Below are 57,009 nucleotides of genomic sequence, written 5' to 3'. Positions count from 1 at the left end.
GCAGCAGGCAGCGACCGGCGGTGATCCGGGCGGCGGCGACCACGAGGTCGTAGAAGTCCCGGGTGTCCGCGGTCTTGTCACGGAGTTGCACGACGGAGACACCGCCGGCGACCGCGGCGGAGACCACTCCGAGCACCCCGAGCCGTCCGGAGAGCCGCCGGTCGGTGACGAGGTAGGTGGACAGGTCGAGGGTGCGCGGCCTTGGCGGTGTCGCGTGGGCCGACCGCGTCATGTGGGCGGGCAGGCTCATCCGATGACCACGCCGGCCAGCACGTCGTCGGGGGTCAGCCCGGCCAGCCGGTCGAGGAAGGCGACGGCGAAGCTGCCCGGACCGGCGGATTCCCGCGCGGCCTGCTCGGCCGCGAGGGTGTAGACCGCGCAGGCTGCCACAGTCGTGGCGAGCCGGTCCTGGTCCTGGGCGGCGAAGGCGGCGATCACCGCGCCGAGGGCGCAGCCCCCGCCGGTGATCCGGGTGAGCAGCTCGGTGCCATTGTCGACGCGCACGTCCCTGACCCCGTCGGTGACGATGTCGGTTGCGCCGGAAATGGCCACGATGGACCCGAAGTCGATGGCGAGGTTGCGCGCGGCCTCGAGCGCGTCCTCGGCGGAGTCGGTCGAATCGACGCCTCGTCCGCCGTGGCCGGCCCCGGCGAGCGCGATGATCTCGGACGGGTTGCCGCGGATGACCGTGGGCCGGAGGCCGAGCAGGTCTCGGGCGAGGTGGGTGCGCACCGGGAGCGCGCCGATCGCGACCGGGTCGAGCACCCAGGGGGTTCCGGCCGCATTGGCGACGGTGACGGCCTCGACCATGGCGACCCGCTGGTCGTGCTGGGGAGTGCCGAGATTGATCAGCACCGCGGACGCCAGCCGGGCGAAGGGTCCGGCCTCGGTGGGGAGGTCGACCATCGCCGGGGCGGCGCCGAGGGCGAGCAGGGAGTTGGCGGTGAAGTTGGCCACCACCGCGTTGGTCAGGCACTGCACGAGCGGCACGCCTTCCCGCAGGCGGCGGAGAAGTTCGGCGGCTGACTGGGCCTGCTGGTTCGACAAGCGAGAGTTCACTCGCGACATCCCTTCGCTAGTACTGGCTAGATCAGGTTCTACGGGTCTGATCTCAGCCATCGACTCTCGACGGCACCCCGTGTCACGCCTCCGAGCCTAGCCGCCTCAGGCGATCGGGCCCGCGCCGAACTCCTCGATCCCGATCAGCGGCTTGATGGTGGCCCGCACCGGGCCGCGGATGAAATTGCGACGGATGACGTCGTCGCAGCAGACGTTGCCGACGGCTCCGACCAAAGCCGCCGTCGAGGTGGGTATGGTGCGTGAGCCGGGCGAGGGCGGCGGCAGCGGGTGCACGTGACTCCGAGTGCAAGCGCACACATTCCGCGCCTCAGCCTCGGGCCGCCCGCCCGGCCTGGTTCGCCGCCCTCGGTGAGCTTCGCCCACAGGTCATCGATGACGACCGGAGCGTAGTCTGAGGTCACCGGCCAAACGGTCGACGATGATGTTCCGTGGCGAAGAAGAGAGCGTGTCATGAGCGGCAAATACGAAGTGTACGTCGACAGGTCCGGCGGCTACCAGTTCAGGCTCAAGGCCAACAACGGCGAGGTCATCGCCACCTCCGACAGCTACAAGACGAAGGTCGCCGCACTCAAGGGGATCGAGTCGTTGAAATCCCACGTCAAGTCCCACGTCGTCGACCTGACCGAACCCGCCAGCTGACACGGGAACCGCCGCCCATCCGGCTCAGGCCGAGGGGCGGCGGTTCCGGCGCGGTGCCGCTCAGCCGTTGATCACCTGGGGCACGCCGAGCGCTTTGAGGCCCTCCACGCCGAATTCGAGCCCGTAGCCGGACTGCTTGGCCCCGCCGAACGGGATCATCGGGTGCACTCCGCCGTGCCCGTTGATCCAGACGGTGCCGGCCTCGAGGCGGGCGGCCACTTCGCGCGCCTTCGCCAGGTCGGGCGACCAGACCGAGCCGCCGAGTCCGACGTCGACGCCGTTCGCCTGTGCGATCACGTCGTCGAGGTCGGTGAAGCGGATGATCGGCAGCGCCGGGCCGAACTGCTCCTCCATGACGAGCGGGTTGGCATTGTCGATGTCGGCGATGAGCGTGGTCGGGTAGAAGTAGCCCGGCTGGTCCAGGCTCGGGTTGCCACCGAGGAGGACGCGCGCTCCGGAATCCTTCGCGGCGTCGACGAGGCGGGCCACGATGTCGAACTGTGCCTTGTTCTGCAGGGGTCCGAGCACGTTCTTCTCGTCCATTCCGACGCCCATCGGCATGGTCTCGGCAACGGCGGTGAGCTCCGTGCAGACCGCGTCGTAGATGTCGTCGTGCACGTAAAGGCGCTTGAGCGCCGCGCAGGTCTGGCCGGTGTTGATGAAGGCACCCCAGAACAGGCCCTCCGCGATGGCCTTCGGGTCGGCGTCGGAGAGCACGATGCCGGCGTCGTTGCCGCCCAGCTCGAGGGTGAGGCGTTTGACCGTGTCGGCGGAGCTCTTGATGATCGCCTTGCCGGTGGCGGTCGACCCGGTGAACATGACCTTACCGATTCCCGGGTGGCTGGAGAGCCGCGCACCGACCTCGCGGTCGCCGCAGACGACGCTCAGCAGGCCGGCCGGAAGTTCCTGGTTCATCACCGCGACGAGCGCGAGAACACTCAGCGGCGTGTACTCGGACGGCTTCACGACGACCGCGTTGCCCATCCGCAGGGCCGGTGCGATCTGCCAGACCGCGATCATCATCGGCCAGTTCCACGGGCCGATGGCACCCACGACGCCGATCGGGCGGTAGTGCAGTTCGGCGTGGGTCTGGCCGTCGTCGACGATCACCTCGGCTTCCAGCGGGGTTGCGGCGGTGGCGCGCAGCCAGGCCGTGCAGGCGCCGACCTCGAACCGGGCGTTCGGGCCGTTGAGTGGCTTGCCCTGCTCCCGGGAGAGCAGCTCGGCGAGCGGCTCCGCGGCGGCGTCGATGGCATCGGCCACCCGGTTCAGGGTCGCGATGCGCTCCGCGTGGCCCCGTGCGGCCCAGGCCGGCTGGGTGGCGACCGCCCCTGCGACGGCGCGGTCGAGATCGTCGACGGTGTGCACCGGCGCCAGGCCGACCACGGCACCCGTCGCGGGATCCAGGATCTCCCTCGTCGGTCCGGACTTCGGTGTGATCGTCTCGAGAAGTGCGTCGTAGGTATCCATGGGTCCTCCACTGTGAGTCCGTTAGTACCCTGACCGTATCCAGCACTGATGCCGCCCCGTTTGTTGGAGCGCGCAGCGTGGTTGTCGGTCGGTGCCGACCGGGTCACCGCTCACGCCGCCGTCGGCCTCTGCTGCGCCTTCCGGCATCCGTCAGAAGCGCGATCCGCCGAGCGCATTCTCGTAGGCGTCGATGGCGGTGGCGATCCCGTCCTCGCTGCGGATGCCCGCGGCGAGTTCTCCGGCCCGCTGCTGCATCGGCCTGTCGGCCAGGACCCTGCCCAGGGCGTCCGCGAGACGCGCCGAGGTGAGCCGGCGCTGCGAGAAGGATGACAGGCCGACGCCGAGGTCAACCACGCGGCTTCCCCAGAAGGGCTGGTCGACGGTGAACGGCACCACGATGCCGGGCACTCCGGCACGCAGGCCGGCCGCGGTGGTGCCGGCCCCTCCGTGGTGCACGACGGCCGCCATCCGCGGGAACAGCCACTCGTGGCACCGACTCCTGGACGAGCACGCGACCGCCCCCGTCGAGGTCGGTCAGTTCGAGGTCGGTCAGTCCGCCCCAGCCGGAGAGCAGCACGGCTCGCACTCCCGCTGCGCGGACAGCCTCGAGCACGATTGCCGTCCGCCTCGCCGGGTCAGTGCCGCTGATGCTCCCGAACCCGATGCTCACGGCGGGACCGCGCGCGAGGAACTCCTCCAGCTCGGGCGATGGCTGCCAGGTGGGGTCTTCGGTGGGAAACCAGTACCCCGTCGTGTGGTTGCGGGCGCCGGGAACCCTGAGCACCCGAGGGCTGATCGCGTAGAGCGCCGGCTGACCCGCTGTGGCGGTCGACCGGCCGGACAGCCCCAGAACCTCGCGCCGGGCATCCGCCATCGCCTTCGCGAACGGCGCCCAGAGGGCGAACGAGGTGAGACGGTGGCCGAGGACATTCGGTCGCACCCGGGGCATCAGCACACCCGGGTAAGCGGTGGCGGGCGCATCGATGGGCTGCAAGTGCGCGGGGATGAACGGCACCCCCAGCTTGTCGGCAACGCCGAGACCGACGACCATTCCACCGACACCGCCGGTGAGGGCGTCCACCCCCTGCGCAGCCTCCAGGGTTTCCCGCGTCCAGGTACGCAGTCGGGCGCCCATTTCCGCGGCAACCATCCGCATGCTTGCGCCGGACCCCCGCTCGGTGGCGCCCTGCGCACGCCGGATGTCCTCGCGCGAATTCCCGGACAGCCCGGCGAAGGGGATGCCGCTGCCCTCGATCAGCGGGGAGAAGTCGTCGGGGGCGATCAGCCTCGGCTCGTGACCGCGCGCCTTCAGCCGGAGTGCCAATGCCGCGTACGGTTCGACCCCGCCCCTGGTGTCATTGGCGACAATTCCGATGCGCACGATTCCTCCGAGGAGCCCGACGGGCGAAAAAGGCCCCGGGAAACCGCGATGAACGCGGTGACCAGGGGCCGAAAGTGCGGAGACGGTGGGATTTGAACCCACGGTACCCCGTGAAGGGTACTCCACCTTAGCAGGGTGGTGCACTAAGCCGTACTATGCGACGTCTCCTTGGTGCCTGCAATGCAAACACACCTCAGCAATCATAACCTCACAAGCGGGATCCGATTGAACACCGGCCCGGATGCCCGGATTGCTACTGGTTCTCGAGGGTGCGGCCGACGGAACAGGTCAGTTCCCCCGCAGTCTGCCCGGTCGCCGACTCCGGGAGCACGGTGACCCCGGGTGTCGTCGCGGCGGGGTCGGGTGTGGCGTTCGGGTCAGTCGGCTCGGCCGGTGCCGGCTCGGTCGGAGCGGCTGTCGCGGACGGGTCCAGGGTTGCACCGGCGCCCGTCGTACCGCCGAGCTTGAGCGGCTGGTCGGCGGCGACGGCCGTGAACAGGTCTTCGAAGTCCGGCTGCAACGGCAGCACCCCGCCCGCCGTGCTCCCGGTCGGGACCTGCACGAACACGACCTGGTCCAACGGGATGTCCTTGAGTGCCACGGCGATCGAGGCGAGGGTCGACACGTTGTTCAGGCTGGCCGACAGGGACATGTTCGCCGTCACGGCCTTCGCCAGGGAATACACCTTGAGCGGGTCGGAGAGGGTGTCGGCGCTCTTGATCGTGCGCACCAGGGCAGACATGAACACCTGCTGGTTGTTGATCCGGGTCAAGTCACTGCCGTCCCCGACGCCGTGCCGGGTGCGCAGGAACTGCAGGGCGGCAACACCCTCGAGCGTGTGCATGCCGGGGGTGAGATAGGTCTGGGTGTAGTCGTCCTGGATCTCCTCTGCCACGCAGACCGGCACGCCGCCGACGGCGGTCGACATGGCCATCACCCCGCTGAACTGCACCTCGGCGGCGAACGGGATATCCAGGCCGGTCAGCTTCTCCACCGTGAGCACGGTGCAGGCCAGCCCGCCGTAGGTGAGCGTGGTGTTGATCTTCTGCCGGCTCATCGAGTTGAAGGTGCCGCCCGTCGGGTCGGGGCATTCCGGGATGGGCACGAACATGTCGCGCGGGAAACTGATCACCGAGGCGTTGCTGTGATCGGCGGAGATGTGCAGCAGCATCGTGACGTCGTTGAGGTCACCGGTCGAATCTTCTTCGCCGAACCTGGCGTCCTGGCCCTTGCGGCTGTCGCTGCCGACCACGAGCAGGTTCACCCCGCCAGGGATGGCCCCGATCTGAGGAACGGGGCCTTTGGTCTCATTGGCCAGGTGCACGCTCGGCTGCACGCTCGCGGCGACGTCGTAGGTGGCGAGGGAGGCAACGGACACCCCGCTGACGAGCAAAACGGCCATCGCCGCGGCGAGGAACTTCACCACGGTCACGACCGGGTTCGACCGCTTCAACCGGCCATGCCGGGCGAAGGTCGCGAGAGTGCGCGACCGTGTCGAGCGGGGCCGCAATTGGTCGCTCACTCAGATCCCTTCGTCGTGTGCCGGCGTGCAGCATCCAGGTGCGGAGGGCGTGGGATTCGAACCCACGAGACATCTCTGCCCACCAGTTTTCAAGACTGGCTCCATCGGCCGCTCGGACAGCCCTCCCTGTTCGCCGCGCAACTGCGCAGACGGCACGCGATCGCAATAGGCGAATACCGACCGATTCTAGCCGATGAGCCACCGTCCAGAATGCCAGCGGATGCTGACAGCAGGCTGGGTGAGGCTACAGGCTGCTCAACACGAACGCGAGGCCGTCGTCCTGAACGGCCCCGGTGGTCTCGCCGGCCGCAGCGATGACCTCGTCCGGCGCCTGCCCCATCGCCACCCCTCGGCCGTGGACGGCCGCCCACTGCAGCAGCTCGATGTCGTTGCGCCCGTCGCCGACGGCCATCACCCGGTGGCGGGGAATGCCGATCTCGGCACGCACCCGTTCCATCGCGGTGGCCTTGTTGACGCCGTCGGGGGCGATGTCCAGCCACGCGGTCCACCCGATCGCGTAGCTCACCCGATTGAGGCCCATCCGGTCGACGACGCGGAGGAAATCGTCCATGTCGTGGTCGGGTGAGATCACCACGACCCTGGTGGCCGCATGGCGCAGGAGGTCGTCGAAGTCGACGTGCTCGCTGTCGAGTCCGATGGTCGCGTCCGGGAACGGCTCGGTGTAGCGGTAGTAGCCGTGCTCGTCCTCGACGGCGTAGCGGGCGGTGGTCAGGTGCGACTTGATCGAGAGGAGAACCTCGGTCGGGTCGAAGGTCTCGACCCACTCGCGCCGGTACCCGGTGGGCGAGTCGGGGTCGCGGTGCAGGGTGATCGCGCCGTTGGAGCAGACGACGAAGCGCGGGGCGATCTCGAGGCGGTCGAGCACCGGCAGGGTGGTCGCGGCCGACCGCCCGGTGGCGAGCATGACCTCATGGCCGGCCGCGTCGAGGCGCCGCACCTGGTCGAGCACGCGCTCGCTGATCGTGCCGTCCTCGTGCATGGTCGTGCCGTCGATGTCGAGGGCCACCAGCCAGGGCGCATCCGTTGTGCCCCGCCCGGTCACGGTCAGCGCGTCGAGGCTCACGGCGTGGGCTCGATCACGGCGAGACCGCCCAGCCAGGGCCGCAGGGCCTCCGGGACGAGCACCGAACCGTCAGCCTGCTGGTGGGTCTCCAGCATCGCGACGATCCACCGGGTGGTCGCCAGCGTTCCGTTGAGGGTGGCCACGGGTGCCGTCTTGCCGGACTCGGTGCGGTAACGGATGTCCAGGCGCCTCGCCTGGTAGGTGGTGCAGTTGCTCGTGCTGGTGAGTTCACGGTAGGCGTTCTGGGTGGGCACCCACGCCTCGATGTCGAACTTGCGCGCCGCGCTCGACCCGAGATCGCCGGCGGCGACGTCGATCACGCGGTAGCTCAGCCCGAGCGACTGGAGCATGTCCTCCTGCAGGGCCACGAGGCGGTCGTGTTCGGCCTCGGCGTTCTCGGGCAGCACGTAGGCGAACATCTCGAGCTTGTTGAACTGGTGCACCCGGATGATGCCGCGGGTGTCCTTGCCGCCCGAGCCGGCCTCGCGCCGATAGCAGGTCGACCAGCCCGCGTAGCGGAGCGGGCCTTCGGCCAGGTCGAGGATCTCGTCGGAGTGGTAACCGGCCAGCGCGACCTCGCTCGTTCCGGTGAGGTAGAGCTCATCCGCGGGCAGGTAGTAGATCTCGTCGGCATGTTCGCCGAGGAAGCCGGTGCCGTCCATGATCTCGGGGCGCACGAGGGTGGGGGTGATCAGCGGGATGAACCCGGCCGCAAGGGCACGGTCGAGGGCCATGTTCATCAGCGCGATCTCGAGGCGCGCGCCGATCCCCTTGAGGAAGTAGAAGCGCGAGCCGGAGACCTTGGCGCCGCGGGCCATGTCGATCGCGCCGAGGAGTTCGCCGAGCTCGAGGTGGTCGCGCGGCTCGAAGTCGAACGCGGGAATCTCGCCGTGGGTGCGGAGGGTGACGAAGTTGTCTTCCCCGCCCGCCGGGACCCCGTCGATGATCGGATTCGCGATCGTGCGCACCACCGAGGTGAATGCCGACTCGGCGTCGCCCGCTGCCGCGCCGGCGGCCTTCACCTGCGCCGCGAGGGCCTGGGCTTCGGCGACGAGCGCCTTCTTCTCCGCGGCGGGGGCGGATGCGACGCGCTTCCCGAACTGGTTCTGCGACGCGCGGAGGTCTTCGAACGCGCGGATCGACGCCCTCCGTTCGGTGTCGGCCTCGAGGGCACGGTCAACCGCCTCGACGGACGCACCGCGCGCCGTCTGAGAACGCTTGATGAGGTCGGGATTCTCTCGCAGCAGCACAGGATCAATCACGCTGGCCATTCTACAAGCGCCCACCGGGGCACCTTGCTAGCCTTGCCCCGTGAATACTCCCGGTCAGACCGAAAGAGTTCTGCGCGCTGCCGTCGTCTACAACCCGATCAAGGTCGACCTGGTGAAATTGCGGCTGAGCGTGGCGGGCGCCGCGTCCGCCGCGGGCTGGGACGAGAGCCTCTGGTTCCCGACGTCCCTGGACGATCCGGGCACCGCAGCGGCCCGGCTCGCCGTGGAACAGGGGGCATCCGTCGTGATTGCGGCCGGCGGCGACGGCACGGTCCGCGCCGTGGCGGAGGTCCTCCGCCGCACCGGGATCGCGCTGGCCATCGTGCCGGCCGGCACCGGGAATCTCCTGGCCCGCAATCTGAAGCTGCCACTGTCGAGCCTCGACGAGTCGGCCAGGATCGCATTCACCGGGGTCGACAAGCCCGTCGACGTCGGGGTGGCGAACGTCACGACCGAGTCAGGCGCCGCCGTCGAGCACGCCTTCCTGGTGATGGCGGGGATCGGCCTGGACGCCCGGATGATCGCCAGCACCAGTGCCGACCTGAAGAAACGGGTGGGCTGGCTCGCCTACGTCGACGCGGGCGCCAGGGTCATCCCCACGGCCAGGCCGTTCCGGATCCGGTACAGCGTGGAGGGGCGCACCGACCGGCCGGCGCACGTGAGCACCATCCTGATCGCGAACTGCGGCCTGCTGCCCGGGAACATGCAGTTCCTGCCGGACGCCCGGATCGACGACGGAATCCTCGACATCGCGGTGCTGCAGCCGAAGGGCGTCCTCGGCTGGCTCGCGATCTGGCGCCGGGTGACCTGGGAGAACGGGGTGCTTCGCCGTTCGGCTGCGGGGCGGCGGATCATCGACCGCACCGAATCGAGCAACGAACGGGTGATGACGACGCTGCGCGGGGCAGGCATCCGGATTGTGCTCGAGCACGCGCAGGAGTTCGAGATTGACGGGGATGAGTTCGGTCTGGTGCGCGCCGCCTCGTTCCGCGCCGACCCAGGCGCACTGATGGTGCGCCTGCCGGCCGTGGCCTAGGTGGCGGAAGGATCGTCGCCGATCAGTTCCGTCAACCATTCCCTGGCACCGATGAACACGTCATCGTCGTAGTGCGAGGTGAATTCGATCGGCCGCTTGTCCGCTCGCGGGTAGGAGCCGAGGAACAGCACTTTCGGGCTGAATCGGCGCAGTCCGAGCAGCGCGTCGGCGACACGCTCGTCCTGGATGTGCCCGTCGGCGTCGATCACGAACCGGTACCGCCCCATCGCGTCCCCGATCGGCCGGGACTGGATCAGGCTGAGGTTGACCCCGCGGGTGGCGAATTGCTCGAGCATGTCCAGCAACGAGCCGGGACGGTCCTCGGGGAGTTCGACGATCACGCTGGTCTTGTCGGCGCCGGTCCTTTCGGGGAGCGCCCCCCGCCGGCCGACGAGCACGAAGCGGGTGACCGCGTTCGGGTTGTCGCCGATCCCGGTGGCGAGCACGGTGAGGTCGTAACGCGTGTCGATGCCGGGCGGCGCGATCGCGGCATCCGCCTGGTCGTTGTCGAGCAGGGACGACGCGGCGGTCACGTTGCTCGACGCCGGGATGTGGCCGTGGTGCGGCAGTGTCGCTTCGAGCCAGCTGCGGCACTGGGCGTAGGCGACCGGGTGCGCGTTGACGACCCGCACATCGGCGAGGGCCGTGCCCGGCCTGGCCACCAGCACGAAGTTCACCGGCACAAGGTATTCGCCGATGATGCGCAGGTTCGGCACGTTCGCGAGGGCGTCCTGGGTGGCGGACACGCCTCCGTCGACCGAGTTCTCGATGGCGATCATCGCGGCGACGCTGCGCCCGGAGACGACGTCGGCGAGGGCCTCGCCCACGTTGTTGACCGCGCGCCACGCCTTCCCTCGAGCCTCCGGCACCTGCGCGAGCGCCGCTTCGGTGAACGTGCCGGCGGGACCGAGGAAGCTGTAGCTGACATTGCGCGTCTCGGACATGGCTCACAGCCTACTTGCAGTGCAAGACTGGGTCCCATGACAGCACAAGCGGGCACCCCGGCCCAGGAATCTGACCTGATCGACGTCGACGCGCTGGTGAAGGCGTATTACGACCTGAAACCGGATGTCTCGGTGCCCGCCCAGCGGGTCGCCTTCGGCACCTCAGGCCATCGGGGAAGTTCCCTGAACACGGCCTTCAACGAGGACCACATCATCGCGACCACCCAGGCGATCGTGGAGTACCGCGCCCAGCAGGGCATCACCGGGCCGCTCTTCATCGGCACCGACCCGCATGCGCTGAGCGGTCCGGCCTACACGACGGCTCTCGAGGTGCTCGTCGCCAACGGCGTCCGCGTTCTCGTCGACGAGTTCGACGACTACGTGCCCACCCCGTCCCTTTCGCACGCGATCCTCGCCTACAACCGGGCCGGAAACAGCGACGAGGCCGACGGGATCGTGGTCACCCCGAGCCACAACCCGCCCTCCGACGGCGGATTCAAGTACAACCCGCCGCACGGCGGTCCGGCCGACAGCGACGCCACCTCGTGGATCGCGAATCGCGCCAACGAACTCATCGCCGGCGGACTGCACGACGTGAAGATGAGCGAGCCGAGCGCGGTCGAGACTTACGACTTCCGCGGCCACTACGTCGACGACCTCGAGAACATCATCGACATGGCCGCGATCAAGGCGAGCGGCATCCGGATCGGCGCCGACCCGCTCGGCGGGGCGAGCGTCGGCTACTGGGGTGCCATCCGCGACCGCTACGGACTCAACCTGACCGTCGTCAACCCCAAGGTCGACCCGACCTGGCGTTTCATGACCGTCGACTGGGACGGCAAGATCCGGATGGATCCGTCGAGCCCGTCGGCGATGGCCTCCGTGCTCGCCCACAAGGACGACTACGACATCCTCACCGGCAACGACGCCGACGCCGATCGCCACGGCATCGTGACGCCGGATGCCGGGCTGATGAATCCCAACCATTTCCTCGCCGTCGCCATCGACTACCTGTACAGCCACCGCGAGGGCTGGCGGGCGGATGCGCAGATCGGCAAGACGCTCGTCTCGTCGACCATGATCGACCGGGTAGCCGGCTTCCTCGGCCGGGACCTCTGGGAGGTTCCCGTCGGGTTCAAGTGGTTCGTGCCCGGCCTGATCGACGGATCCGTCGCGTTCGGCGGCGAGGAGAGCGCCGGCGCGAGCTTCGTCCGCTTCGACGGCACCGTCTGGACCACGGACAAGGACGGCATCCTGCTGGCCCTGCTCGCCTCGGAGATCCTCGCCGTGACCGGCAAGTCCCCCAGCCAGCGTTACGCCGAGCTCGCCGAGCACTTCGGCTCCCCCGCCTACGCCCGGGTGGATGCCGCGGCCACGCCGGCGCAGAAGGCGCAGCTCGGCAGGCTCGACGGTGAGGCGATCACGGCCACCGAGCTCGCCGGCGAGAAGATCATCGCCAAGCTCAGCCACGCCCCCGGCAACGGGGCGGCGATCGGCGGGGTCAAGGTCGTCACCGAGAACGCCTGGTTCGCGGCCCGGCCGAGCGGAACCGAAGACGTCTACAAGATCTACGCCGAGTCCTTCAAGGGCGAGGAGCACCTGCGCCAGGTGCAGATCGAGGCGAAGGCGATCGTGGACGCGGCGATCGCCTAGACCGGACGGTCGACGGCATCCGGTTCGTCCCCGCGCCGGCCTCGGCACGGCGCTCCCTGTTCGCGGGCGCGGCCCGCCGAAACCGGCGCGGCCGTGATGCGCAAGGTGGTTAGGGGATGCTCCAGTAGTACGCGGTCGCGCCCGGGTGCTTCTCGGTGATCGCGTAGTCGACCGAACGGTAGTCGGTGTCGTCGGTGTGGCCGGCGTAGAAGATCTCGATGTTGTCGCCGGAGCCTTCGATCCGGGTGACGACTCCGGTGTGGTCGCGGTCGCCGGAGTTGTCCCAGTCGAACTGGGCGATATCGCCGACCTTGACCTCGTCGCGCTGGTCATCGGTGAGTGCGGTCGCCCGGCCGGAGCTCGCGAGGTACTTCATCATGGCGGTGGAGCTGATCCAGGCCGCCGAGTGCGTGAACGAGCCGCCCTTGCCCTTCGACCACCAGGCGTCGTCCATTTCCCAGCCGCGCTGGATCAGGGACTGGCTGGTGAAGTTCACGCAGTCGTTTTCGGCGATGACGCCGTAGTCGGCGGTGTTGTAGCTGCTCCAGTGCGCGAGCATATAGGCCACCTGCGCCTCGACGCCGGCAGTGGCCGGCGCCGCGGGGGCGACGGGCGCCACCGGGGCCGGCTTCGGCTGCTCGACAGCGACCGGTGCGCCGGCGTCGGCCGGGGCGGCCCGCGGCGTGGCGGTCGGGGCCGTGGACGCCGAGCGCTTGCCGGTCACGGTGTCACCGCCCGCACTCGCGGCCCGGGCGGCGGACGACGGTTCGTCGTCGCCGAGGGAGGCGACAGCCGCCGTTCCGGCGACAAGGCCGCCGAGCACCAGCACGACAACGCCGATGCGGAAACGCCGGGTCAACAACACAAATATCTCAATTCTTTGGGGGGGGATACGTCCAGACAAGCACATTTGCCTGCGAATTTCACTGTGCGGGCGGCGAGGCCGAACCGTGGACAGGTGCTACTTGACGCTCCAGAACGAGACCGTTCCGCCGCCGTTGCGAAGGGATTCGTCCACCGACTGGTAGTCGGTATTGGACGTGTGACCGGCATAATAAATTCGAGCCGTTTGCCCGCTCTTCTCCACTCGGGTCACGATCCCGGTGTGATCCTCATCGCCGGAATCGTCCCAGTCGAATTGCACGATGTCGCCAACCTTGACGAGGTTGCGCTGCTTGTCGGTGAGCGGGGTGGCCCGCTCCGGGTGGGCGGCCAGGTAGGCGGCAAAGGCCGTAGAGCTCGCCCAGGCCGGGCTGTACTTGAGGCTGTCGGTGTCGAACGACCAGCCGGCGTCCATCGTCCAGCCCCGGGCCACGAGGGTCTGGCTGGTGAAGTTGACGCAGTCGTTTCCGCCGATGGAACCGTAGTCGTCGGTGTTGTAGTCGTCCCAGTGGGCCAGCGCGTACGTCGTCTGCGCGGTGACCCTCGGGTCAGGCACGTAGTTGAAGGTCAGCGAGGCGGTTCCACCGGCGGCCGGGGCTGCAGCCGGCGACGGCGCAGGAGCGGTCCGGACCGGTGCGGAAGGAGCGGCCGAACCGGGCGCGGGGACCGAGGCGACGGCCGACCCTGCGGCGGCAGCGGCGGAGTCCGAGACACCGGCTCCGGCCGCGTTGACCGGCACGGTGGTGCCCGCGGCGTCGAAGAGTTCGACCGCGACCGGGCCCGTGCCCAGGTCGGTGGCGGGCGGGGTGGTGATGGTGACGGTGCTCTCGGTGGCCGAGACGACTGCGCCGGCGTTCCCGCCGAAGGTGACGCTTGCCACGCCGGCCAGGTCGTCTCCGCTCACGGTCACGGTCGTGCCACCGGTGACCGGGCCGACCGACGCGCCGTCGGGGGCGCTGATGCTGCTGTGCACCACCGGCTTCGGCTGTTCGACGGGTGCTGCGGGAGCGGCCGCGGCGGGGACCGCTCGGGTGGGTGACGGCGCACTGGCACCGATGGCGCTGCCGCCGGTGGCGAAACCTACCGAGATCGCGACGGCGGCACAGGCTGCCGCGGCGCTTCCGGCGAGCACGACATGCCGGGGTCTCGCGGGCTTCTCCACACGATGGCGGGAACGGATACGGGGTTCATTGCGTGGATCGGGGCGCACAAAATCGTTTCTGGGTAGCGGAAGGGGACCCAAGACCCAACCACGCCCGGATGGCAGAAGCCTGTGCGAAGCATCCGAAACCCGTGCACGTGCTGGAGATCAGTTGTAGCCGGGCGCCGCGGGCAGCCCGAAAAACTCCTCCAGGGTGGTCACTCCCGTGTTGTGCATCTCGGTCGCGAGGTCCGCTCCGATGTACCGGAAATGCCAGGGCTCGTAGCCGTAGCCGGTGATCGGGACCTTGTCGGCCGGATACCGCAACAGGAACCCGAAGCGCCACGCGTTCTGAGCCAGCCACTGGCCGTGCGGGGTGGCGCCGAAGCAGGGATCGAGCGAACAGTTGCCCGGCAGCGCGCTGATGTCGATGGCCAGCCCGGTCTGGTGCTCGCTGGTTCCCGGGCGCGCCGTGCTCGTGTCGGCGAAGGCCTGGCCGTTGGCCGCCACGTCCTGGTTGTAGACGTCGACCTGGGTGCCGTAGCTGCGATAGGAGCTCTGGGACTGGAGCTGCAGGCCGGTTTCCGCCGTGAAGGCGGCGAACATCGCGACGACGGCGTTCGAGGCCTCCGCGCGCAGCATCGGCTGCCAGACGTGCGGAACCGGCACCTCGACCAGGTCGGGCGGGGTGTAGTCGGCGGGCCGCAACGGCCGGACCTTGTCGACGACGGCCCACAGGCTGGTGGGGTCGTCGATGGACCGGGCGGACCGGTTGAAGGTGGGCACGACGGCCGGAGGCTGCGAACCCGCCGGCGACGGCCGGGCCGAGCCGGTCGACGTGGGCTGTGGAGTGGGCATCGGCAGCGACGTCGGAGCCTTCGGCTGCGCGGTCGCGTGGCCGGTCCTGGTCACAGCCCCGGTCAGGGATGTTGCCGCCCTGCCCGAGATCGTGCCGATCGCGAGCGCGCCACCGGCGAGCAGCACGACCACAACGGTCACCGCAACAATGCGCCGCCTCCGCACCGACCGCGACACCTCTGGTTGCTGTTCCTGCCCCACATCGCCGAGCATAGACCCGGCAGGTGAATCTTCCTCTCCGGACGGGCCGCAGGATGCTTGAAAATTCATTGCCCGTCGTGTAACTTTGCACACGATGCAAACTCCTGCCCCCGCCTCCGCCGCCCCGCTGATGAACCATCGGCAGATCCTCTTCGTCATCTTCGGCCTGATGGCAGGGATGTTCCTCTCCGCGCTCGACCAGACGATCGTCGGAACGTCGATGCGCACCATTGCCGACGACCTCGACGGCATGGCCCTGCAGGCCTGGGTGACGACCGCGTACCTGATCGTGTCGTGCATCAGCACCCCGATCTACGGCAAGCTCAGCGACATCTTCGGCCGCCGCCCGCTCTTCCTGATCGCGATCACGATCTTCCTCGTCGGCTCCCTGCTGGCCGGCATGGCGAACTCCATGTACGAGCTGGCCGTGTTCCGCGCGATCCAGGGGCTGGGCGCCGGCGGCTTGATGGCCCTCCCGCTCACGATCATGGGCGACATGCTCGCGCCCCGGGAACGGGCGAAGTACCAGGGCTACTTCCTCGCCGTCTTCGGCGTGTCCAGCGTGATCGGCCCGCTCATCGGCGGCGTGCTCTCTGGGGCGACGACGATCCTCGGCGTCACCGGCTGGCGCTGGGTCTTCCTGATCAACATCCCGATCGGCATCGTGGCCCTCGCGATCGTGCTCAAGTTCCTGCACGTTCCGCACTTCACACGCCCGGTACGCATCGACTGGTGGGGAGCCGTCACGGTGGTCCTCGCCGCGGTTCCGCTGCTGCTCGTCGCCGAGCAGGGCCGCACCTGGGGCTGGGGCTCCCTGGCCTCGATCGCCTGTTACGCGGTCGGCGCGCTCGGCATCGTCGCCTTCATCCTGGCCGAGCGGATGATGGGAGACGACGCCCTCATCCCGCTCAAGCTCTTCAAGTCCGCGACGTTCTCCATGGCCACCGTGCTGGGAGTGTTCGTCGGTTTCGGTATGTTCGGCGCCATGATGACCGTTCCGCTCTACCTTCAGCTCGTCGACGGGGCCAACCCCACCGAGAGCGGCTTCCTCATGCTCCCGATGATCCTCGGCCTGATGATCTCGTCGATCGTGAGCGGCCAGATCATCGCCCGCACCGGCCGGTACAAGATCTTCCCCACCGTCGGCACGGCCTTCATGTCGGCCGGCTTCCTCCTCTTCACCTTCTCGACCGCCGACAAGCCGGTCTGGTTCATGATGATCGGGATGCTCCTGGTCGGACTGGGCCTCGGCCAGCTGATGCAGACGCTCACCATCGCCAGCCAGAACTCGGTCGGCCCCCGCGACATCGGGGTCGCGACCAGCGCGTCGACGTTCTTCCGCCAGATCGGTGGAACGCTGGGCACTGCCGTGCTGTTCTCCGTGCTCTTCACCCGGATTCCGGACACCCTCACCTCGGCCTTCGGCAACACGGCGCTGCTGGCCGGCGTCAAGGCCGCCGCCACCGATCCCGCCGTCCAGGCCGACCCGGCGAACGCGGGCATCCTCAAGCTGCTGGCGAACCCGAGCGGCATCGGCGGCGCCCTCGACGGGGACACGTCGTTCCTCAAGGCCGCGGACCCGCGCCTTGCCCAGCCGTTCCTCGTGGGTTTCAACGACGCGACCCTCACCGTGTTCTGGGTGAGCCTCGTGGTCGTGCTGATCGCCTTCGTCCTGAGCTTCTTCCTCAAGGCCCCGCCGCTGCGGACGACGTCAGCGCTCCAGGAGGCAGCCGATGAGCACGCCGCCGAGCAGGCCGAGCTCACCCGGGACGTCCAGCGCGCCGCGGACTCGATGGGCGCGCTGATCGAACCGGGAATCGACGTCGACGAATTCGAGCGCCCGGCGCAGCCGACGAACCGCTGACCGCGCGAGTCCGCCGCCCTGGGGAATGATCCGTGGCGGCGGGCGGTTGCACCCTCAATGCGTATTGTTATTGCAGGTGGACATGGAAAGATCGCTCGACAGCTGACCCGGCAGCTCACCAAGGACGGCCATGAGGTCGTCGGGCTGATTCGCACGGAGGAACAGAGGGCCGATCTCGTCGCTGACGGGGCCGTCCCGGTGGTGATCGACCTCGAGAAGTCATCGGCTGTTGACGTGGCCCACCTCCTGAACGGAGCCGACGTCGCTGTGTTCGCGGCCGGCGCCGGAGCGGGCGGCAGCGAGGAGCGCCGCCACGCCGTTGACTTCGGCGGCTCCGTGCGGCTGGCCGACGCTGCCGAAGCCGCCGGCGTGGCGCGCTTCATCCAGATCTCCTCGACCGGCACCGAGAAGGTCCGGGGAGGTCAGACCCCCTCGGATGTCCCGGCAGACTTCCTGGGCTACCTGCAGGCCAAGCTCGCAGCCGAAGAAGACCTCATCGCCCGCCCCCTGGCCTGGACGATCGTCCGCCCTGGCGGCCTGACCGACGAGCCAGGCACCGGTCTGGTTCGCCTCAGCCCGGCCGGCCCCGGCCTGCCGGAAGAACCGGCAAGCGTTCCCCGCGCAGACGTCGCGGCCGTGCTGGCAGCGCTGATCGAGACCGGTGCCGCCGAACGCCGGTTGCTGCATCTGGTGTCCGGCGATGAGCCCATCGCCCCCGCCGTAGCCGCCTTCGCCTGAGCCGACCGCCGACCCTCGGGCTGAGGTTCGGCCAACCGGGCGACCCCGAGGGGGCGACCGTGAAGCGCGGCCCCACGGGCGAACGCCGGAGGGGCCGCGCTTGAACGCGGGAGCGATCTCTGGCAGTCTGTGAGAGCGCTCTCATCACTGAGGTGATGGAGCCGTCTCCGGCCGGAGCACCCGCCGGGTGAATCCAATGGAGGATCGCATGCACGTCGAGTCCATCGCCCAGCCCGCCGTTCTGGACGAACGAGGGTTCGATCCCGGTGACGGCACGGTCCGAGGTGGACCGGTCGACCTGGACGGACGCCGGTTCTACCGGATCGAGAACTACGACCAGATGCCGCCGTTCTTCATGACCCTCGTCGGCGCGAGCGACGTCTGGTTCTTCATCTCGAGCACGGGGGGCCTGACGGCCGGCCGGGTCGACGCCGATCGGGCCCTCTTCCCCTATTACACCGACGACAAGGTCACCGAAAGCGCCGGGCGAACCGGCGGGCTCAGCGTGCTGCTCGTTCGACGCCCAGACGGGACCAGCACGCACTGGCAGCCGTTCGCGGAGCTCCGCCCCGGCGATCAAGCCGTGCAGCGCACCCTGTACAAGGACGCCCTCGGCACCACCCTGGTCTTCGAGGAGACCCGTCCGGACCTCGGCCTGCGCCTGCGCGTGACCTGGCAGACGAGCGCCCGCTTCGGCGTCGTGCGCAGTTGCGCCCTGACCTCGCTCGCCGACGATGAGCCGGGCGGACAGCCTGGCGAGCAACTCGACATCGACCTCCTCGACGGCCTGGTGAACATCCTTCCCGCCGGGGCAGGCAGTAAGACGCAGAACGAACTGAGCGTGCTGCTCGACGCCTACAAGCGTGCCGAACTCGACCAGTCGACTGGCCTCGGGCTGCTCACGCTGAGCGCGACGCTGACCGACCTGGCCGAGCCCAGCGAATCGCTGCAGGCCAATGTGGCCTGGCAGGTGGGACTGGACAACGCCGAGCACCTGCTCTCGATCGACCAGCTGTCCGCCTTCGCCCGGGGCCGGGGCATCACCGCCGAGACGGATGTCCGCGGCCGGCGCGGCGCCTACCTCGTGCATGCCCGGGTCACGCTCTCCCCCGGCAGCACTGCGAGCTGGCAGGTCGTCGCCGACGTGAACCAGGACTCGGCCGATGTCGTCGGCCTGCGCGCGAAGCTGCGCGACCCGCTCGGTCTCGCCGCGGAGCTCGCGGCCGACATCGTCGAAACCCGGTCCGACCTGGAAACGATCCTGGCGGCCACCGATGCCACGCAGCAGAGCGGCGACGAGCTGGCGACCATCCACCACACCGCCAATGTGCTCTTCAACACCATGCGCGGCGGCGTCCCCGCCGAGGGCTACACGGTGGAGTCCCGCGACGTGCGGGCCTTCATCGCCCAGCGGAGCACGTCCACCGCCCGCCGCTGCGCCGCGGTTCTGGAGGCTCTGCCCGAGCGGCTGCGGGCGGACGAGCTCATCGCCATCGCCCTGGAGCATGGCGACCTCGACCTGTGGCGCCTCGCCACGGAGTACCTGCCACTCACGTTCAGCCGTCGGCACGGCGACCCGAGCCGGCCGTGGAACCAGTTCCGGATCGTCCTCACAGACGAGAACGGGGACCGTCGCCTGGAGTACCAGGGCAATTGGCGGGACATCTTCCAGAACTGGGAGGCGCTGGCCTGGTCGTTCCCCGAATACGTCGAGTCGATGGTCACGATCTTCCTTGACGCCACGACCGCCGACGGCTACAACCCGTACCGGATCTCCCGCGACGGCATCGACTGGGAGGTGCCCGAGCCCGAGAACCCGTGGGCCAACATCGGCTATTGGAGCGACCACCAGATCATCTACCTGCTCAAGCTGCTCGAGACATCCCGGCGTTTCCACCCGGGGCGCCTCGACGCGCTCATCAACCGGGCGGCCTTCACCCACGCCGATGTGCCGTACCGGATCGCCGGCTATGCGGACATCCTCGCGGACCCGTACGACACGATCACCTTCGACGAGGAGCGGCAACGGGTGATCACCCGGCGGGTCACCGCGGAAGGGGCGGACGGCCGGCTCGTGCACGGGGCCGACGGCGACCTTATGCGGGTGACTCTGGCCGAGAAGGTGCTGCTGCTCCTGCTGGCCAAACTCGTTAACCTGGTGCCGGACGGCGGCATCTGGATGACCACGCAACGCCCGGAGTGGAACGACGCCAACAATGCGCTGGTCGGCCGGGGGCTGTCGGTGGTGACCCTCGCCTATCTGCGCCGCTACCTGGTCTTCGTGCAGGATCTCCTGACGGTCGACGTCGAGCTCAGCAGTGAGCTCGCCGGGCTGCTCACCGCGGTGCGCGACGTGCTCGTCGGGCATGCGGATGCGCTGGCCGACGGGTTCGATGCCACTCGCCGACGGGCCGTCATGGACGGTCTGGGTGCGGCCGGCACCGCCTACCGGGAACGGGTCTACGCCGGTTTCGGCGGCGATCGTGCGACGGTCGCCGCAGGAGATGTGGCCGAGGTGCTTGCTCTGGCCCAATCCTTCGTCGAGTCCGGCCTGCGCGCCAACCGGCGCGGCGACGGGCTCGTGCACTCCTACAACGTGCTCGACCTCGGATCCGATCGGGCCGAGGTGCGACCGCTCGCGGAGATGCTCGAGGGCCAGGTCGCCATCCTCTCCTCGGGCCTGCTCACCCCCGAGGAGTCGCTGGACGTGCTCAGCGCATTGCGCGCGAGCCGGCTGTACCGCGCCGACCAGCACAGCTACATCCTCTATCCCGACAAGGACCTGCCGTCCTTCCTGGCCCGCAATACGTTCGACGCCGAGCGGGCCGCCGACTGCCCGCTCGCCCTGCGCCTCGTGGAGGCCGGAGACCGGAGCATCGTGGTGCGGGACGTCGACGGTGACCTGCACTTCGCCGCCCACATTCGGAACGCCAGGGGCGTTTCGGAGGCGCTGAACCGGCTCAGCGCCGACCCGGCCATGCACGTCGCCGTCGAACGGGACCGGACGCAGCTCCTTGGCATCTTCGAGGACGTCTTCCGGCACGCGGAGTTCACCGGGCGCTCCGGCTCCTTCTTCGCCTACGAGGGCCTCGGCAGCATCTACTGGCACATGGTGTCGAAGCTGCTGCTTGCGGTGCAGGAGACGCTCGAACGGGCCGTCGCCGAGCGGGCCGACGAGACCGCGATCCGGGCTCTGATGGCGGCGTATGAGGACGTGCGGGCCGGCATCGGCTACTGCAAGGACCCCCTGACCTACGGCGCCTTCCCGACCGACCCCTACTCGCACACACCGGCCGGACACGGCGCCCGGCAGCCGGGGATGACCGGGCAGGTCAAGGAGGAGGTACTCACCCGCCTGGGCGAGCTCGGCCTGCGGGTCGAGGACGGTCGCATCAGGTTCAGACCCACCCTGCTGCGTGCCGGCGAATGGACCACGGCGCCCGGCACCTTCGCCTACCGGGACCTCGCCGGCGAGCGGCAGCGCATCGAGCTGCCCGTGGGCGCGCTCGCGTTCACGTTCTGCCAGGTGCCGGTCGTGTTCCACCGCGGCGGCCCACTCGAGGTGGTCGCGCACCTCGCCGACGGCAGCCGGGTGCCCGGGGCCGGCGGTTCGCTCGACGCCGAACTCAGCGCGAGCGTGTTCCGCCGCGACGGCCGGGTGCGCTCCCTCACGGTGACCGTGCCGGAGACGGCCGGGTTCTGACCTGTACGGAGACGGGCAGGCCGCTTCCCCGCCTCGTCCGGACTCCTCCACGGAGAGCGCTCTCTTGACAAACGACCGATGCGCGCACTAACGTGGGCATCACATCGTGAGAGCGCTCTCACAGAACCTGATGAGAGCGGACTCGCATCCACCCATCAGCACGCACACAAGGGAGTGACCGTGAAGCGTTTCCCGCGCACCACACTTGCAGTAACAGTCGCCGGAGCAGCATCCTTCGCACTGGTAATGTCCGGTTGTTCAGCCGGCGCCGGCACCGAGCAGTCAGCCGACAAGAATGTCAAACTGACCGTCGCCACGTTCAACGAATTCGGTTACGACGACCTGTTCGGCGAATACGAGAAGGCGAATCCGAACGTCACCATCACGCACAAGAAGGCGGCGACCTCCAACGAGGCCCGCGACAACCTCACCACCCGCCTCGCCGCGGGCAGCGGCCTGAGCGACGTGGAGGCCATCGAGGTCGACTGGCTGCCGGAACTGCTGAAGTACTCTGACCAGTTCGTGGACCTGACCAGCGACGACGTCAAGGACCGCTGGCTCGACTGGAAGGCCAAGGCCGCCACGGATGCCGACGGTCGCCTGATCGCCTACGGCACCGACATCGGCCCGGAGGGCGTCTGCTACCGCTCCGACCTGTTCGCCGCGGCCGGCCTGCCGACCGATCGCGCCGAGGTCGCCAAACTCCTCGGCACCAGCTGGGACAGCTACTTCGCGGCCGGCAAGACGTTCGCGGCCGCCGGCACGAACGTGCCGTGGTTCGACTCGGCCGGAGCCACCTGGCAGGGCGTCGTCAACCAGATCCCCAACGCCTACGAGAAGAAGGACGGCACCATCATCGCGACCGAGAACCCGGAGGTGAAGGCGGCGTACACGAGCGTGCTCGACGCCAGCAGCACCCTCTCGGCGCACCTCGGACAGTGGAGCGACGACTGGACCGCCAGCTTCCAGAACAACGGCTTCGCCACGATGCTCTGCCCGGGCTGGATGCTCGGCGTGATCTCGGGCAACGCTGAAGGCGTCACCGGCTGGGACGTCGCGGACACGTTCCCCGGCGGCGGCGGCAACTGGGGCGGCTCGTACCTGACCGTTCCCAACCAGTCCAAGCACCAGAAGGAAGCTCAGAAGCTCGCGTCCTGGCTGACCGCCCCTGAGCAGCAGCTCAAGGCCTTCGCGTCCAAGGGCACCTTCCCGAGCCAGGTCGACGCTCTCAAGAGCGACGAACTCCTCGGGGCGACGAACCCGTTCTTCAACAACGCTCCGACCGGGCAGATCCTCGCCAACCGCGCCGCAGCCGTCGACGTGACTCCGTTCAAGGGTGAGTTCTACTTCGCCATCAACGACGCCATGCAGCAGGCGCTCACCCGGGTCGAAGACGGCACGATGACGCCGGACCAGTCGTGGGCGCAGTGGACCACCGACGTCAAGGCGCTCGGCTAACCTGCCTCACCCCGCAGTCGGGCCGGTCGAGGCCAGCATGGCCTCGACCGGCCCGGTCACCGGGTCGCGACCGGCTTGACCGCCGGGTTTCGACAAGCTCGACCACCGGGTTTCGACAAGCTCAACCACCGAAGGACTCTTCATGACCACCACCTCCGCCGCTGTCGAGGTGAATGCCCGCAGCATCCGCCGGATCGCCTTCAGCCATATGCTCGGCCGCTGGGACGTGCGCTTCTCGCCCTACCTCTACATCTCCCCCTTCTTCCTCGTCTTCGGAGTGATGGGACTGTTCCCGTTGCTCTACACCGCGTGGGTGTCGGTGCACGACTGGAACCTGATCGGTGGCCAGGGCGACTTCGTCGGCCTGGAGAACTTCGTCACCGTGCTGACCCAGGGCTACTTCTGGAACTCCCTCCGCAACACGTTCAGCATCTTCCTGCTCTCGAGCATCCCCCAGGTGCTGTTGGCGCTCGGCATCGCCGCCGTGCTCGACTTCAACCTGCGCGGCAAGACCTTCTGGCGGATGGGCGTCCTCCTGCCGTATGTCGTGGCACCGGTCGCGGTCGCGCTCATCTTCAACGACCTCTTCGGGGACAAGTACGGGCTCATCAACAGCGCGATCGGGGGCCTCGGGCTCGAGCCGATCCGCTGGCATGTCGACGTGATCCCGAGCCACCTCGCCATCGCCACGATGGTGAACTTCCGCTGGACCGGCTACAACGCCCTCATCTTCCTCGCCGCCATGCAGGCCGTGCCGCGCGACTACTACGAGGCCGCCATCATCGACGGCGCGAACCGCTGGCGCACCTTCCGGTCGATCACCCTGCCGCTGCTCCGACCGATCATCATCTTCGTCATCCTGACCAGCACCATCGGCGGCCTGCAGATCTTCGACGAGGCGCGGATGTTCGACAACGTCGGCCAGGGCGGCGCCAGCCGGCAGTGGCAGACACTCACCCTGTACATCTACGAGCTCGGCTGGAACCAGCGCAACTTCGGGCGGGCATCCGCCGTGGCCTGGCTGCTCTTCCTGATCATCATCGTGATCGCCGTGGCCAATTTCCTCATCACCCGGCGCATCGCGGGCACCGCCGACCGCAAGCTGCGCACCGCGCGAAAGGCCTGAAATGAGCAAGACCATCATCGGCGGACACGACCGCCGACCCTCCATCTGGGTCTACGGCATCCTGATCGCCGTTCTCCTGGGCTCCGCCTTCCCGATCTGGTGGTCATACCTGATCGGCAGCCAGGACGCCTCGGCCCTGAACCAGAACGGCATGATGTGGATCCCGGGCGGCAACTTCATCGCCAACGCGGCCACCGTCATCGACAGCATCCCGTTCTGGACCGCCCTCGGCAACAGCATCATCGTGTCGTCCGTGGTGTCGATCAGCGTCGTCCTGTTCTCCACGCTGGCGGGCTATGCCTTCGCCAAGCTCAAGTTCCGGGGCCGGGAAGGTCTGCTCATCTTCGTGATCGCGACCATGGCCGTGCCCACCCAGCTCGGCATCGTGCCCCTGTTCATCGTGATGGCCAGGCTCGGCTGGACCGGCAGCCTCTGGGCTGTCATCGCGCCCGCGATGGTCACCGCGTTCGGCGTGTTCTGGATGACCCAGTACCTGCGCGACGCCCTCCCCGACGAACTGATCGAGGCCGTCCGGATGGACGGCGCCTCCATGATCCGCAGCTTCTGGCACATCGGCCTCCCGGCCGCCCGGCCGGCCGCGGCGATGCTCGCCTTGTTCACCTTCATCGGCACCTGGACCAACTTCTTCTGGCCGTTCATCGTGCTCGGCCCGGGCAACCCGACCCTCCCCGTGGCACTGCAGCAGCTGCAGGCAGCCTTCTACGTCGACTACTCGCTCGTGCTCGCCGGCGTCGTCCTGTCGATCATCCCGCTGATCCTGGTATTCATCTTCCTGGGCAAGCAGCTGGTGGCCGGGATCATGCAGGGCGCGGTCAAGGGATGACCGTTCTCGGAACACTCAACGGTCTCGCCGCGAATCCGGACCTGACCTCCCACCCCCGCACCTTCCCGCCCGGATTCCTCTTCGGGGCGGCCACGGCGGCCTACCAGATCGAGGGTGCCGCCCATGAAGACGGCCGCACGGATTCCATCTGGGACAGGTTCAGCCGCGTGCCGGGTGCCGTCATCAATGGCGACAACGGAGACGTCGCCTGCGACCATTACCACCGCTACCAGGACGACGTCGCCCTGATGAAGGACCTGGGGTTGCAGACCTACCGCTTCTCCACCTCCTGGTCACGGGTGCGACCCGACGGCGGACCGGTCAACCCCAAGGGCATCGACTTCTACTCCCGCCTGGTCGACGAGCTCCTCGGTGCCGGGATCAAGCCGTGGCTGACCCTCTACCACTGGGACCTGCCGCAGGCCCTCGAGGAGACGGGCGGCTGGACCAACCGCGACACCGCCCTGCGCTTCCGGGACTACGCCCTCAGCGTTCACGACACCCTCGGTGACCGCGTGGGCGTGTGGACCACCCTGAACGAGCCCTGGTGCTCCTCACTCCTCAGCTACACCGGCGGCGCACACGCCCCGGGGCGGCAGAGCCCCCGGGACGGCCTGGCCGCGGCGCACCACCTGCTCCTGGGACACGGCCTCGCCGTCGAGGCGCTCCGCGAACGCGACCCGAAACTCGAACTCGGCATCACGCTCAACCTCACGGTCGCCAAGCCAGTCGATCCCACGCATGCCGGCGACGTGGACGCGGCGCGCCGGATCGACGGGCAGTTCAACCGGATCTTCCTCGACCCGGTCTTCCGCGGCTCCTACCCGGAGGATGTGCTCCAGGACGTCGCCGAATACGGTTTGACCGATTTCATCCGCGAGGGTGACCTGGCCCGGATCAATCAGCCGATCGACACCCTCGGCGTGAATTATTACCACGGCGACCTCGTCAGCGATCGCCCGGCCGAGCATCCGTTGCTCGCGCAGGCCCCGACCACCCGCCCCACCCGGTCGCCGTTCCCGGCCGCCGACGGGGTCTTCGACCACCCGCAGGGGCTACCGCTGACCGCCATGGAGTGGGAGGTCCAGCCTGACGGGCTGCGCGAACTGCTCGTCCGGGTGAACACCGAATACACGGCCCCGACCGGGACGAGCCTGTACGTCACCGAGAACGGCGCGGCGTTCGACGACGTTGTCGCCGCTGACGGCAGCGTTCCGGATGCCCGGCGCACCGAGTTCCTCACCGACCACCTGGGCGCCATCCTCGACGCGATCGATGAGGGTGTCGACGTCAAGGGCTACTTCTACTGGTCGCTGATGGACAACTACGAGTGGGCCTGGGGCTATGAGAAGCGCTTCGGCATCGTGCGGGTCGACTACGAGACCCAGGAGCGCATCGTCAAGGACAGCGGCCGAGCCTACGCCGAAATCATCCGCAACCGCGCCCTCTCCTGACCGGGAACGACGAGGGGCGCGGGCGAATTAGAATGACGTCATGACTACCAGTGTGCGCCAGGCCCGTCCCGCGCAGCCCACCCTGGAAATGGTGGCCGAGGTGGCCGGGGTGTCCCGGGCCACCGTGAGCCGGGTGGTCAACGGGTCGACGAAGGTCAGCCCCGAGATCGTCGCTGCGGTGACCAAGGCGATCGGCGAGCTCAACTACGTGCCGAACCGGGCGGCCCGCTCGCTGGCGAGCCGGCAGACCGAGGCCGTGGCCCTGGTCGTGCCCGAGGACATGACCCGGTTCTTCGGTGACCCCTACTTCGCCGCGGTCGTGCAGGGAATCACCCGCCGGCTCGACCAGAGCGATTACACCCTCAACCTGCTCGTCGCCTCGAGCGACCCGAGGCACAAGACCCTGCGCTACCTGCGCACGGGCAACGTCGACGGCGCGCTCATCATCTCGCACCACACCGGCGACGACTTCGTGGCCGAGCTCGAGACGACCATGCCGGTGGTCTTCGGTGGGCGGCCGTCGAACGCCGACGACCTCGACGCCTACTTCGTCGACGTCGACAACGCGGCGGGAGCCGAGACGGGCACCCAGCGCCTGCTCGATATCGGGCGCCGCCGCATCGGCTCGATCGCGGGGGCGGGGGACATGCCGGCCGGCATCGACCGCCTCACCGGGTTCGCGCGCACGCTCGAGCGGGCCGGTCTGCCCACGGATGCCGTCGAGCTCGCCGACTTCACGGCCGCCGGCGGGGCCGCGGCCACCCGACGCCTGCTGGAGCGGTACCCCGACCTTGACGGCCTCTTCGTGGCGAGCGACCTCATGGCCACCGGCGCGGTGGACGTGCTGCGCGAGTTCGGCCGTTCGGTGCCGGGGGACGTCGCCATCGTCGGATTCGACGACAGCCCGGCCGCGACGAGCGGCCCGGTGGCGCTGACCACCGTGAGCCAGCCCTCCGAGGAAATGGGCTATGCGATGGCGGACGTGCTGCTGCGCCGGCTCGCCGGCGACGAGAGCATGCCGCACCGCACCCTCATGCCGACCCGTCTCGTGCTGCGCGACTCCGCCTGACCGGGACCATCCCTCGCCAGGCCGCGCCCGGAACCGCAGCCCGCATCAGTCGAGCTGGGGCACGACCTCGCGGGCGATGAAGTCGAGGTGGTCGAGGTCGGACAGGTCCATGATCTGCAGGTAGGCGCACTCGACCCCGTCGGCGGCGAGCGCGCCCAGCCGGTCGACGAGCTCGGACGCGGTGCCGGCCAGGCCGTGTTCGCGCAGCTCGGCCGGTTCACGGCCGACCGCGGCGGCACGGCGGGTGAACTCGGCCTCGTCACGGCCGGCGACCGCGATCAGGGCCGTCGAGTAGACGAGCTCACGCGGGTCGCGACCGATGGCCTCGCAGGCCGCGCGCACGCCGGCGAACTTGCCGGGGACATCCGCGAACTCCGGGAACGGCAGGTTGAACTCGGTGGCGAACCGCGCGGCCATGGCCGGGGTGCGCTTCGCTCCCCCGCCGCCGACGATCACGGGCATGCGCGCCTGGGCCGGCTTCGGCAGCGCCGGCGAATCGACGAGCGTGTAGTGCTCGCCGGCGAAGCTGTAGGTCTCGCCGGCGGGGGTGCCCCACAGGCCGGTCACGATCTCGAGCTGTTCCTCGAGCATGCCGAACCGTTTGGCCGGGAACGGGATGCCGTAGGCCAGGTGTTCCCGCTCGAACCAGCCGGTGCCGAGGCCGAGCTCGACCCGTCCGCCGGACATCTGGTCGACCTGGGCCACCTGGATCGCCAGGATGCCCGGCGGCCGGTAGGTCACCGAGGAGACCAGCGTGCCGAGGCGGATGCGCGAGGTCTCCCTGGCGAGGCCGGCGAGGGTGGTCCAGGCATCCGTCGGCCCGGGCAGGCCGGAGACCTGGTCGCCCATCGCGAGAAAGTGGTCGGAGCGGAAGAAGGCGTCGAAGCCGAGCTTCTCCGTGGCCTGCGCGACGGCGAGGATATCGTCGTAGTCGGCGCCCTGCTGCGGTTCGGTGAAGATGCGGAGTCTCATGGTCCCAGTGTTCCAGACCTGGACCGGACGGTTTTCGAGCCCGCCGGGATCAGGCGATGGCGACCGTCGGGCCGAGGAACTCCACCTCGGCCAGCGGCGCGAACCGCTCCCGCATCACGGCGATCGACTCCGGGTTCTGGTCCACCAGCAGGAACCGGCGCCCGAGGGCGGCCGCGACCGCGCCCGTCGTGCCGCTGCCGGCGAAGAAGTCGAGCACCCAGTCGCCCTCCCTGCTGGAGGCCTGGATCATCCGGCGCAGGATGCCCACCGGCTTCTGGGTCGGATACCCGGTCTTCTCCTTGCCCGTCGGCGACACGATCGTGTGCCACCAGACATCCGTCGGCAGCTTGCCCTTCGCGACCTTCTCCGGGGTGACCAGGCCGGGCGCCATGTACGGCTCCCGGTCCACCGTGGTCGAGTCGAAGTAATACGCTGCCGGGTTCTTCACGTAGACCAGGATCGTGTCGTGCTTGGTCGGCCAGCGGTTCTTCGACTTCGCGCCGTAGTCGTAGGCCCAGATCAGTTCGTTGAGGAAGCAGTCCCGGCCGAAGAGCGCGTCGAGCAGCACCTTCGCGTAGTGCGCCTCCCGGTAGTCGAGGTGCAGGTACAGGGTGCCGTCGTCGGCCAGCAGCCGCCACGCCTCGATCAGGCGAGGTTCGAGGAAGGCCCAGTAGTCCTCGAACTGGTCGTCGTAGCCGAGCAGGTCACCCTTGATCCGCTCGTAACGCTGGCCCTTGAACCCGGTGATCGTGCCGGCCGCGCGTGCGCCGAGGGCCTCGGAGTCCACCGGGGCCGGCGACCGAACGGATGTCGTGGACTGGCGGTTCTGCTTCCGGCCGGTGTTGAACGGCGGGTCGAGGTAGATCAGCGTGAACGCCGCATCCGGCAGCCCGGGAAGGATCTCGAGGTTGTCGGCATGGACGACACGGCTGGGAGACGACTGGGACCACACGGTTGGCATTCCCTCATTGTGTCAGGCGGCCTAGCCTATGGAGATGACTACTGACTCAGCGACCACCGGCCCGGCAGCGGTGACCTTCCGCCACGAGCCCGCACTGGCCAGGTACACGTTGTTGATCGACGGCGAGACGGTCGGCTTCGCCGACTACGAGGTGGAAGGCCAGGAGGTGCTGTTCACCCACGTCGAGGTCGACCCGGCCCGTCGCGGCCAGCGGCTGGCCGGCATCCTCGTGGAGCAGGCCCTCGATGATGTGCGCGTGCGCACGGACCTCACCGTCGTGCCGGTGTGTCCGTATGTGGTGAGCTGGATCGACGCGCACGCCGAATACCAGGACCTGCTGACCCGCGGCCGCTGACTGTTCTCACCGGGGCGGACGCGGGTTCTACGGGACGCGCCCGATCCAGTCCGCCGTGCCGAACTTGCTCTCGACCAGCGCCGCCGCCTTGGCGTACTCGTCGTCGGTGACGTCGCCGGAGACCGCGCCGTAGAGCCCGGTGAAGGTCTGCTTCATCCGGTCGATGATCTCGGCGCGGCTGAGGCCGGTCTGGCTGCGCAGCGGGTCGACGCGCTTGGCCGCGCTGGTGATGCCCTTGTCGCTGAGCTTCTCCCTGCCGATGCGGAGCACCTGCACCATCTTCTCGCCGTCCATGTCGTAGCTCATGGTGACGTGGTGCAGCACGGCCCCGCTGCCGAGCCGCTTCTGCGCCGCCCCACCGATCTTGCCCTTCGGGCTGGTGATGTCGTTGAGCGGTTGGTAGTAGGCGTCGATGCCGAGCGATTTGAGCGCGGTGAGCACCCACTCGTCGAGGTAGGCGTATGAGTCGGCGAAGGTCATCCCCTGCACGAGGTCGGTCGGTGCGTAGATCGAGTAGGTGATCACCGAGCCCGCCTCCATGAACATGGCGCCGCCGCCGCTGATCCGGCGCACCACGGTGAAGCCGTGCTTCTCGGCGTTGACCGGGTCGACCTCGTTCTTCAGCGACTGGAAGCTGCCGATCACCACGGCCGGTTCGTTCCACTCCCAGATGCGGAGGGTGGGGCTGCGCCGGCCCTCGCCGACCTCGATCGCGAGCACCTCGTCGAGCGCCATCTGCATCACCGGCGGGACGGGACGCGGCGAGTGGATGAGCTGCCACTCGTAGTCCTGCCAGCTGCTGGCCCGGGCGAGCGAACGCCGGATCGCGACCGCCACCGACTCCGGAGAGAAACCGAGCAGGGTGGCCTCCGCCGGGAGGGCAGCCCTCACCGCGGCCGCGATGCTCACCGCGTCACTGTCCGCAGACAGTCCGTTCACCGCGGCGTTGATGTCGCCGAGCGCGCTGTCCGGTTCGAGAAAGAAATCACCGGCCAGGCGGAAGTCGACGATCGTGTTGTCGACGACCTCGAGATCGACGACGACGAGCTTGCCGCCTGGGACCTTGTATTCACCGTGCATAACGCAAGCCTAATCGGCGCGCGCCCGAACCCGCTCGTCCAGCCACCCGATCAGGTCGGCGAAGACCTGCTCCCGGTTGGTCTCGTTGAAGACCTCGTGCCGCGCCCCCGGGTAGACGATGAGACGGATGTCGCGCAGCCCCGAGCGCTCCGCATATGCCTTCGAGAGCATGCGAGCGCTCCGTTCCCCGCCGACGGTGTCATCGCTGCCGACCAGGATCAGCAACGGCAGCCTCGCCGGCAGTCGCCGGGCCGGGCGCCCGAAGAGCCGGGCCGCGTCCCGGATTCCGAAGAGTTTCGCCAGCGGCACGGACGTCGTCAGCGGGTCGGCGACGAACGCGGCGGCGACGGCCGGGTCCCGGCTGAGCCACTCGACCCCGGTCGTGCCCAGGTTCTTGTGCCTGCGGTTCAGGTCGCCGCCGTCGAGGTAGCCCGGCATCCGGTAGGCGGTGCCGCTGAGCGCCACCGCGTCGTAGTCGTCCGGGTAGCGGTTGAGGATCATCTGCGCCATGAACGAGCCCCAGCTGTGGCCGAGCAGCACGAGCGGCACACCGGGCTGTTCGGCCCGGATGATCCCGCTGAGCTGGTGCACGGCGGCGACCGCGGCGCGCAGCCCGCCCTCGCCGAGCCGGCCGAGCCGGGACAGGTCGCCGCGGTGCTGGTGCACCCCGGTCTGGCCGTGGCCGCGATGGTCGTCGGCATACACGGTGTACCCCGCGGCGTTGAGCCGGCCGACGAGCTCCTCATAGCGGTGCGCGTGCTCGCCCACGCCGTGGACGAGCTGCACGGCGGCACGCGGGTGAGGCACCGTCCAGACGTAGTAGGTGATCGCGACGCCGTAGTCATCCGTGTAGGTGGGCACGGGACCAGTCTGTCAGGTCGGACCGGGCCCGCACCGAAACCGACCCGGAATCGCGGCCCGCCACCCACACAGGGGGAATACTTAGCGTTGCTAAGTGGTTATGGTTGATATCTATGGACTCTGCAACGGCATCCGCTTCGACCGTCTCCGGCCCGACCTCCGGATCGGCCTCCGGCACGGCGCCCGGCTCCGCCCCCGGTCGCCGCATGACCGTCGCCGAGTTGAGCCATGATTTCCGGCTGGCGAACGGGCGGCTGGCCAGGCGCCTGCGCCAGGAGAAGGCGGACAACGAGCTCAGCGGCAGCCAGTTCTCCGCCCTCGGCACCCTGTTCTTCTACGGCCCGTTCACCCTTCGCGAGCTCAGCGAGCACGAGAAGGTGACGCCGCCGTCGATGAACCGCACCGTGAACGCGCTCGTCCAGGCCGGGCTGGTCAATCGAACCGCCTCGGCGGACGACGGCCGCAAGGTCGTGCTCACCGTCACCGAGACCGGGCGCACCATGATGCGCGACACCCGCAAGCGCCGGGACGCCTGGCTGGCCCAGCGCATCGTCAGGTTCACCCCCGAACAGCGCCGGGTGCTCGCCGAGGCCATCGAGATCATGAAGGAGCTCACCGACAGTTGAGTGCCATGTTCCGCTCCCTGAGCGTCCCGAACTATCGCATCTGGTTCGCCGGCGCCCTGGTGTCGAACATCGGAACCTGGATGCAGCGCACCGCCCAGGACTGGATCGTGCTCACCGACCTGACCGACCATAACGCCACGGCGGTCGGCATCGTGATGGCGCTGCAGTTCGGTCCGCAGCTTGTGTTGATGCCGTGGGCGGGTCTCATCGCCGACCGGTTCAACCGGCGGCGGCTGTTGATGGTGACCCAGGGCCTGATGGGCCTGCTCGGCCTCGGGCTCGGCCTGATCACGGTCACCGGCGTCGCCCAGCTCTGGCACGTCTACCTGTTCGCGCTCGGCCTCGGGATCGTCGCCGCGATCGACGCCCCGGCGCGGCAGACCTTCGTCTCCGAGCTCGTCTCCGACGACAAACTCTCCAACGCGGTGGCGCTCAACTCGGCGTCGTTCAACGGCGCCCGCCTGATCGGCCCGGCCGCCGCGGGGCTGCTCACGGTCGCCATCGGCGCCGGCTGGGTGTTCATCATCAACGCGGTCACCTTCGGCGCGACCGTGCTCGCGATGGCGATGCTGCGCACGAAGGAACTGCGTCCGCAGCCGCGGGCGTCGCGCAAGCGCGGCCAGCTGATGGCCGGTTTCCGCTATGTGTCGCATCGGCCGGACATTGTGGCCGTGCTGGTCACGGTCTTCCTGGTCGGCACCTTCGGCTTCAACTTCGCCATCTTCACCGCCACGATGGCCACGGTCGAGTTCGGGATGGGCGCGGGCGAGTTCGGTTTCCTCAGTTCGATCATGGCCATCGGATCGGTCGCGGGCGCGCTGCTGTCGGCCCGGCGCAGCCGACCGCGCCTCCGCCTGGTGGTCGCCGGATCCGCCGTGTTCGGGCTGTCCTGCGCCCTGGCCGCGGTGATGCCGAACTACGTCACCTTCGCGGCCTCGCTCGCGCTGATCGGATTCGCCTCGCTGACACTGATGACCACGGCCAACGCCTACGTGCAGACGACGACCCGGCCGGCGATGCGCGGCCGGGTGATGGCGCTGTACATGGCCATCTTCGCCGGCGGCACCCCGCTCGGGGCTCCCCTGGTGGGCTGGGTGGCCGACCAGTACGGCCCTCGCTGGGCGCTCGGCGTCGCCGCGCTCTCCGGCATCCTGGCTGCCGGGGCCGTGCTCTTCTGGATGGTCAGGTACCGGAGCCTGCGCGTGCGTTACCGGCCGGGCCGCACGCCACGGTTGCTGCTGCGCCATGACGGGGACGGCCGCGACCTGGTCGCCGGCACGCCGGAGACCGCCACCCGCGAGATCGCGATCGTCGAGGCCACGGCGGGCCGGTAGTCACCCGCCGCCGAGGCGGCGGCGTCAGCGCACGCCGTCCATCAGGCGCAGGATCGGCCGGGAGATCAGCGCGAGCAGCAGGCCGAGCGCGATGGCGACGCCGCCGATCACGCTGAAGTACACCGTCTCCGGGACCGTCGTGTACCACTGGGCCAGCCCTCCGGAGACGGCGGTGCCGAGCGCGATCGACAGGAAGAACAGCGCCACCATCTGGGTCTTGAACGGCTCGGGGGCGAGCTTGGTCGTGATCGACAGGCCGACCGGGCCGATCAGGAGCTCGGCCACGGTGAGCACGAGCAGGATGCCGACCATCGCTGCCAGCGGCGTCGAGTTCGCGCCGCCGCCGGTGAAGGGAAGGAAGATCAGGAAGGCGACGCCCATCACCGCGGTCCCGATCGCGAACTTGACCGGTGTCGACGGCTGGCGGGACCCCCAGCGGGTCCACAGGGCCGCGAACGCGCCGGACAGCAGGATGATGAAGATCGGGTTGAACGATTGCACCCAGGACACCGGGAGCACCCAGCCGAACAGGTCGCGGTTGAGGCGCTCATCGGCGTAGATGGTGACCACGGTGAACTGCTGCTGTGACAACGACCAGAATGCGGCGCTGGCGAGGAACAGCGGGATGAACGCGTAGACGCGTTTGCGTTCGACGGCGGTGATCCGGCGGCTGCGGAGGATGACGACGAAGTAACTGATCGTCGCGATCACGGTGAGGCCGATCACGATGGTGACGAGGCTGGTCGGAGTGATGACGCCGACCATCACGAGCACGACGATCGCCGCGACGGCGGCCAGGGCCGAGACGATGTACGGCAGCATGCGTTCGGCCGGGAGCGGGTTGGGCACGTGGTGCACGACCTCCGGCAGGCGCTTCCGCCCGAAGGAGTACTGCACCAGGCCGATCGTCATGCCCACGGCCGCGAGGCCGAAGCCGAAGTGGAAGCCGAGGGTGGACTGCAGCAGCCCGGTCAGGATGGGGCCGAAGAAGGCCCCGAGGTTGATGCCGAGGTAGAACAGGGAGAAGCCCGCGTCGAGCCGAGGATCGTCACGTCGGTACAACGCGCCGACGACGGAGGTGGCGTTTGCCTTGAGCCCACCGCTGCCGAGCGCGATCAGGATCAGCCCGACCGTGACCCCGGCAATCCCGGGGATGAGCGAGAGCGCGAGATGGCCCACCGCGATGACGATGGCGCTGAAGAAGAGCACCCGCTCCGAGCCGACCAGGCGGTCCGCGATCCAGGCGCCGAGGATGGTCGACAGGTATACCCCGCCGCCGTACGCGCCGACGATGCCGGCGGCCGTCGCCTGGGGGATTCCCAGGCCGCCCCGGGTCGCCGAGTAGTACAAGTACAGCAGCAGGATGCCCTGCATACCGTAGAAGGAGAACCGCTCCCACATCTCCACCCCGAAGATGTTGGCGAGCGCGCGCGGTTGCCCCAGAAAGCTGCTGTCCTCATGGGTGGGGGTGCGTTCCGCGACCGTGCTCATTGCCTGACCTTACCGCGTGCCCCCCGTTTTGGGGGCATCGGCGGGGGTCCGGCCGCACACGATACGATCGGAAAAGCAGCATTGCTTCTGCCGGAGGGGCCGGATTGGACACACACGCACTCACCTCGCTCATCAGCGAGGTGCTGTCCCTGGTCGGCCTGGTCCTCGGCGTGACCCTCTATCTGGCGGGGGCGTTCGTGCGCGGGATCAAGGGGCGGTGGATCCCGGCCGACGGGGTGATCGCCGCGTCGGGGCCGGGAACCGTCATCCGCTGGTTCGACCAGGACGGCGAGGTGCACGAGTGCCCCGCGACCACCCACGAGACCCACCGGCTTTCGCCCGGGCAGGATGTCCCGCTCTGGTTCAATTCCCGGACACCCTGGCACTGCCGCACCCACGCGCCGGAGATCGAGGGCAAGGGGCTGCGGCTGACCGGGCTGATCCTGCTCGGCACCGGCCTGGCCGCGGCCGTGCTCGGCTTCGTGCTGATGTTCGTCTGATTCCCCGGCGCTCCAGGCGGCCCTTTAGCTGGAGGGCGCCTCCTTCGGGGTGGCCAGGTGCTCCCCGAAGAAGGCGTCGATCCGCTGCCACGCGTCGGCCGCGGCCACCGGGTCCGGCCCGGCACCGAGGATGCGCTTGAGCACGAATCGCAGCACCGGCGGCCCGCTCTCGGCGTCGTTGAGGAAGGCATGCCCGGCGCCCGGGTACTCCGTGACGTCGTGCGGGATCCCGCGCCGCACGAGCGCGGCCTCGAGCGTGCCGGCGGCTCCCCTCAGCGACGCGTCGGTCGCGCCGTAGCTGGCCACGATCGGGCAGGCCCCGATGAGCGCCTCGTCGAGGTCCTTGGGCAGGCGCCCGTAGTTGACGGATGCCGCGTCGAAGCCGCGTGCGGCTGCCACCAGGGCGAAGCCGCCGCCCATGCAGAAGCCGAGCACTCCGACCTCGCCGGTGCAGTCCGGCCGATCGAGCAGGAACCGGCGCGCGGACTCGATGTCGACGAACGCGCGGCCCTCGCCTGCCTGGAGAGCACGGAATGTCGCGGTGAGGCACTTGCGCGGTCCGCCCTCGGTGAACAGGTCGGGCATCAGGGCCAGGTAGCCGGCCTCGGCCATCCTGGCCACCTGGCGCCGCATCACATCGGTCAGCCCGAATGCCTCGTGCACGAGCACCACCCCGGGCCACGGGCCGTTCCCGGCCGGAATGCCGAGGAGGGCGGTGAGCCCCGCGCTGCCTCCGGACGCCCCCGGCAGGGTGAGATCGACGAGTTGTGGCGCGGTGCTCATGGTCATGGCAGCCTTCCTGTGCTGGCTGAATCGTAGCTCGGTTGCCGGGTCAGGCTTCTGTCGGGACGCCCCGGACCACGCGGGTCAGTCCCGCCGGGACAAGGACCGATCCCGAGATCGTATCCCCTGTCGTGAGTTCGATGCCGAACGCGGTGTAGTCCGCGTCGATATCCGTGTGATTGATCACAAAGGTGAAGTCGCCGTGGTCGCTCGTGCGAGTCACCACCTCGATACCGGGCGTCGACGTGGATTCGATGCCCACCGAGGTCAGAACCTCGCCGAGGAGGGCCTCGAGCCCGGCGCCCGCCAGCCGGGTGGAGACGTACCAGGCCGACCCCGAGCCGAGGGTGTTGCGTGTGATCGCGGGGCTGCCTGCCGCGGGGCCGTCGACGTATCGGGCCACTACCTCGGCTGTTGAAACCTGGATGTCGTCGGCCCAGCCAGTGCCGAACCGCCCGTCGCTTAGGCTCACCGATTCGTGGTCCCGCAGCGGGAGGAATTCGTGGATGGAGAGGCCGAGCACGTCACGCAAGGCCCCCGGGGCCGCCCCTGGGTAGACGGCGTCCTGCTCGTCGACGATGCCGGAGAAGTAGGACATGAGGAGGGTACCACCGCCGTTGACATAGGTGGCGAGATTGGCGGCCGAAGCAGGCCCGAGCAGGTAAAGGCTCGGCGCGATGACCAGGTCGTAACCGCCGAGCTCTGCGGCCGGGTGCGCAAAATCGATCGTGACGGAGCGATTCCAGAGAACGGAATAGAACGCCTCGATGCGCTCCCGGTGGTCGAGTTCCACGCTCGGCCGCCATTCCAGGTCCTGGGCCCAAAACGATTCCACGTCCCACAGGATCGCGACGCGGGCGTGTACACGGCTCGTGCGGATGGGCTCGAGACAGCCTAGGGTGGCTCCGAGCTCAACAACCTCGCGCCAGGCCCGGGTCCCGGCACCGGCGTGGGGGAGCATGGCCGAGTGGAACTTCTCCGCGCCGTACCGGGAGGCCCGGAATTGGAAGAAGAGGATCCCGTCGGCGCCCCTGGCGAGGTGGGAAAGGGAATTGCGGGCGAGTTCCCCGGCTCTCTTGGCGATGTTGCGTGGCTGCCAGTTGACCGCGCCCGTGGAGTGCTCCATCAGGATCCACGGTGACCCGCCGGCGAGGGAACGGGTGAGGTCGGCATCCATGGCCAGCAGGATGTGGTTGTCGGCGCGTTCGGCGACGAGGTAATGGTCGTTCGAGATGATGTCGACCTCGCGGCTCCATTTCCAATAGTCCACCGAAAGGCAGTTGGTGGCCATGAAGTTGGTGGTCACCGGGATCTCCGGCGTGAACCGGCGGATGGTGTCGCGTTCGTTGATGAAGCATTCGAGCAGGGCATCGGAGGAGAAACGCTTGAAGTCGAGGCGCTGGGTCTGGTTCGTCACGGATGCGGAGAGCCGGGGCGCATCGATTTCGTCCCATTCGCCGTAACACTGGCCCCAGAACGGGGTGCCCCACGCCTCGTTCAGTGCCGGAAGGGTGCCGTAGCGCTTCTGCAGCCACAGGCGGAATGCCGCGACGGAGTAGTCGTCGTAGGACTCGCTTATCGGAGCCCCGTATTCGTTGTGGACGTGCCAGAGCACGAGCGCGGGGTGGCCGGCGTACCGCCGGGCAAGCTGCTCCGTGATGTTCGCGGCGGCGCGGCGGTATTCCGGCGAGCTGGGGCTGACGAGGCCACGGGAGCCACCGGCGAGCCGCACGCCGTCCCGGGTCACGGGGCGTGCCGCGGGGTACTTCTTCCAAAACCAGGCCGGGGGAGCGGCGGTCGGGGTGGCCAGGTCGATGTCGATGCCCGCCGCGTGCAGCATGTCGAAAAGTTTGTCGAGCCAGGCGAAGTCGTATTCGCCTTCGCGGGGTTCGAGCAATACCCAGGAGAAGATGCCCAGGCTGACCAGGTTGATGCCGGCGTCCTTCATAAGAGCGATGTCATCGACCCAGACCTCAAGCGGCCACTGTTCCGGGTTGTAGTCGCCGCCGTAGCGTAGACCGGTCGTACCGCGCATCCAGAGGCCTGACTGGCCCTTGGCAACTCGGGAGAGTGAGTCGAATGGCATGAGTGTGTCGCTCCTTTGACTGTGTGCGCTCCCAGTTTTATCACAGGAGTTGACGATTTAGAAGAAAAATTCTGCCTAGTTGACAACTCGGATACTCGTGTGAGGTACTAGAACCGCTCACAGCCCAAGTAAACTCTTGTTCACCGAGGCGGGGCGCACCCATCACAGCACCAGCTTTCTTCAAGGAGGACGAATGCGCACTTCATTCCGTGTCGGAGCAGTGGCCATGGCCGCTGTCGCCGTTTTGCTCATGTCAGGCTGTTCCAGCCCGGCCACCGGGGGCGACACCAGCGCCCCGGTCTCCCTGTCGTATTGGGCGTGGGCGCCCAACCTCGACAAGGTGGTCGACATCTGGAACAAGGCGCACCCGGAAATTCAGGTCACGGTTCAGAAGCAGGACGGCGGCGACCCCGCGATCACCAAGCTGCTGACCGCCATCAAAGCCGGCAGCGGCGCCCCGGACTTGATCCAGGCCGAATACCAGAAGATCCCCACGCTGGTCGCCGCCGACGCGCTCGCCGACATCTCCGGCACCATCGGCTCCGACGTCAAGGGTGCTTTCGCCGACGGCATCTGGAACTCGGTGACCCTCGGCAGCGATGCGCTGTACGCGATCCCGCAGGACACCGGCCCGATGATGTTCTATTACCGCGCCGACGTCTTCGAGAAGCTCGGCATCGCCGTCCCCACCACCTGGGACGAGTACGCGGCCGCCGCCCGAACGATCCACGCAGCCAACCCCGATGACTACCTCGGCACCTTCTCGTCCGGAGATGCGGGCTGGTTCACCGGGATGGCACAGCAGGCCGGTGCTTCCTGGTGGGGTATCGACGGTGACGCCTGGAGCGTCGACATCGACAAGACTCCGACCCAGAAGGTCGCCGCATACTGGGGCGGGCTGGTCGAGGAGGGCGTCATCGACAACAAGCCGATGTACACGCCGGCCTGGAACGCCGGCCTGAACACCGGCACGCAAGTGGGCTGGCTGAGTGCCGTCTGGGCTCCCGGCGTGCTCGCGGGCAATGCCGCCGACACGGCAGGCCTCTGGAAGGCTGCCCCGATGCCGCAGTGGGATGCCTCGACTCCCGCGACCGGAAACTGGGGCGGTTCGTCCACCGGTGTCACAACCCAGTCGACGCACTCCAAGGAAGCCGTGGAATTCGCCACCTGGCTGAACACCGACCCGGCCGCGGTCGCAGCCCTGGTCAGCACCGCGAACATCTACCCGGCCGATGCGGCCGCGGCGAAGTCCGCGTTGACCGCGGCGCCGGCCTTCTTCAGCAACCAGCCTGACTTCTACACCGTCGCCGCTGATGTCGCGAAGACTGCCTCTCCGTTCAACTACGGTCCCAACGTCAACGTGGCCTACAGCGCATACAACGACGAATTCGCCAAGGCAGCGGATGCGAAGACGAAGATCGCCTTCGTCGCAGCGGTCACCAACATGCAGAAGATCACCACGGACGACCTGGTCAAGAGCGGGTTCACCGTCAAGTAGCACCCATCGGGGAGACCTGCCCGCTGCCCGCAACCGGGCTGGTCTTCCTCTCGCATTTCCCTTTTCGATTGAGGATCACCTGTGACTGCGACTGTGACCGAGGCGCCGACGCCTCGAACGCGAACCGACACCCCCTCGAGTGCGCGAACGGGCAACTTTCGTTCCCGAGTACTCACCCCCTATCTCATGCTGGCGCCAGGGATCATCCTGTTCGTCTCGTTCATGGCTGCCCCGATCGTCTACACGCTTTTTCTCAGCCTGCAGAAGAAGCAGGTCAAGGGGCTCGGGCTCGGCTCGGGCAACCGCACCACGGCATTCGCCGGGCTGGACAACTACATCGCGTCGCTGACCAACGCCGATTTCGGCGCAAGCGTCTGGCGAGTGCTGCTCTACGGGCTCGTCCTGATCCCGCTGATGCTCGGCCTGGCCCTGCTTTTCGCCCTGCTGCTCGATTCGCGACGCACCAGGACAACGGGATTCTCCCGGACCGCGATCTTCCTGCCGTTCGCTGTACCGGCCGTGATCAGTTCGCTCCTCTGGGGCTTCCTGTATCTTCCCGCCGTGAGCCCGTTCTACTGGGTCTTCGACCGTCTGGGCTGGGATGTCGCCGGGATCCTGGACTCGTCAACGGTGCTCTTCGCAATCGCGAATATCGCGCTGTGGGGCGGCGTCGGTTTCAACATGATCGTGATGTATACCTCCCTGAAGGCCGTTCCGACCGACATCTACGAGGCGGCGAAGCTCGACGGTTGCACCGAGGTGCAGGTCGCCTGGCGGATCAAGATCCCCATCATCGCTCCGTCCATCGTGATGACCGCCCTCTTCTCCATGGTCGCCACGCTGCAGGTGTTCGCCGAACCGACGACCCTGCGCCCGCTCACCAACAGCCTCTCCACGAGCTGGTCCCCACTTATGCTCGTCTACCGGGACGCGTTCACCCGCGACGACATCTATTCGGCGGCTGCGACCTCGATCATCATCGCCGTCGTCACCTTTGCCTTCTCATTCTTGTTCCTGCGAGTCGTGCAGAAACGAGCATTCGGCCAGGAGGACTAGACCGTGACCACCCTCAGCATTCCCCGCCCCCACTCCCTAAAGGCCCGCAGGGCTTCTGCCGACTCCATTCGAGTCAAACCGAGCTACGTGTCCACCGGAATCCTGCTCATCGGCGCTGTCTACTGCCTGTTCCCGGTATTTTGGGTCGTCATGGCCGCCAGCAAGAACAGCTCCGAGCTGTTTTCCACCTTCACCCTGATGCCGAGCACCCACCTCTGGGACAACATCATCGAACTAACCCAGTACCGGGGCGGACTGTACTGGCGCTGGGTCCTCAACACGGCGCTCTATGCGGGGATCGGGGCACTCGCCTCTACCTGGATCTCCGCGATTTCAGGTTACGTGCTGGCCAAGTTCGAATTCCCGGGCAAGAAGGCCGTGTTCTCCGTCCTGTTGATGGGCGTCCTCGTCCCGGGGGTCATCCTGGCCATCCCGCAGTACTTCCTCTTCGCTTCGGTCGGGATGACCAACACGTTCTGGTCCGTGCTGCTGCCGCAGATCATCAGCCCGTACGGCATCTACCTGGCGCGAATCTACGCCGCCGCGTCCGTTCCGACCGATGTCATCGAGGCCGCACGCACCGAAGGCGCCGGCGAACTGCGCATCTTCAATCGGATCGCGCTGCCGATGATGGCCCCCGGGCTCGTGACGATCTTCCTGTTCCAGTTCGTCGCCGTGTGGAACAACTTTATGCTGCCGTACATCATGCTAGGCAACGATGCGCTCTACCCGGTCACGGTCGGCCTCAGCGGCCTGCTCAACCAGGGTGCGACCGCGCCCGCCATGTACACGCTTGTCATCACCGGTGCGCTGCTGTCGATCATCCCGCTCGTCATCCTGTTCCTCGTGCTGCAGCGCTACTGGAAGGTTGACCTCGCTGCCGGAGCAGTCAAGTAGGCGTGGGGCGGAAACCAGGCGAAGGTAGGATTTGTCCGTGACCCCGCCCCCCGCAAAACGTCGTCCGACGATCGATGATGTCGCCGCCGAGGCGGGCGTCTCCCGCGGCACGGTCTCGAGAGTCCTGAACGGCGGCCACTGGGTCAGCCCCGATTCGCTGCTCAGCGTGAATGCGGCCATCAAAAAGTCCGGATACCGCGTCAACCCGCACGCAAGGAGCCTGGCGACGAGCCGGGCGAACTCTGTGGCATTCCTGCTGACGGAAGACCAGGAACGCCTGTTCGAAGACCCCAACTTCGCCGTGCTGATGCGCGGAGCGTCCAAGGCGCTCTCCCGGCACGACATCTCCCTCGTGTTGATCATGGCCGGTAACGAGGACGAACAACGCCGGGCCACCGAGTTCGTCACGGCCGGCCACGTCGACGGCGTTCTCCTGGTGTCCTCGCACAGCAGCAGGCACGGGCTGATCTCGGACATCGTGGCCGCGGGCATCCCCGCCATCGCGTGTGGAGTGCCGCTCGGCTTCGAACGCAAACTCGGCTACGTTGCCGCCGACGACTACGACGGGGCCCGGGAAATGGTCAGCTACCTGCGCGGTACCGGGCGCATCCGCCTAGCGACGATCACGGGCCCGAGTGACACATCAGGCGGAATGCGGCGCTACGAGGCGTACGTCGACGAGCTAGGTGAGGACTTCGACGAAACCCTTGTCGTGCACGGCGACTACAGCCGCTCGAGCGGCGCGGCAGCCATGACGGAGTTGCTGGCTCGTCACCCCGACCTCGACGCGGTCTTCGCCGCAAACGACATGATGGCGGCCGGCGCGATCGACGCATTGACCGGTCTCGGCCGGAGAGTGCCGGAGGACGTCGCCGTCGCCGGATTCGACGACGCTCCCGTCGCACTCACGACTGTCCCGCCGCTCACCACCATGCACCAGCCCTTCGACCGCATCAGCGAAGAGATGGTCCGGCTGTTGCTCGAAGTGATCAACGGAGGGCGGACCGCCGCGATGGTCGTTCCCACCGACCTGATTGTGCGCGGATCGGCGTAAGTTCACCGCGGCGGCCCCTCAAGGCCTCAGTCCGCGCAGAAACGAGCTGCACGAGGATTCGTCGATCCGACCCAGCGGTAGGCAGCCCCACCCGTTCACCGCGGAGACAGGCCGGCGCCCCGGCACCGGCTCCACCAGGGGGACCCCGCAATGCGCTCAATCCTTATCACAACCGCCGTCACGGCCGCGCTCTCCGCGGCACTGGTCGCGACCACGCTGGCCACACCGGCCATGGCCGCCGAATCCCGCCCGGAAGACGACGGCCACGGAGCCGACCGACACTCCTCCTTCGACCTGCAGGCGCACCGCGGTGGGCGTGGCGAGTGGACCGAAGAGTCGACGGCCGCGTTCGCCCGTTCCCTGGAGCTGGGCGTGTCGACCCTCGAGCTGGACACCCACCTGACCCGGGACGACCAGGTCGTGGTCTGGCACGACGACATCATGACGGCCGCCAAGTGCGCGGACACCGCCCCGGCCTTCGCCGGCGATCCGGCATTCCCCTATGCGAACGACCGGGTGCGTGACCTCACCCTGGCCCAGATCCGCACGATGGACTGCGGCTACCAGCAGCTTCCCGGCTTCCCCACCCAGACCGTGATCGCGGGGAACCGCATCGCCCTGCTGCAGGACGTCTTCGCCCTGGTCGACGAGTACGACGCCCGGAAGGTTCGCCTCAACGTGGAAACCAAGGTCGAGGTGGCCGGCCCCGACGGCGCCGACGAGATGGCGGCCCTGACCCGGGCCGTCGTCGGCGAGATCGAGGGGTCCGGCCTGGCCGGGCGCACCACCCTGCAGAGCTTCGACTGGGCATCCCTGAATCTCACCCGGGAGATCGCGCCGGATCTCGCCCGGGTCGCCCTGTCCAGCGGTGACGTCTGGCTGGGCGTGGGAGCCCCCGGCATGAGCCCGAACCTCGGGGGGATCGACATCGACACGTTCAACGGTTCCCTCGCGCAGGCCGCCGCCGCCCAGGGCTACGACGTCATCTCGCCGAACTTCGCCTCGGCCACCCCGGCGATGATCGAGGAGGCGCATTCCCTCGGCCTCCCGGTGATCCCGTGGACCGTCAACGAGCCGGCCGACGTCAGCACCCTGATGGACGAGGGCGTCGACGGTATCATCACGGACTACCCCAGCCGGGTGCGCCAGATCATGGCCGACCGGGGCCTCGCGCTCCCCCGCCCGTACACCCGGTAGCCGGATGCCGGCGGCGGCTGAGACGTGACCTCACCCGACGTGGTGGACCGAACCGGTCTCGCCGTGTACCGTGGTCAGACCACAGCCGCCGCCGGCTCTCAGCGCGGCTTCCGCCCCAACGCCGAGGAGGACCCTGTGCCAGCCACCGAGCGTCGCGCCTGGGAAGTCGTGCTGGAAAGCATCGAAGCCGACCTCCTCTCCGGCCGGCTCTCCCCCGGCGACCACCTCCCCGCCGAGCGTGCCCTCGCCGCCGACCTGGGCGTCGGACGGTCCAGCGTGCGCGAGGCGCTCCGGGTGCTCGAGGTGCTCGGGCTGATCCGCACGGCGGCAGGGTCCGGCCCCTCGGCGGGGGCGATCATCGTCGCCCTGCCCGGCGGCGGGATGTCGGCCCTGATGCGGCTGCAGGTCGCGGCGCGGGGGTTCCCGGTCGCCGACGTGGTGAAGACCCGGCTCATCCTGGAGGCCGCGGTGGTGACCGAGCTGGCCGGGGCATCCGCGCGCCCTGACCTCGCCGGGTCGACGCAGCTGCTCGACGCGATGGACGCCCCCGACCTGACCGAGGCCGAGTTCCTCGCGCTCGACACCCAGTTCCACCTCTCCCTGGCCACCGCCTCCGGCAACCAGGTGATCACCGCCACGATGGCCGGGCTCCGGAACGCCATCGAGGGCTACGCGCGGGCCGGCGCGCTCGGCCTGGCCTCCTGGCCGGAGACGTCCGCCCGCCTCCGGGGCGAACACCGGGGCATCCTCGCCGCCATCGCCGCCGCCGAGCCCGAGCCGGCCCGCGCGCGGATCGTCGCCCACATCGAGGACTACTACGCCGAAACCCACGACCACCCGCTCCACGCCTGACCGCGTGGGCCGGAACCCACCTGACCCCCACCGAACGGACACCCACTGATGGTTCAACGACGAATCCCCAAGATCGCAGACCTGGCCCCCCTGATGAAGTTCAAGGCGCCGGAGCTGAACGCGAGGAAGCGCCGGCTCGAGGCCGCGCTGACCATCCACGACCTGCGCACGATCGCGAAGCGCCGCACGCCGAAGGCCGCGTTCGAGTACACCGACGGCGCGGCGGAGTCGGAGATCTCCCTCGCCCGGGCTCGCCAGGCGTTCGAGGACATCGAGTTCCACCCGGCGATCCTCCGCGACGTGTCGGCGGTCTCCACCGGCTGGGATGTGCTCGGCGCCCCCGTGGCGTTGCCGTTCGGGATCGCGCCGACCGGCTTCACCCGGATGATGCAGACCGAGGGTGAGACCGCAGGCGCCCACGCGGCCGCGAAGGTCGGCATCCCGTTCTCGCTGTCGACCATGGGAACCACGTCGATCGAAGACGTCCAGGCGGCGAACCCGGCCGGGCGCAACTGGTTCCAGCTGTACATGTGGAAGGACCGCGACCGGTCGATGGCCCTCGTCGACCGGGCCGCGAAGGCCGGCTTCGACACCCTGCTGGTGACCGTGGACGTGCCCATCGCGGGCGCCCGGCTCCGGGACAAGCGCAACGGGTTCTCGATCCCGCCCGCCCTGACGGTGGGCACGGTGCTGAACGCGCTGCCCCGGCCGGAGTGGTGGATCAACTTCCTCACCACCGAACCCCTCGCCTTCGCCTCCCTCGACCGGTGGAGCGGCACGATCGGGGACCTCCTCGACACCATGTTCGACCCGACCGTCACGTTCGAAGACCTCGCCTGGATCACCGCGCAGTGGCCGGGCAAGATCGTCGTCAAGGGCGTGCAGACCGTGGCGGATGCGACCCGGCTCGCCGAACTCGGCGTCGACGGCATCATCCTCTCCAACCACGGCGGCCGGCAGCTCGACCGCGCCCCGATCCCGTTCCACCTCCTGCCGCGGGTGGTCCGCGAGGTCGGGACCGACCTCGAGGTGCACCTGGACACGGGCATCATGAGCGGTGCCGACATCGTCGCCGCCGTGGCCCTCGGCGCCCGCTTCACCCTCGTCGGCCGCGCCTACCTCTACGGGCTGATGGCCGGCGGCGAGGCCGGCGTCGACCGGGCCATCGAGATCCTCTCCGGCCAGATCAGCCGCACCATGCGGCTGCTGGGCGTGAACTCGCTCGAGGAACTCGAACCCGGCCACGTCACCCAGCTCGCCCGGCTGACCCCGATCGACCGGTCGGCCGGCATCCCCGCCACCACCTGACCGACGCGCTCAGATTCTCGCTTCACAGCCGAGTGACGCGGTGGGCAGCACTCCGCCGCTCCGAATCGTCGAGGTCAGCAGTGCCGTCCGCTACCACCCGCCATTCTTTGCTGAAATCGACCTTTTCGGTCGAGGCAGACGGGTGTGCCGGGCGGTTTCGACCGGAAAGGTAGATCTCGACGGAGGCGGAGAGGGGAACGGCGGTGCCGGGGATGGTGGCGGTGGCGCTAGGGTGCCGGGCGCGGGGTCGTGGCGACGAGATGGCGTTCCAGCGTCGACGCGATCTCTCCGAGCTCAACCTGGCTCTGCGCCACCGCGATCACGAAGTCGAAGGCCTCGTCCGTGGGCATGACGACCCGAAAGCCGTTCAGTCGCAGAAATGCCAGGGTCAGAATCCAGGACAGCCGCTTGTTTCCGTCGAACAACGGATGATTCTGTGCCAGTGACGACATCAATGCGGCGGCCTTCAGCTCCATGGTCGCATACGCATCCTCGCCGAACATGCCCGCCGCAGGGCGCGCGAGCGCAGAAAAGAGGAGCCCCTTGTCGCGCACGTGCAGTCCGAGGTGCGCGACAACGGCCAGGGCCTGCTCCGGCTCGATGTAGTCCACCATGAAAGCGTGCGCCGAACTGAGGCGACTACGCGTCTTCGAGTCGGGTCAGCAGTTCTGAGTACTCCGTGGTTATCTCATCCACGCTCACGAGCACACGCTCCGTCCTGGACTCCTGGCGCGTGAAGCGATCTGCCGCCTCAATGAGCAAGGCGTGCTTCGAGGTGTGGCGCTGGCGAGCCAGTGCCTCCAGTGCGGAGTCGATCGGCGGGGGGAGTCTGACGGTCATGGCCATGCCAAGATGGTACCACTGTGATACCACGGAGCGGAACAGCCCGGAACCCTATTCCGGGCGGGGCTCCACGGCCCCGAACTCCTCGAGCGCGGCGGCGAGCTGGGCGACGGCCCAGTCGATGTCCTCTTCCGAGACCACTATCGGCGGGGCCAGCCGCACGGTCGAGCCGTGGGTGTCCTTGGCGAGCAGACCCCGCTCCAGCAGCGCCTCGCAGACGGCACGGCCCGAGGCCAGGACCGGGTCGATGTCGATCCCGGCCCAGAGTCCGGCGCCGCGCACGGCGACGACCCCGTGGCCGATCAGGCCCAGCAGTCCGGCGTGCAGCCGGGCGCCGAGGACGCGCGCGCGCTCCTGGTACTCGCCGGTGGCGAGCAGCTCGACCACGGCGAGCCCGACCGCCGCGGCGAGCGGGTTGCCGCCGAAGGTGGAGCCGTGCTCGCCCGGGCGGAGCACGCCGAGGACGTCTGTGTTGCCGACCACGGCGGACACGGGCACAATGCCGCCGCCGAGGGCCTTGCCGAGCAGGTAGAGGTCGGGCACGACCCCGACCAGGTCGCAGGCGAAGGTGGCACCCGTGCGGCCGAGGCCGGACTGGATCTCATCCGCGATGAAAAGCACGTTGTGACGGGTGGTGATCTCGCGCACGGCGGGCAGGTAGTCCGCCGGCGGCACGACGATTCCGGCCTCGCCCTGGATCGGCTCGAGCAGCACGGCGACGGTGTTCTCGTCGATCGCGGCCTCGAGCGCCGCGGCATCCCCGTAGGGAACCGTGCGGAACCCGGGCGTGAACGGGCCGAAGTCCTTGCGGGCCGACTCGTCGTCGGAGAAGCTGATGATGGTGGTGGTGCGGCCGTGGAAGTTCTCGCCGGCCACGACGATGTTGGCCAGTCCGGCCGCGACGCCCTTCACCCGGTAGCCCCAGGCCCTGGCGACCTTGATCGCCGACTCGACCGCTTCGGCACCGGTGTTCATCGGCAGGACCATGTCCTTGCCGGCGAGCTTCGCGAGCGCGGCGACGAACGGGCCGAGCTGGTCGTTGTGGAAGGCGCGGCTGGTGAGGGTGATCCGGCCGAGCTGGGCGCGCGCGGCCTCGAGGAGCACCGGGTTGGAGTGCCCGAAGTTGACCGCGGAGTACGCCGCCAGGCAATCCAGGTAGCGCTTGCCGTCGACATCCGTCACCCAGGCGCCGTCGCCGGACGCGACGACGACGGGCAGCGGATGGTAGTTGTGCGCCGCGTGGTCGTTCTCGAGGGAGATGTAGTCGGCCGGGGCAAGCGTGCGGCCGGCCTGCAGGTCGGTCATCGGCGCAGCTCCAGGGTGCAGCACTTCACGCCGCCGCCGCCGAGCAGCAGCTCGGACAGGTCGACGCCGATCGGGTTGTAGCCGCGCTCGCGCAGCTGGCGTTCGAAGTCCTTCGCCCGGGCCGCGATGACCACGTTGTAGCCGTCGGAGTAGGAGTTGAGGCCGAGGATGGCGGCGTCCTCCTCGGTGGCGATCACGGCATCCGGGTAGCGCTCGCGCAGGATGGCCAGGCTCGGCTCGTCGAACGCGCTGGGAAGGTAGGCGATGTTCGTGTCGTCGAGCACGGCGATGGCCGTGTCGAGGTGGTAGAAGTTCGGGTTGACCAGGTTGAGCGTGATCACCGGGCGGCCGTAGATCGCCGACACCTCTTCGTGGCTGTTCGAGGCGCTGCGGAAGCCGGTGCCGGCCAGGATGACGTCGCCGACCAGGAGGAAGTCGCCCTCGCCCTCGTTGATCTCCTGGGGCACCCGCACGTCGAAGCCGTTCTCGCGGAACCAGTCCATGTAGGCCGGGCCCTCGGGCTGGCGCTGCGGGTAGGTGAAGGCTGCGCCGTAGGCGATGTTGTCGATGACGAAGCCGCCGTTGGCCGCGTAGACCATGTCGGGCAGGCCGTCGATCGGATCGATCAGGTGCACATCGAAGCCGAGACCGACGTAGGTGTCGTAGAGGGTCTGCCACTGTGCAACGGCCAGCGCCGTGTCGGTCGGCACTGCCGGGTCCATCCAGGGGTTGATCCGGTAGACCACGGTGAAGTAGCTGGGCTTGCACATCAGGATCGTGCGCTTGAGCGCGGTGCGCACGGGTGCCTCCGGGGAGACGAGCGCATCGAGATTGGTCGACATTGGGGCTCCTTCGTCTGCGTTCCGCCGCTCTGGGCGAAACGGAACGCGGGGGTGGATGGCGGACCAGGTCACTCACGAGAGCCCTGCCCGGCTGAAACCGAACACCATGCAGGGACGCCGGTCCCAGTCTCACACAGCATGAATCGGTATTTCCTGCGAATTCACGCTCGATTCCTGCGTGCTGCGCGATCGCCGCGCACCGAACCGAGCGGATCCGCCCGCACCCGGAAGGGGCCGGTGATGGGGCCGGCGGGGCCCGCCGACACGGATGCCTGTGCCGGGCCGCCGGCGGGCACGGGACATCGCGCAGCTATCTAGTGATTCCCGCCGTTGAGCGCAAATTTGCTGCGCAGGTCCCCCCGCAAGCGCAACGATTTCACCTAGACTCGCGGAATGGACAACCTCGACCGTGGCATTCTCGACCTTCTTCGCCAGAATGCCCGCGCCGGCTACGGCGATATCGGCTCGGTCGTCGGCCTGTCGGCGTCGGCCGTGAAACGGCGAGTCGACAAGCTCGTCGCGGACGGCATCATCCGTGGTTTCACGATCCAGGTCGACCCGGCCATCGACGGCATGAGCACGGAGGCCTACGTCGAGCTGTTCTGCCGGGGCACCGTCGCGCCCGACGAGCTGCTGCGCATCCTCTCCGGCGTGCCGGAGGTGGTGGACGCCGGCACGGTGACCGGCAGCGCCGACGCGATCGTGCACATCCGGGCCCGCGACATCTCGGGGCTGGAGGCCGCCCTCGAGAAGGTGCGGCTGGCTCCGAACGTGGACCACACCCGCAGCGCGATCGTGCTCTCCCGGCTGATCCACCGCGCCGCCGAGTAGCCCCGCGGCGTGGGGCGGGCGGCTAGGAGATCGGGACCGGGCGACGGGTGACCGGGGCCAGGAACCGGATCAGGGTGACTGCGGCGATCGACCCGGCGCAGAGGATGCCGGCGAGCACCACGATCTGGAACCGGCCGGCCTCGAGGGGGCTCGCCCCGCCGAAGATCGCGCCGACGAACGCCCCGGGCAGCGTGACCAGGCCCGTGGTCTTCGTCTGGTCGGTCGACGGGATCATCGCGAAGTACACGGCCCGGCGGGCGAGCTCCCTCGTCGACTGGCGGGGAGTCGCCCCGAGCGCGAGCCAGCCCTCGACCTCGTCCCAGTGCTCGGTGACGGCCTCCCCGAACCGGCGGCCGGTGAGAGTCGCGATCGACATCGCATTGCCGATGATGATCCCGCCGAAGGAGAGCACATATCGCGGGGAGAATTCGATCGCGCCCACGGTGAAGACCACGCCGAGGGTTGCCAGGATCCCGATTCCCATCGACACGGCAACCCAGCCGAAATGCTGCCGGGTGGCGCCGATCCGGCGGTTGACGGTGCTCACCGCCGCGACGAACATGACGGTGAGCCCGACGCCGACCCAGAACGGATCGGAGATGATCCCGCTGAGGATCAGGCTGATCGCCGCGAGCTGCAGGGCGCCGCGGAGCACCGCGAGCGCCGGGGCGAACGGATGCGGCACCCGGTAGGCCGCAAGCACCAGGGAGACGATCGCGATGAGCAACAGGATGCCCACCAGGCTCGGCAGGAGCCCCGCCACTTGGGCGGGCAGGTCGCGGGGCCAGGTCACCCTCCGAGCCTAGCGACCTACGGGCTGAGCTCGGCCAGCGCGGCGAGGATGCGACGCTGCCGGGTCTCGGCGGCCTTCGCACCCTCCACGGCCAGCACCTGCCGGCGCTGGTTGCTGTAGGACAGCGCCTCGAAGGCCGCGCGGGCGCCCGGCTGCGCGTCGAGCGCCGCGGTCAGTTCCGCGGGCACCGCCACCTCGCGGGCTTCGGTGTCGAGAGCCAGGTCGACCTCGATCTCGTCACCCGCTGCCACCCCGGCGAGCGCCCGGTTCTCCGCGCTCATCGCGACCATGTACGCGCCGCGATAGGGCGCGACCGAACTGCGATAGCTGTGCGCGCCGATGGTGACGACGACCGGATGCCGCCTGCCGGCGCCCAGGGACGCGACGACCTCGTCCGGCACGCGGATCCCGGTGGCGGTCTTGCCGCCCAGTTCGAGCACGGTCGTGAACTTCATGAGTCGAGTATGCCCCGCTGTCGGCACCGAAGCGTCGCTCACCGGACCGGCCTCGGTAGATTGATACATAGTCCGCACAAAGGAGCTCTCGTGCCCATGATCCTGACGCTTGACCCGCACTCGCCGACACCGCCGTTCGAGCAACTGCGCAGCCAGGTGATCGAGGGCGTGCGGAGCGGCGCCCTCGCCCCAGGCGACAAGCTGCCGACCGTGCGCCGCCTCGCCGACGACCTCGGCCTGGCCGCGAACACGGTCGCCAGGGCCTACCGCGAACTCGAGCGCGACGACGTGATCGAGACCCGGGGCCGGCTCGGCTCCTTCATCGCCGTGTCCGGGGATGCCACCCACAAGCAGGCGCAGCTGGCCGCGATCGCCTACGCCGAGCGGGTACGGGCACTCGGCGTGGGCGAGACTGAGGCGCTCGCGATCGTGAGGGCGGCCCTCGGCATCCGCCCCTAACGGCGGGCTAGCTGCCGGAATCGTCCACGACGAAACGGACCGTTACCGGTACGACGCCGCGAGCCGCCGGAAGCCCTCGTCCAGGGTCACCTCGGGCATCCAATCGAGGTCGGCGCGGGTGCGGCGCTGGTCGAACCAGTGCGCGGTCGAGAGCTGTTCAGCCAGGAACCGGGTCATCGGCGGTTCGTCGGCTCCCGGCCGCACCCGCCAGGCCGCCTCGATCAGCGACCCGGCGCCGCGGGCGAGCGCCGCGGGCACCCGCCACTCCGGGGCAGGCACCCCCGCGGCCGCACACATCCCGGCGAGCAGTTCGGCCACCGGCCGAGGCTCGCCGTTGGTGATCACGTAGGCGCGCCCGTGCACGGCGTCGGCGCGCTCGAGCGCGGCGGCGATCGCCGAGGCGGCGTTGTCGATGTAGGTCGTGTCTATCAGGGCGGCGCCGTGGCCGAGCAGCGGTAGCCGGCCGGCGCGGGCCCGGTCGACGATGCGGGCCACGAGCTGGGTGTCGCCCGGACCCCAGACCAGGTGCGGCCGCACCGCGACCACGCGCAGCGCCGGCGAGTCGGCGGCCAGCGCGACCAGCTCGGCGCGCGCCTTCGTGCGGGCATAGTCGCCGCGGGCCCGGGCGGGGTCGGCCGGGAGCGCGTCCTGCCCGACGATGGATGCCCCGGCGTGCGCCACCGAGGGCGACGAGACGTAGACGAAACGGGAGACCCCGGCATCCGCCGCCGCGGCCAGCAGGGTGCGGGTGCCACCCACGTTCACGGCTTCGAACTCGGCCGGGTCGCCGGCGAGGGAGACCTTGGCGGCCAGGTGCACCACCGCGTCCATGCCGGCGACGGCCCGGGCGACTGCGGCCGGGTCGCCGATCGAGCCGCGCAGGTCGGTCACGCCGGGCGACACCCCGGCGAGCCCGGAGGGCCGGCGTTGGAGGGTGCGCACCTCGTGCCCCACGGCCGCGATCCGGGCGGCGACAAAGCGGCCGAGGAACCCGCTGGCCCCGGTGACGAGCACCCTCACAGGCGGGTCATCCGCCCGCCGGAGAGCACGGTCTCCGCCCAGCGGGCGAGCCGGCTGCGGTCGATCTTGGAGTTGTGACGGATGTCGGTGGGCAGGCGCGGCACGACCAGCACGGCGGCGAGCGGCAGCCCTGCGGCGTCGCGAACCAGGGCCGCGAGCCCGGGCGTGGCCAGTGCGACCCGGTGCGCGGGCGGCAGGGTCTCGACGACGGCGACCGGTTGCTGGGTTCCGGCCGGGCCGACGCCGACGACGGCGGCGCGGGCGATCTCGGCCACGCCCTCGATCCGCTGTTCGGGGCCGACCGGGGTGAGCACCCCGGTCGCGGTGGCGATGACGTGGGGCAGGCGGCCCTCGATCCAGAGCCGGCCGGCCGAGTCGAAGTGGCCGACGTCGCCGCTGCGGTGCCAGCGTTCCCCGGCGACCGCGCCGCGCCGGGCGGCCCGGTCGGTGAGCCAGAGCCGGGAGTAGTGGTCGAGGGTGTGCGGCGCGGAGACGACGATCTCGCCCGTGACGCCCGCGGCATCCGAGAGCTCCCCGGTGGCGGCCCCGTCGGCGTCGAGGGCGCTGATCCGGATGCGGGTGGTCGCCGCCGGGCGCCCGACGCAGACCCCGCCCGGGCCGGCCAGGTCGGCGAGGGAGGTCGGGGCGGCGTCGCGGATGCCCTCGAGGGTGATGTCGGTCATCAACAGGCCCTCGGTCATCCCGTAGGGCGTGTGCGCGCTCGCCCGCGGCATGAGCCGGGCGGCGCCGGCGAGCAGCGGCTCGGCGACCGGGGCGCCCGCGGAGAGGAAGCTGCGCACGCCGGCGAGGGCCCGGTGGTCGGCGGGGGTGAGGGCGGCCTCGGTGGCGACGACGTTGGCCAGGGCGGCCGGGGAGAGGAAGACGACGGTGGCGTCGATCGCGGCGACGGCCGCGGCGACGGCGGTCGCGGTGAGGGTCTTCGGCGAGGTGACGTCCATGTCGGGGGTGACCGAGCGGGCGCCGAGGGCCGGGCCGAGCAGGGCGAACGGCGCGAAGCCGGCGACGAGGCCGGTGCCGACGCCGACCCCGTACTGGGCGTGCAGCGCGTGGGCGACCGCGGCCAGCTGGGCGTGGGTGTAGACGACGCCCTTGGCCGGACCGGTCGAGCCGGAGGTGAACAGCACGGCCGCCGTGTCGCCGGGGGCGGGCGGGGCCGGCAGTTCCTCGGCGGCGCCGAGGGAGAGGAGTTCGGCAAGGGTGAAGGACACGTCCAGTGCGCGGTGCACCGCGCGGGGCAGGCGGGCGACGGAGATCTTCTGGCCGGGCCAGCCGAGGGCGCGGGCGGCGATGAGGCCGGGGGCGGCCCCGATCACGTGGTCGGGATGCGCGCCGCGCACGGCCCGGGTCAGGCCGCGGAGGCCGAGACCGGCATCGGCGACGACGACGATCGCGCCGATCCGCAGGCAGGCGTAGAGCACCGCGGTGAGGTCTGCGCCGGGCGGCACGAGCAGGGACACCCGGTCGCCCGCGCGCACGCCGATCAGGTCGAGGCCGGCGGCGAGCCGGCGCACCTGGCGGGAGAGCATCCGCCAGCTGACCACGCGCGGGCCACCGCCGCCGGGCGGCGACATGTCGACGAGGGCGGTCTCGTCGCTCTCGCGCAGCTCGTCGAGGTAGTGCCAGAGCGGATGGTGCGGGTTGGCGGCCCAGGCCGGCTGCGGGGTGGACGGGGTCGGGACAGTCGGGGTCGGGACAGGCTCGACCACCGCGGGCTCGGTCGGGACAGGCTCGAGCACCGCGGTCTCGGTCGGGACAGGCTCGAGCACCGCGGTCTCGGTCGGGACAGGCTCGACCACCGCGGGCTCGACAACCGGGGGTTCGAGCACCGCGGTCTCCCCCAGCCAGGTCAGCGCGGCCGCCGCGTAGTCCACGTCTTCCGCGACCAGGTGCCCGGCGCCCTCGTACCGGTGCACGTCGGCGTGCGGAAGCCGGGCGACGAGGTCGTCGAGGTAGCGGTCGCTGAAGACCGGGTCGCGGGGACCCCACAGCATCAGTGCGGGCACGCGGAGTTCGCAGACCCCTCCGGCGATCCGGTCGAGTTCGGCGGCGCTCTCGTGGGCGAAGTCCACCGGGATGTCGGCGACGAACGCGCCGATCCCGCCGCGCCGGGCGGCGCCGCGGTACGGCGCCCGGTAGGCGCGCCTGACGGCGGCGGCGAGCGGCGGATGCGCCAGCGCGAGCGTCGTCTCGAGGAACGCGGGCGTCGTCACGGTCGCGGCGGCCAGCACGGGGCCGGAGAGCGCGAGCCGCAGCGGCGCCGGGATCGGCGAGTCCTCCGGCTGGTGCACGGCGGTGTTGAGCAGCATGACCGCACCGAGTGAAGCGGGGTGGTCGACGGCCCAGCCGAGGGAGACGACGCCGCCCCAGTCGTGGCCGAAGGTGACCACCGGGCCGGCCAGGCCGAGGGTCTCGGTGAGGTCGCCGAGGTCGGCCACGCGGCGGGCGAGCGGGCGCACCGTGCCGGTGCGTTCGGAGAAACCCATCTCCAGCTGGTCGACGGCGATGACCCGCCAGGCGGCCTTGCCGGCGGCCGCGGCATCCGTCGCCGCCGAAACGAACTCGCGCCAGAGATAGGACCAGGTCGGGTTGCCGTGCACGCAGAGCACGGTGCCGACCGGGGTGACCCCGAGCTCGGCGAGCCGCGCGGCGTTGTCGAGCAGGTGCCAGGTGCGGGTGGCCGGAGTGGTGGCCCCGCTCTCGGCGACCTCGACCAGGCGGGAGAACGCGGGGTCGAGGCCGGGCAGCCCGCGCGGCGGAAGGGTCGCGGGGGCCGGCACGGCTGCCGCCCGCGGGAGGCGGTGGGTCCTGCCGGGACCGGTCACCAGGCGAGTTCCATCATGGCGGTGTTCAGGCCGCTGCCGACGCCCATCAGCAGCACCCGGTTGCCCGGCTTCAGGGTCCTGGCCTCTTCCGCGAGGGTGATCGGGATCGAGGCCGGGCCGACGTTGCCGAACAGAGGGTAGGTGAGCGGCACCCGCGCACGGTCGAGGCCGGTGGCCTTCACGATCGCGTCGGTGTGCACATCCGAGACCTGGTGCAGGATGTAGCGGTCCATGCTCGACCAGTTCCAGTCCCGCTTCGCCTCGGTCCAGGCCGAGACGACGAGTTCCATTCCGCCCTTGAGCAGCGCCTTCGCGTCGGTGAACATGCCGTCGACGCTGCCGACGCAGAGCCCGTTGAACTGGGTCGCGGCGCGGGTCACGCCGCCGAGCATCCGGTGGCCCTCCGGATGCCGATCGGCCCGCCCGAGCACGGCCGCGGCGGCGCCGGAGCCCAGGGTGAGGCTCGCGAACTCGCTCATGAAGTCCTTACGGGAAATGGAGGGCCGGCCGAGCCGCTCGATCGTGTTGGTCTGGATCTCGTCGGCGTCCTCACCGTCGATCACGACCGCATAGTCGACCTGGCCGGAGTCGATCAGCTGCGCGGCGAGGGTCATCCCGTTCACGAAGCCCAGGCAGGCGTTCGCGATGTCGAAGTTGGTGGCCGAGGACGGCAGGCCGAGGCCGTGGTGGATGCGCACGGCGACGGACGGCTCGAGGTGCTTGCGGGTGACCGAGGTGTTGATCAGCAGGCCGACCTGGCCCGGCTCGATCCCGGCCTCGTGCAGGGCGCGCTTGCCGGCGATGACGGCGGCGTCATCGAAGGTGGTGCCCGCATCCCAGTTGCGCCGTTCCTGCACCCCGGCGACGCGCTGGAGAAGGCCGGTCGGGAGCCGCAGCCGGGTGAGGGCGGGCTGCAGCCGGCCGTCGATCTCCGCCGACGTCGTGATGCGGGGCGCGAGCATGCTCGTGACCGACAGCAGGGCGACGTTGGTGTGCGTCGTCGTTGCGTTTCCGTCCAACTGTGGTTCCCCTGTCGAGTTTGCGGCCGCGGCAAGCCGGGGCCCCGGTCATCCTCCATCAGAAACCTGATCGTTGTCCGGTGCCCGCTGTACACGCCGGCCCCGGAGAGCGGCCGCCAACGCTCTATTTTACGCGCGTCGGCGGCCGCTCCCTTGCAGGGCGGGGAGCGGCGACTAGATGAGTGAGTCCTAATCGATTGTCGGTAGCGGTACACGTCTAGTCAGATCGGACTGGCCCGGCGTGGACGCTGTTAATCGAAGGCGGAGGGT

52 protein-coding genes, 2 tRNA genes, 1 pseudogene and 1 riboswitch (1 of these 56 only partly in view) are annotated in these 57,009 nt (G+C 69.2%); of the genes and pseudogenes, 24 read left to right on the top strand and 31 right to left on the bottom strand.

The features are described 5' to 3' along the window. The 3 genes from thiE to E3O48_RS18135 form a co-directional block, all read right to left on the bottom strand. Positions 1 to 250 carry the beginning of a thiamine phosphate synthase gene (gene thiE, locus E3O48_RS00270; RefSeq protein ID WP_241982329.1) on the bottom strand. The gene continues 458 nt to the left of window position 1, outside the view, so the window shows 250 of its 708 coding nt (coding positions 1-250); it begins with the start codon at positions 248 to 250; its stop codon lies off the left edge, out of view. Then, complete coding sequence (gene thiM / locus E3O48_RS00265; RefSeq protein ID WP_241982328.1) at positions 247 to 1,059, bottom strand: hydroxyethylthiazole kinase; 813 nt, start codon at positions 1,057 to 1,059, stop codon at positions 247 to 249. The genes thiE and thiM overlap by 4 nt, the downstream gene beginning before the upstream one ends. Beyond that, positions 1,051 to 1,149, bottom strand: a riboswitch (TPP riboswitch). (Overlaps the previous gene by 9 nt.) Positions 1,150 to 1,164: 15 nt before the next feature. Then, positions 1,165 to 1,293 carry a hypothetical protein gene (locus E3O48_RS18135; RefSeq protein WP_255453674.1) on the bottom strand — a complete coding sequence of 43 codons (129 nt, stop codon included), beginning with the start codon at positions 1,291 to 1,293 and terminating at the stop codon, positions 1,165 to 1,167. Positions 1,294 to 1,530: 237 nt separating this feature from the next. Between E3O48_RS18135 and E3O48_RS00255 the strand changes: the two genes are divergently transcribed. Continuing rightward, positions 1,531 to 1,719, top strand: coding sequence for a DUF1508 domain-containing protein (locus E3O48_RS00255; protein ID WP_134507915.1), 189 nt, complete (start codon positions 1,531 to 1,533; stop codon positions 1,717 to 1,719). Between the two features lie 60 nt (positions 1,720 to 1,779). Here the strand turns inward: E3O48_RS00255 and E3O48_RS00250 are convergent, their stop codons facing one another. The 8 genes from E3O48_RS00250 to serS form a co-directional block, all read right to left on the bottom strand. Continuing rightward, positions 1,780 to 3,189 (bottom strand): aldehyde dehydrogenase family protein, encoded by a 1,410-nt coding sequence (locus E3O48_RS00250; RefSeq protein WP_134536862.1) that lies wholly within the window; start codon positions 3,187 to 3,189, stop codon positions 1,780 to 1,782. Positions 3,190 to 3,339: 150 nt separating this feature from the next. Then, positions 3,340 to 3,645 (bottom strand): glycosyltransferase, encoded by a 306-nt coding sequence (locus E3O48_RS00245; RefSeq protein ID WP_166788562.1) that lies wholly within the window; start codon positions 3,643 to 3,645, stop codon positions 3,340 to 3,342. Beyond that, positions 3,536 to 4,570: a glycosyltransferase family 1 protein gene (locus E3O48_RS17475; RefSeq protein WP_166788561.1), complete on the bottom strand. Its 1,035-nt coding sequence runs from the start codon at positions 4,568 to 4,570 to the stop codon at positions 3,536 to 3,538. Before E3O48_RS17475 ends, E3O48_RS00245 begins: the two co-directional genes overlap by 110 nt. 77 nt (positions 4,571 to 4,647) lie before the next feature. Beyond that, a tRNA-Ser gene (locus tag E3O48_RS00240) sits at positions 4,648 to 4,738 on the bottom strand. An 85-nt stretch (positions 4,739 to 4,823) separates the two neighbouring features. After that, positions 4,824 to 6,092, bottom strand: coding sequence for an LCP family protein (locus E3O48_RS00235; protein WP_166788560.1), 1,269 nt, complete (start codon positions 6,090 to 6,092; stop codon positions 4,824 to 4,826). A 41-nt stretch (positions 6,093 to 6,133) separates the two neighbouring features. Next, positions 6,134 to 6,218: transfer RNA gene (locus E3O48_RS00230), tRNA-Ser, on the bottom strand. A 118-nt stretch (positions 6,219 to 6,336) separates the two neighbouring features. Further along, positions 6,337 to 7,176: an HAD family hydrolase gene (locus tag E3O48_RS00225; RefSeq protein WP_241982327.1), complete on the bottom strand. Its 840-nt coding sequence runs from the start codon at positions 7,174 to 7,176 to the stop codon at positions 6,337 to 6,339. Continuing rightward, entirely contained in the window at positions 7,173 to 8,438 is a 1,266-nt protein-coding gene (gene serS, locus E3O48_RS00220; RefSeq protein ID WP_134536860.1) for a serine--tRNA ligase, read from the bottom strand. The genes E3O48_RS00225 and serS overlap by 4 nt, the downstream gene beginning before the upstream one ends. 49 nt (positions 8,439 to 8,487) lie before the next feature. Here serS and E3O48_RS00215 point away from each other — a divergent pair, with 49 nt between their 5' ends. Then, positions 8,488 to 9,483 (top strand): diacylglycerol kinase family protein, encoded by a 996-nt coding sequence (locus tag E3O48_RS00215; protein WP_134507907.1) that lies wholly within the window; start codon positions 8,488 to 8,490, stop codon positions 9,481 to 9,483. Here the strand turns inward: E3O48_RS00215 and pheA are convergent. Beyond that, positions 9,480 to 10,427 carry a prephenate dehydratase gene (pheA, locus tag E3O48_RS00210; RefSeq protein WP_134507905.1) on the bottom strand — a complete coding sequence of 316 codons (948 nt, stop codon included), beginning with the start codon at positions 10,425 to 10,427 and terminating at the stop codon, positions 9,480 to 9,482. The genes E3O48_RS00215 and pheA overlap by 4 nt on opposite strands. A gap of 36 nt (positions 10,428 to 10,463) precedes the next feature. On the opposite strand from pheA, the gene pgm reads away from it, so the two are divergent. Beyond that, positions 10,464 to 12,080 (top strand): phosphoglucomutase (alpha-D-glucose-1,6-bisphosphate-dependent), encoded by a 1,617-nt coding sequence (gene pgm, locus E3O48_RS00205; RefSeq protein ID WP_134536859.1) that lies wholly within the window; start codon positions 10,464 to 10,466, stop codon positions 12,078 to 12,080. Between the two features lie 109 nt (positions 12,081 to 12,189). Here pgm and E3O48_RS00200 read toward each other — a convergent pair whose 3' ends face one another. From E3O48_RS00200 to E3O48_RS18245, 3 genes and pseudogenes are all read right to left on the bottom strand, one after another. Beyond that, positions 12,190 to 12,939, bottom strand: coding sequence for an amidase domain-containing protein (locus tag E3O48_RS00200; protein ID WP_166788559.1), 750 nt, complete (start codon positions 12,937 to 12,939; stop codon positions 12,190 to 12,192). Positions 12,940 to 13,041: 102 nt separating this feature from the next. Beyond that, a complete protein-coding gene (locus E3O48_RS00195) occupies positions 13,042 to 14,124 on the bottom strand; it encodes an amidase domain-containing protein (protein ID WP_134536857.1) in 1,083 nt (360 codons plus the stop codon). 234 nt (positions 14,125 to 14,358) lie between these two features. After that, positions 14,359 to 14,745 (bottom strand): annotated as a pseudogene (locus E3O48_RS18245) (D-alanyl-D-alanine carboxypeptidase family protein); the annotation flags it as partial. A gap of 511 nt (positions 14,746 to 15,256) precedes the next feature. On the opposite strand from E3O48_RS18245, the gene E3O48_RS00185 reads away from it, so the two are divergent. From E3O48_RS00185 to E3O48_RS00150, 8 genes are all read left to right on the top strand, one after another. Then, the gene (locus E3O48_RS00185; protein ID WP_241982325.1) at positions 15,257 to 17,026 is read left to right on the top strand and encodes an MDR family MFS transporter; all 1,770 of its coding nucleotides are present in this window, start codon (positions 15,257 to 15,259) and stop codon (positions 17,024 to 17,026) included. 57 nt (positions 17,027 to 17,083) lie between these two features. Continuing rightward, positions 17,084 to 17,764, top strand: a complete 681-nt coding sequence (locus E3O48_RS00180; RefSeq protein ID WP_134536855.1) for an NAD(P)H-binding protein — start codon at positions 17,084 to 17,086, stop codon at positions 17,762 to 17,764. Positions 17,765 to 17,972: 208 nt separating this feature from the next. Further along, entirely contained in the window at positions 17,973 to 21,467 is a 3,495-nt protein-coding gene (locus tag E3O48_RS00175; RefSeq protein WP_134536854.1) for a hypothetical protein, read from the top strand. 246 nt (positions 21,468 to 21,713) lie between these two features. After that, positions 21,714 to 22,925, top strand: a complete 1,212-nt coding sequence (locus tag E3O48_RS00170) for an extracellular solute-binding protein (RefSeq protein WP_166788558.1) — start codon at positions 21,714 to 21,716, stop codon at positions 22,923 to 22,925. 142 nt (positions 22,926 to 23,067) lie between these two features. Further along, positions 23,068 to 24,051, top strand: a complete 984-nt coding sequence (locus tag E3O48_RS00165) for a carbohydrate ABC transporter permease (protein WP_134536852.1) — start codon at positions 23,068 to 23,070, stop codon at positions 24,049 to 24,051. A 1-nt stretch (position 24,052) separates the two neighbouring features. Then, complete coding sequence (locus E3O48_RS00160; RefSeq protein WP_134507889.1) at positions 24,053 to 24,895, top strand: carbohydrate ABC transporter permease; 843 nt, start codon at positions 24,053 to 24,055, stop codon at positions 24,893 to 24,895. Beyond that, positions 24,892 to 26,349: a GH1 family beta-glucosidase gene (locus E3O48_RS00155; RefSeq protein ID WP_174774723.1), complete on the top strand. Its 1,458-nt coding sequence runs from the start codon at positions 24,892 to 24,894 to the stop codon at positions 26,347 to 26,349. Before E3O48_RS00160 ends, E3O48_RS00155 begins: the two co-directional genes overlap by 4 nt. A gap of 40 nt (positions 26,350 to 26,389) precedes the next feature. Beyond that, a complete protein-coding gene (locus E3O48_RS00150) occupies positions 26,390 to 27,418 on the top strand; it encodes a LacI family DNA-binding transcriptional regulator (RefSeq protein ID WP_134507887.1) in 1,029 nt (342 codons plus the stop codon). Between the two features lie 45 nt (positions 27,419 to 27,463). Here the strand turns inward: E3O48_RS00150 and E3O48_RS00145 are convergent, their stop codons facing one another. Then, positions 27,464 to 28,390 (bottom strand): LLM class F420-dependent oxidoreductase, encoded by a 927-nt coding sequence (locus tag E3O48_RS00145; RefSeq protein ID WP_134536850.1) that lies wholly within the window; start codon positions 28,388 to 28,390, stop codon positions 27,464 to 27,466. Positions 28,391 to 28,439: 49 nt separating this feature from the next. Then, complete coding sequence (locus tag E3O48_RS00140) at positions 28,440 to 29,351, bottom strand: site-specific DNA-methyltransferase (protein WP_134507883.1); 912 nt, start codon at positions 29,349 to 29,351, stop codon at positions 28,440 to 28,442. Positions 29,352 to 29,385: 34 nt separating this feature from the next. Between E3O48_RS00140 and E3O48_RS00135 the strand changes: the two genes are divergently transcribed. Then, a complete protein-coding gene (locus E3O48_RS00135) occupies positions 29,386 to 29,706 on the top strand; it encodes a GNAT family N-acetyltransferase (RefSeq protein ID WP_134507881.1) in 321 nt (106 codons plus the stop codon). Between the two features lie 27 nt (positions 29,707 to 29,733). Here E3O48_RS00135 and E3O48_RS00130 read toward each other — a convergent pair whose 3' ends face one another. Both E3O48_RS00130 and E3O48_RS00125 read right to left on the bottom strand, forming a co-directional pair. Then, positions 29,734 to 30,786: a biotin/lipoate A/B protein ligase family protein gene (locus E3O48_RS00130; protein ID WP_134536849.1), complete on the bottom strand. Its 1,053-nt coding sequence runs from the start codon at positions 30,784 to 30,786 to the stop codon at positions 29,734 to 29,736. A 9-nt stretch (positions 30,787 to 30,795) separates the two neighbouring features. Continuing rightward, entirely contained in the window at positions 30,796 to 31,647 is an 852-nt protein-coding gene (locus tag E3O48_RS00125; protein WP_134536848.1) for an alpha/beta fold hydrolase, read from the bottom strand. Between the two features lie 113 nt (positions 31,648 to 31,760). On the opposite strand from E3O48_RS00125, the gene E3O48_RS00120 reads away from it, so the two are divergent. Next, entirely contained in the window at positions 31,761 to 32,273 is a 513-nt protein-coding gene (locus tag E3O48_RS00120; protein ID WP_134507875.1) for a MarR family winged helix-turn-helix transcriptional regulator, read from the top strand. 5 nt (positions 32,274 to 32,278) lie between these two features. After that, complete coding sequence (locus tag E3O48_RS00115) at positions 32,279 to 33,607, top strand: MFS transporter (RefSeq protein ID WP_198412990.1); 1,329 nt, start codon at positions 32,279 to 32,281, stop codon at positions 33,605 to 33,607. Positions 33,608 to 33,631: 24 nt separating this feature from the next. Here the strand turns inward: E3O48_RS00115 and E3O48_RS00110 are convergent, their stop codons facing one another. After that, complete coding sequence (locus E3O48_RS00110) at positions 33,632 to 35,098, bottom strand: peptide MFS transporter (RefSeq protein ID WP_134536846.1); 1,467 nt, start codon at positions 35,096 to 35,098, stop codon at positions 33,632 to 33,634. Positions 35,099 to 35,202: 104 nt separating this feature from the next. On the opposite strand from E3O48_RS00110, the gene E3O48_RS00105 reads away from it, so the two are divergent. Further along, positions 35,203 to 35,598, top strand: a complete 396-nt coding sequence (locus E3O48_RS00105) for a DUF3592 domain-containing protein (RefSeq protein WP_134536845.1) — start codon at positions 35,203 to 35,205, stop codon at positions 35,596 to 35,598. 24 nt (positions 35,599 to 35,622) lie between these two features. On the opposite strand, the gene E3O48_RS00100 is transcribed toward E3O48_RS00105, so the two are convergent. Together E3O48_RS00100 and E3O48_RS00095 are read right to left on the bottom strand one after the other, a co-directional pair. Next, on the bottom strand, positions 35,623 to 36,387 hold the full coding sequence (locus tag E3O48_RS00100) for a dienelactone hydrolase family protein (RefSeq protein WP_134536844.1): 765 nt from the start codon (positions 36,385 to 36,387) through the stop codon (positions 35,623 to 35,625). Between the two features lie 43 nt (positions 36,388 to 36,430). Further along, a complete protein-coding gene (locus E3O48_RS00095) occupies positions 36,431 to 38,467 on the bottom strand; it encodes a beta-galactosidase (protein WP_134536843.1) in 2,037 nt (678 codons plus the stop codon). A 193-nt stretch (positions 38,468 to 38,660) separates the two neighbouring features. Between E3O48_RS00095 and E3O48_RS00090 the strand changes: the two genes are divergently transcribed. The 7 genes from E3O48_RS00090 to E3O48_RS00060 all read left to right on the top strand — a co-directional run bounded on the left by E3O48_RS00090 (position 38,661) and on the right by E3O48_RS00060 (position 46,329). Then, positions 38,661 to 39,965: an ABC transporter substrate-binding protein gene (locus E3O48_RS00090; protein WP_134536842.1), complete on the top strand. Its 1,305-nt coding sequence runs from the start codon at positions 38,661 to 38,663 to the stop codon at positions 39,963 to 39,965. Between the two features lie 186 nt (positions 39,966 to 40,151). Then, positions 40,152 to 41,021, top strand: coding sequence for a carbohydrate ABC transporter permease (locus E3O48_RS00085; protein ID WP_134536841.1), 870 nt, complete (start codon positions 40,152 to 40,154; stop codon positions 41,019 to 41,021). Positions 41,022 to 41,087: 66 nt separating this feature from the next. Then, entirely contained in the window at positions 41,088 to 41,918 is an 831-nt protein-coding gene (locus E3O48_RS00080) for a carbohydrate ABC transporter permease (protein WP_174774724.1), read from the top strand. Positions 41,919 to 41,955: 37 nt separating this feature from the next. Next, positions 41,956 to 42,972: a LacI family DNA-binding transcriptional regulator gene (locus E3O48_RS00075; protein WP_134536839.1), complete on the top strand. Its 1,017-nt coding sequence runs from the start codon at positions 41,956 to 41,958 to the stop codon at positions 42,970 to 42,972. Between the two features lie 150 nt (positions 42,973 to 43,122). After that, positions 43,123 to 44,169: a glycerophosphodiester phosphodiesterase family protein gene (locus E3O48_RS00070; RefSeq protein WP_134536838.1), complete on the top strand. Its 1,047-nt coding sequence runs from the start codon at positions 43,123 to 43,125 to the stop codon at positions 44,167 to 44,169. Positions 44,170 to 44,193: 24 nt separating this feature from the next. Next, positions 44,194 to 45,021, top strand: coding sequence for a FadR/GntR family transcriptional regulator (locus E3O48_RS00065; RefSeq protein WP_370248741.1), 828 nt, complete (start codon positions 44,194 to 44,196; stop codon positions 45,019 to 45,021). 48 nt (positions 45,022 to 45,069) lie between these two features. Further along, positions 45,070 to 46,329 carry an alpha-hydroxy acid oxidase gene (locus E3O48_RS00060; RefSeq protein WP_134536837.1) on the top strand — a complete coding sequence of 420 codons (1,260 nt, stop codon included), beginning with the start codon at positions 45,070 to 45,072 and terminating at the stop codon, positions 46,327 to 46,329. 227 nt (positions 46,330 to 46,556) lie between these two features. Here E3O48_RS00060 and E3O48_RS00055 read toward each other — a convergent pair whose 3' ends face one another. The 4 genes from E3O48_RS00055 to ddaH are packed head-to-tail and all read right to left on the bottom strand — an operon-like array spanning position 46,557 to position 49,319. Further along, a complete protein-coding gene (locus E3O48_RS00055; protein ID WP_134536836.1) occupies positions 46,557 to 46,943 on the bottom strand; it encodes a type II toxin-antitoxin system death-on-curing family toxin in 387 nt (128 codons plus the stop codon). Positions 46,944 to 46,968: 25 nt separating this feature from the next. Then, positions 46,969 to 47,175, bottom strand: a complete 207-nt coding sequence (locus E3O48_RS00050) for a hypothetical protein (protein ID WP_134536835.1) — start codon at positions 47,173 to 47,175, stop codon at positions 46,969 to 46,971. 48 nt (positions 47,176 to 47,223) lie between these two features. Beyond that, positions 47,224 to 48,477 carry an ornithine--oxo-acid transaminase gene (gene rocD, locus E3O48_RS00045; RefSeq protein ID WP_134536834.1) on the bottom strand — a complete coding sequence of 418 codons (1,254 nt, stop codon included), beginning with the start codon at positions 48,475 to 48,477 and terminating at the stop codon, positions 47,224 to 47,226. Then, positions 48,474 to 49,319: a dimethylargininase gene (gene ddaH / locus E3O48_RS00040; RefSeq protein WP_134536833.1), complete on the bottom strand. Its 846-nt coding sequence runs from the start codon at positions 49,317 to 49,319 to the stop codon at positions 48,474 to 48,476. The genes rocD and ddaH overlap by 4 nt, the downstream gene beginning before the upstream one ends. A gap of 393 nt (positions 49,320 to 49,712) precedes the next feature. Between ddaH and E3O48_RS00035 the strand changes: the two genes are divergently transcribed. Further along, entirely contained in the window at positions 49,713 to 50,150 is a 438-nt protein-coding gene (locus tag E3O48_RS00035; RefSeq protein ID WP_134507851.1) for an Lrp/AsnC family transcriptional regulator, read from the top strand. Positions 50,151 to 50,172: 22 nt separating this feature from the next. Here the strand turns inward: E3O48_RS00035 and E3O48_RS00030 are convergent, their stop codons facing one another. Beyond that, positions 50,173 to 50,943, bottom strand: coding sequence for an ABC transporter permease (locus E3O48_RS00030; protein WP_241974666.1), 771 nt, complete (start codon positions 50,941 to 50,943; stop codon positions 50,173 to 50,175). A 17-nt stretch (positions 50,944 to 50,960) separates the two neighbouring features. Continuing rightward, positions 50,961 to 51,398, bottom strand: coding sequence for a YdeI/OmpD-associated family protein (locus E3O48_RS00025; protein WP_134536832.1), 438 nt, complete (start codon positions 51,396 to 51,398; stop codon positions 50,961 to 50,963). A gap of 96 nt (positions 51,399 to 51,494) precedes the next feature. Here E3O48_RS00025 and E3O48_RS00020 point away from each other — a divergent pair, with 96 nt between their 5' ends. After that, positions 51,495 to 51,857: a GntR family transcriptional regulator gene (locus E3O48_RS00020; protein ID WP_134536831.1), complete on the top strand. Its 363-nt coding sequence runs from the start codon at positions 51,495 to 51,497 to the stop codon at positions 51,855 to 51,857. 42 nt (positions 51,858 to 51,899) lie between these two features. On the opposite strand, the gene E3O48_RS00015 is transcribed toward E3O48_RS00020, so the two are convergent. Genes E3O48_RS00015 through E3O48_RS00005 form a run of 3 tightly spaced genes read right to left on the bottom strand, consistent with a single transcriptional unit; the run spans position 51,900 to position 56,739 of the window. Beyond that, positions 51,900 to 52,877, bottom strand: coding sequence for an NAD(P)-dependent oxidoreductase (locus E3O48_RS00015; protein ID WP_134536830.1), 978 nt, complete (start codon positions 52,875 to 52,877; stop codon positions 51,900 to 51,902). Further along, a complete protein-coding gene (locus E3O48_RS00010; RefSeq protein WP_241982324.1) occupies positions 52,874 to 55,720 on the bottom strand; it encodes an alpha/beta fold hydrolase in 2,847 nt (948 codons plus the stop codon). Before E3O48_RS00010 ends, E3O48_RS00015 begins: the two co-directional genes overlap by 4 nt. After that, complete coding sequence (locus tag E3O48_RS00005; protein WP_134536829.1) at positions 55,717 to 56,739, bottom strand: 3-oxoacyl-ACP synthase III; 1,023 nt, start codon at positions 56,737 to 56,739, stop codon at positions 55,717 to 55,719. Before E3O48_RS00005 ends, E3O48_RS00010 begins: the two co-directional genes overlap by 4 nt. Positions 56,740 to 57,009 lie beyond the last annotated feature (270 nt).

It is taken from the genome of Cryobacterium sp. HLT2-28 (genome assembly GCF_004402495.1).
Classification (GTDB): domain Bacteria; phylum Actinomycetota; class Actinomycetes; order Actinomycetales; family Microbacteriaceae; genus Cryobacterium; species Cryobacterium mannosilyticum.
Note: the sequence above shows the minus strand (reverse complement) of the source record. Positions and strands in the feature narration are given on the sequence as shown.

Bases quoted from the DNA above. Each gene is read 5' to 3' on its own strand.
- rocD (WP_134536834.1), bottom strand. From the start codon at position 48,477: ATGACCGACCTGCAGGCCGGCCGCACGCTTGCCCCGGCCGACTACATC.
- E3O48_RS00115 (WP_198412990.1), top strand. From the start codon at position 32,279: ATGTTCCGCTCCCTGAGCGTCCCGAACTATCGCATCTGGTTCGCCGGC.
- E3O48_RS00150 (WP_134507887.1), top strand. From the start codon at position 26,390: ATGACTACCAGTGTGCGCCAGGCCCGTCCCGCGCAGCCCACCCTGGAA.
- E3O48_RS00090 (WP_134536842.1), top strand. From the start codon at position 38,661: ATGCGCACTTCATTCCGTGTCGGAGCAGTGGCCATGGCCGCTGTCGCC.
- E3O48_RS00130 (WP_134536849.1), bottom strand. From the start codon at position 30,786: ATGCACGGTGAATACAAGGTCCCAGGCGGCAAGCTCGTCGTCGTCGAT.
- E3O48_RS00100 (WP_134536844.1), bottom strand. From the start codon at position 36,387: ATGACCATGAGCACCGCGCCACAACTCGTCGATCTCACCCTGCCGGGG.
- E3O48_RS00110 (WP_134536846.1), bottom strand. From the start codon at position 35,098: ATGAGCACGGTCGCGGAACGCACCCCCACCCATGAGGACAGCAGCTTT.
- E3O48_RS00140 (WP_134507883.1), bottom strand. From the start codon at position 29,351: ATGCCAACCGTGTGGTCCCAGTCGTCTCCCAGCCGTGTCGTCCATGCC.
- E3O48_RS00250 (WP_134536862.1), bottom strand. From the start codon at position 3,189: ATGGATACCTACGACGCACTTCTCGAGACGATCACACCGAAGTCCGGA.
- pheA (WP_134507905.1), bottom strand. From the start codon at position 10,427: ATGTCCGAGACGCGCAATGTCAGCTACAGCTTCCTCGGTCCCGCCGGC.
- E3O48_RS00185 (WP_241982325.1), top strand. From the start codon at position 15,257: ATGCAAACTCCTGCCCCCGCCTCCGCCGCCCCGCTGATGAACCATCGG.
- E3O48_RS00020 (WP_134536831.1), top strand. From the start codon at position 51,495: ATGATCCTGACGCTTGACCCGCACTCGCCGACACCGCCGTTCGAGCAA.
- E3O48_RS00060 (WP_134536837.1), top strand. From the start codon at position 45,070: ATGGTTCAACGACGAATCCCCAAGATCGCAGACCTGGCCCCCCTGATG.
- E3O48_RS00070 (WP_134536838.1), top strand. From the start codon at position 43,123: ATGCGCTCAATCCTTATCACAACCGCCGTCACGGCCGCGCTCTCCGCG.
- E3O48_RS00165 (WP_134536852.1), top strand. From the start codon at position 23,068: ATGACCACCACCTCCGCCGCTGTCGAGGTGAATGCCCGCAGCATCCGC.
- E3O48_RS00145 (WP_134536850.1), bottom strand. From the start codon at position 28,390: ATGAGACTCCGCATCTTCACCGAACCGCAGCAGGGCGCCGACTACGAC.
- E3O48_RS00155 (WP_174774723.1), top strand. From the start codon at position 24,892: ATGACCGTTCTCGGAACACTCAACGGTCTCGCCGCGAATCCGGACCTG.
- E3O48_RS00175 (WP_134536854.1), top strand. From the start codon at position 17,973: ATGCACGTCGAGTCCATCGCCCAGCCCGCCGTTCTGGACGAACGAGGG.
- E3O48_RS00255 (WP_134507915.1), top strand. From the start codon at position 1,531: ATGAGCGGCAAATACGAAGTGTACGTCGACAGGTCCGGCGGCTACCAG.
- E3O48_RS00095 (WP_134536843.1), bottom strand. From the start codon at position 38,467: ATGCCATTCGACTCACTCTCCCGAGTTGCCAAGGGCCAGTCAGGCCTC.
- E3O48_RS00085 (WP_134536841.1), top strand. From the start codon at position 40,152: ATGCTGGCGCCAGGGATCATCCTGTTCGTCTCGTTCATGGCTGCCCCG.
- E3O48_RS00025 (WP_134536832.1), bottom strand. From the start codon at position 51,398: ATGAAGTTCACGACCGTGCTCGAACTGGGCGGCAAGACCGCCACCGGG.
- E3O48_RS00055 (WP_134536836.1), bottom strand. From the start codon at position 46,943: ATGGTGGACTACATCGAGCCGGAGCAGGCCCTGGCCGTTGTCGCGCAC.
- E3O48_RS00180 (WP_134536855.1), top strand. From the start codon at position 17,084: ATGCGTATTGTTATTGCAGGTGGACATGGAAAGATCGCTCGACAGCTG.
- E3O48_RS00035 (WP_134507851.1), top strand. From the start codon at position 49,713: ATGGACAACCTCGACCGTGGCATTCTCGACCTTCTTCGCCAGAATGCC.
- E3O48_RS00120 (WP_134507875.1), top strand. From the start codon at position 31,761: ATGGACTCTGCAACGGCATCCGCTTCGACCGTCTCCGGCCCGACCTCC.
- E3O48_RS00050 (WP_134536835.1), bottom strand. From the start codon at position 47,175: ATGGCCATGACCGTCAGACTCCCCCCGCCGATCGACTCCGCACTGGAG.
- E3O48_RS00135 (WP_134507881.1), top strand. From the start codon at position 29,386: ATGACTACTGACTCAGCGACCACCGGCCCGGCAGCGGTGACCTTCCGC.
- ddaH (WP_134536833.1), bottom strand. From the start codon at position 49,319: ATGTCGACCAATCTCGATGCGCTCGTCTCCCCGGAGGCACCCGTGCGC.
- E3O48_RS00170 (WP_166788558.1), top strand. From the start codon at position 21,714: ATGTCCGGTTGTTCAGCCGGCGCCGGCACCGAGCAGTCAGCCGACAAG.
- pgm (WP_134536859.1), top strand. From the start codon at position 10,464: ATGACAGCACAAGCGGGCACCCCGGCCCAGGAATCTGACCTGATCGAC.
- E3O48_RS00160 (WP_134507889.1), top strand. From the start codon at position 24,053: ATGAGCAAGACCATCATCGGCGGACACGACCGCCGACCCTCCATCTGG.